The following is a 53,642-nucleotide window of genomic DNA, read 5'->3' as shown; positions in this document are numbered from 1 at the left end:
GGCCGGGCGGGCCGGGGGGGGGGGGGGGGGGGGGGGGGGGGGGGGGGGGGGGGGGGGGGGGGGGGGGGGGGGGGGGGGGCCCCCCCCCCCCCCCCCCCCCTCGGGGCCACCGGTCAGACCTGGTAGCGCGTCGTGTGCCGGAACGTGGTCGACGCCCCGTCGAAGCCGTACGTGCCCCGGTACGACGGCGGGTTCTGGAACTCGCCGAGGATGGTGATGGTGGCCGCGCACTGGGCCTGCGAGGTCCGCTTGGCGGTGAGCCGCAGTTGCTGGCCCATGGAGCCGCCCGTGATCTCCCACGGCGCCCCGCAGATCCCGGACACGATCCGCCCGCCGGTGATCACGAACGGGTAGGTGTTCGGGTTGTAGAGCACTTCGAGCTCGAACGTCACCGCCCCGTTGTGGAGCTGGAGCTTCGCGTCCGTCTGGAGCGCCTCGGCCGTGACCTCCTGGGGTGCCCGGTCCGCCGCGAACGCCTCGTCGCGGGTCTTGACCTCCGCACCCATCGGGTTAACGAAGCGGTGCTCCTGCTGGCCCGACTGGCCCTTGGACGACTTGCGTGCCTGAGTGGTCATGATCGTGAGTCCCTCCGTCCCTGTCCGGCGGCCGTCAGGCCAGCAGCTCGGCGATCTCGACGCGCAGCAGCCTGCGCACGTTCTCGATGTGGTTGACCACGGTCACGGACTGGGATCCGGCGAACAGCAGACCGACCGCGACGTTGTCGAGGGAGGTGACCAGGGAACCGGAGTCGCCGCCCGCCGAGATGTTCGTGGTGAGGATCTGGTCCTTGAAGCGCGCGGTGCCCGCCGTGCCGTAGTTCACGTCGATGGTCGCGTCGACCGCGAGGATCCGGCCGAAGGTGATGTTGGTCGTACGGCCGGTCTTCTTGACCAGGTTGCCGACCCCGACGTTGATCTTGCGTCGCCAGGCGCGCGGGGCGCCGCTGAAGTACTGCTCACGCGTCGCGTCCTGGAAGTCGACCGCGCCGAGCGCCGCGTCGACGATGTTGTTGTGCCGCTCCAGCGGGATCTGCGGGGCGAACTGGATCGGGATGAAGCGGTCCAGCGTGGCGATCCGGTCGGCCGGGTTCTGGCCGCCGTCGAAGACGCCGGGCTGCACGATCGCACTGCCGGCCGGGGCCCTGTTCGAGTCGGCGAGCACGTGGTTGTTGCTGAGGATGTAGAACTTCGCCGGGGTGCCGATGCCCGCGACGGGCGGGTCCACGGTCGCGCTGGGCAGGAAGTCGTACACCACGCTGCCGAGCGTGCCCGCCGTCACCGCCACGTTGCCGACCGAGAAGCCGGAGGGGCACGGGCGCATCCGCCGCTTGAGCAGCTCCGGCTCGAACGCGCCGAGACCGCTCAGCTCTTCGAGCATGGGCTGGGAGTAGCGCGCCGACTGCTCGGCCACACTGCCGTCGGAACGGTACTTGTCCTCCTCGTGGAGCTGGCCGCGCCGCTGTCCGTACATCTGCCGCTGCGCCGACACATGGCCGACGGCCAGTACGTCGGTGGGCGTGCCGTCGTCCATCCGGTGCGGTACGACGTCGCGCTCGGGCAGCATCGACTCGGGAACCTTCTGGTTCACCAGGACGAGCAGCGCCGGCTCTCCGGTGGGCTCTCCGTCGACCCACTTCACGCCGTGGCCGAAGCCGACGACGTTGGCCATCGGCGACTGCGGGCGCAGGAAGTCGGACATCGCCTGCTGACGGGAGCTGTCACTGAGCTGCCCGCCGGTGGGTCCTCGCATCATCTCGGGCTGGCTCACGCCAGACCACCTCTTCCCCGGTGAGTTAGGGATGCATGGGAGTACGTGGAGGGACACCCGGGGCGCCGAGGACGTCCGGGACACCGGGACGCCCTGGGACGCGCGGGGTTCAAGGGGAGTGCTGGGGCGTACGGGGACGCCGTTCGGGGAGCCCGATCGGGGGAGCACCGTGCGGGGACGCCGTGCGGGAACTCCGTTCGGGGGAGCACCGTGCGGGGACGCCGTGCGGGAACTCCGTTCGGGGTCCTTCGGGGGACGCCGGTCGCCTCAGGACCTGTCGCCGTCGCCGTCCTGCGCGTCGACCTCGCCGATCGCGAGCACGCGCACCGGTACGCCTTCGACTTCCCTCGGTACCACGTCTTCTGGACGGAGCCGGTCGCGGGGCACGGTACGGGTCACGAAGACGACGATCACGTCCTCGCCCGAGTACTCGTCCTTGCCGGTGCCGACTCCGGTCACATTGGCCAGCTGGAGCAGCCGGCTCTCATGGAGGTCACGAGCCTGCCTGGCATCCACATGGCTCGCCCCCTCGCGTCGCTGTTCCGTGCGTGTGTGCGGTGTGACCTCCGGGGACTTCCCCCGAAGCCCGGCCGGTAGGGAATGTCTATTGCCGACGTCACCGGCGGTCAAGGCATTCCACGCGAAATCTTGGGAATCCAGGCGTTCTGCCCGAGTTGACCATCCGTTCGCCGGGCGCGGCTCAAGTCCGCAGGTGTGAAGCCCCGTTGAGGTCCAGAACGGTGCCGGAGGCCCACTGCGCGGCGGGCGAGGCCAGCCACAGCACCGCCGCCGCGATCTCGTCCGCCGACGCCACCCGGCCGAACGGGCTCTGTGCCCGGATCGCCTCGCCCTCGGCCCCCGACAGCCGGGGTGCGACGCGTTCGGTCTCGAAGAAGCCGGGCGCCACGGAGGCCACCGCGATGCCGTGCGGGGCCAGGTGCACGGCGAGGGACTGGCCGAGCGCGTGCACCGCCGCCTTCGTCGCGCCGTACGCCGGGTGGTCGGGCTCGCCGCGGAACGCCCCGCGCGAACCGATGTTGACGATCCGCCCGCCACCGCCCTGCCCGATCATCCGGTGGGCGGCGAGGTGGCTGAGATGGGCCGTGGCCAGCAGATTGACGGAGACATGGGCTTGCCAGGTCCGGGCCCACTCGTCGTACGGGGTGGTGGCGAGCGGGTGCGGGAGGTTCACCGCCGCGTTGTTGACGAGTACGTCGATCCCGCCGAGCCCCTCCCCGGCCGACTCGGCCACCGCCGAAGCCCCGTCCGGCGTGGACAGGTCACCGCCGGCCAGTACGTGCCCCGAACCGGCGAGCGAGGCGAGGGTGCGCTCGGCCTCCTCGCGGCGCGAGCCGAAGTGGACGGCGACCCGGTCGCCATTCGCGGCGAAGCCCTGCGCGAGGGCCCGGCCGAGCCCGCGCGAGGCACCGCTGACGAGAACACGGCGGCCGGAGGACGGGAAGGGGGAGGCGGGGGAGGCGGGGGAGGCGGGAGCGGGCGTGGGGGAGACCACAGGGGGTTCCTCTCGGGCGAGGGGGCGAGGGGCGAGGGGGCGTCCGGGGTGCGGGGGTGCGTGATGATCATGCCCCTGTGGAGCGGTGGGGCGTCAACCGGCCGCCCCGCCCCGCCCCCGTTGCCGGCTGCCGCCGCGGTGGGGCGGGTCGCTCACGCCGGTCCGCGCAGCGTCAGCAGGGTGCGGCCGGCGCGCAGGTGGGCCAGACCGCCCCCGGCCGCCGCCCGGACCCCGCTCATCCGCTCCACCGGCGTCGCCCACACCGTTGCGCCGGTCCGCGCGTCCAGGGCGTACAGCCCCCAGCCGTCCGCGCGCCGCCCGGAACCGGCGCCCGGCGCCGGGGCGGGGCCCGCCGCGTACAGCAGGCCGTCCGCCACCAGCGGCGGCGCCGCGGTGTCGGCGTCCAGCCGGTGCACGTCCGTGCGCACCCACAGCTGGTGGCCGGTCGCCGCGTCCAGGGCGCGCAGGTCGGCGGCGCTCGCGGTGTGCACCAGTCCGGCCGTGGCGGTGGGGGTGACCGTCGCCCCGTCGCCCGCCGGGCGCGACCAGCGGAGCGTCCCGGTGGCCAGATCCACCGCCGCCACCGCGGACCTCCCCGGGTAGTACCGGACGCCCGAGGAGCCCGGATGCGCCTCCGGATGGACCGCACCCCCCGGAATCTCCCGCTCCACCGTGCCGTCCCGGTCCCGCAGGACCACCAGCGGGCCGTCCGCCGGGTCGCGCGTGGTGGCCTGCCGCTCGGAGGTGGCGACGGCGAGCCGCCCTGCGGACTGGTCGACCGCGGCGACCCCGGTCACGGTCCCGGCCCGGTGCCAGAGCGGCCGGCCGTCGCCCGCCGAGAAGCCGTACGCCCGCCAGCGCCGCCCCTGCCCGGCGCGGTGCCGCGCGTCGGCGCTGTCCGAGGAGTGGGTGACCAGGCAGACCGTGCCGGAGGAGACCGTGAAGTGGGCCGACCCACCCTCCTGTTCGGCCGGCGCGGCGCTCTGGGGGGCCGGGCGGAACGGATTGCGGGCCGTCGGCACCGACTCCCAGCGCCGCGCCCCGGTCGCCGCGTCCAGCGCCACGATCCGCGGGCCGTCCGCCGTCGTCCGCAGCACGTACACCGCCTCGCCCCGCACCCGCAGGCCCGCGACCCGCCCGCCCTCGTACCGCCACCGCACCTCGCCGGTCGCCGGGTCCAGCCGGGACAGCGCCCCGGCCGTCGTGACGTACAACGCGTCGCCCTGCCGCAGCAGTTGGCCCCCGTCTCCCGGGGCGGCCTCCAGTTCGCGCGACCACGCGGGACCGCCGGAGGGCCGGCCGCGCGGCGGTGCCGCCGCCCCGGCCCGCGCCTCCACCGCTGCGGGGCTCCCGTCGAACATCAGCACGCCCGCGGTGGCCGACCCCGCCACGGCCGTCACCGCCGCTCCGGCCCAGGCCAGAAACCGGCGGCGGCGCGGCGCCGAGGGCGGCGGGGCGGCACCCGGCGCGGGTTCCGCTTCCGGTTCTGCCCGCGGCTCCTCGGCCAGGGGCAGCGGCGGTACGCCGCCGAAGGTGCGCGGACGTGCGGCGGCCGGTGCGCGCGGTGTCCGGAACGCCTCCGGGATCTCGTCCGCAAGCCCGTCCGCCAGCTCCGCCTCCGCCTCGACGAGTTCGGCCATCGCCTCCTCGTGCTCCCGGACCACGCCCAGGATCGGCTCCTCGCGCCACCACGGCACCTGCCCGGCCCGCGCGGCGCACCAGTCGCTCACCTCGGCGACGGTGGGCCGCGCCGCCGGGTCGAGCGCCAGACAGCGCCGCAGGAAGCCCAGCCACTCCTCGTCCGGCACACCGAGCAGGTCGGGCGGCTCGTGCAGGGTGCGGTGCAGGACCTGCGCGGCGCCGCCCGACCCGAACGGGTTGCGGCCGGTGCTGGAGAGGGCGAGCAGCGCACCGAGCGCGAACACGTCGGCGGGCGGGCCTACCTCCGCGCCCGGGGCACCGGTCAACTGCTCGGGGGCGATGAAACCCAGCTTGCCGACGGGCCCGCCGGGGCCGGTCCGCGGCTGCCCGGGGCCGTCCGCGGCGCCCTTCGCGAGGCCGAAGTCGAGGATCTTGGGGCCGTCCCGGGTGATCACGACATTGGCGGGCTTGAGGTCGCGGTGCACCAGCCCGGCGCGGTGCACCGCGGCGAGCGCCTCGGCCAGGGCGGCGCCCAGCGTGCCGAGCGCCGCCGCGTCCAGCGGGCCGAGCGTGCCGATCGCGTCCACCAGGGACGGGCCCGCGCAGAACTCGCGTACCAGCCAGGGGGGTTCGGCCTCGGTGTCGCAGTCCAGGACGGCCGCCGCGTACACGTCCGCGACGCCGCGGGCCGCCGCCACCTCGCGGCAGAACCGTTCCCGGAAGCACGCGTCGGACGCCAGGTGCGGGTGCACGGTGGTGAGGGCGACCAGCCGCCCGGCGGGACCGCACGCGAGGTCCACCCGGCCCGTGCCGCCCTCGCCCAGCGGCGCCACCACGCGGTACTGCGCAGGCCCGGCTGCGGATGATGCGGCTGCCATGCCCGTGATCCCCTCCCGTTCGCCCGGGAAACCCCGGACGCTCTGTGCGACGCCTGTGAAGGGGTGCGCGGTTGCGGGATCGCGCGCGTGGTGACGTACTCCACGTCCCGGACGGCGCCCCGCGGTAATTCCGTGGCGGGCGGCGGGGTGGTGCTCCTAGAGTCATGGACGTGTCCAGGTGCGCAGGCAGGACCTACTTCCACTGCTAATGGGGAGGCCACGGGTTCGAGTCCCGTCACCGGTATTCGTGCCGGTGTAGCTCAGGGGCCAGAGCACCTACGTCGGTTCCGCCGCATCCGAACTCTGGACACACCTCAACTTCATGACGCCACGCACCTCCCGGTGCGCCGGACACGGCTCCTTCCTCAACCGAAACCGCCGCGTCCGAACCTGATCTCGGGAGGCGCAGTCCACACACGGGTGCCCGGTGCGCAGGCAACGGTTACTTCCTTGATCTGACGGTCGCGGGTTCGAGTCCCGTCATCGGCTTCGGGCCGGTGTAGCTCAGTGGCTAGAGCATCAGAATTGTTCCGTCGCCGCTTCTGACCTCGGGCATCCTTGTGTGCACTGCGCCTCCCCCTTTTGTTCTGATTATTCCGAATTCGGGGGAATTCGCCATGTCCCGCTTCAACGCCCGCAAGCCCGCCGCCGCTTCGGCCGCCGCTGCCGCCTCCGCCTCCGCCGCCGCGAAGGTGAAGGCCCGCGCCCTCTCGCCGGTCGCGACGACCGGTGACACCGAGGTCAACCACCAGGGCGGCACCGGTCATCTGCGCGACGCGAAGTCCGAGCTCTTCCTGCTCGCCGTCGCCAACTTCGTCGCGCAGAACACCTTCTACGAGACCGGCGAGGACCGCGACGACCGCTTCGTGACCCTGGTGCGGCAGCTCGCCGTCGAGGACCCGCAGTGGACCGCGGGACTGCTGGGCTGGCTGCGCGGCGAGGGCCGGATGCGCACCGCCTCCGTGGTCGGCGCCGCCGAGTACGTCAAGGCGCGGCTCGACGCGGGCGTCACCGAGGGCCCGACGAACCGCTCCGTCGTCGACTCCGTCCTCCAGCGCGCGGACGAGCCCGGCGAACTGCTCGCGTACTGGACCGCGGTGTACGGCCGCACCCTTCCCAAGCCCGTCAAGCGCGGTGTCGCCGACGCCGTGCGCCGGCTCTACCACGGCAAGTCGCTGCTGAAGTACGACACCGCCTCCAAGGGATTCCGCTTCGGCGACGTGCTCAACCTGGTGCACGCCGCGCCCGACCCGGCGAAGCCGTGGCAGGGCGAGCTGTTCCAGTACGCGCTGGACCGCCGGCACCACCCGGAGACGGCGCACGCGCCGATGTCCAGCCCGGTGCTGACCGCGCACCGCGACCTGATGGCGCTGCGGCCGGCCAAGCGGCGCGCCGTGCTGCGCAAGGAGAACGCCGCCGAGCGCCTCGCGGACGCGGGCATGACCTGGGAGTCCCTCGCGGGCTGGCTCCAGGGGCCGTTGGACGCTCGGGCGTGGGAGGCGATGATCCCGTCGATGGGCGCCATGGCGCTGCTGCGCAACCTGCGCAACTTCGACGAGGCAGGGGTCTCGGACGAGGTGGCGCAGCGGGTCGCGGCGAAGATCTCGGACCCCGAAGTCGTCGCCCGCTCGCGGCAGTTCCCGTTCCGCTACCTCGCCGCGTACCAGCACGCGCCGTCGCTGCGCTGGGCGTACCCGCTGGAGCGGGCGCTGGGCCACTCGCTGGCCAACGTGCCGAAGCTGGCGGGCCGCACCCTGGTGCTCGTCGACCGGTCGGGCTCCATGTTCTGGTCGCAGCTCTCCGAGCGCTCGCAGCTCAACCGGGCGGACGCGGCGGCGATCTTCGGTACGGCGCTGGCGCTGCGCGCGGACAGTGCCGACCTCGTCGAATTCGGTTCGAACAGCAACGCCGTCGAGTACTCGAAGGGGGAGTCGGTCCTGAAGATCCTGGAGCGCTTCGGCAACCTGGGCGGCACCCACACCGCCGACGCGGTCCGCCGCCACTACCGGGGCCACGACCGGGTCCTGATCGTCACCGACGAGCAGGCCGCGTACAGCAGCGACACGGACGTCCTCGCGGCGATTCCGGCGCACGTGCCCACGTACACCTGGAACCTGGAGGGGTACGAGGCCGGTCACGCTCCGTCCGGCACGCCCGGCCGGCACACCTTCGGCGGGCTGACCGACGCGGCCTTCCGGATGGTGCCGCTGCTGGAGGCCGGACGGTCCGCGGACTGGCCCTGGCGGGACTGACGTGGGGCCTGTGGCGGGCCGGGCCGGTGGGGCGGCAGAGAGACGGGCATGGCATCTGCCGCCCCGTGGGCGCATACTGAAGGTAATGACAAAGCCAGCCGGAGCCCGGCGACACCTGCCGTCCAGTCCCTTCAACGTCCCGGCCCCGGCCGCCCCGCCCATTGAGAACTACGAGGTGGGAGACCGGGTTTCGCATGATCAATTCGGACTCGGAAGAGTCGTGGGGGTCGAGGGCGACCTCGCCGTGCTCATCGACTTCTCCGGACGTCAGGGGCGGATCCTCAGCCCCTACTCCAAGTTGACCAAGCTCTGAGCCTCCGCGGCTCCGGGAAAACGCCTCCGCCCCGCCCCCGGTCATCGTGACGGGGGAGCGGGGCGGAGGCGTTTCACCTACCGGTGGAAATACGGTGTGGATCCGGAGGAACCGGACGTCAGGCGGCGGGTTCCTTCGCCCTTGCCATCGCGTTCGCCCACTCGACGAGGAGCATTTCGTACTCCTCCGAGGGCCAGGCCCCGGTCGTCGTCTGCGCGTCCACGAGGCGGCGGATCGCCGCGTTCGTCCGGTCCGCTCCCGAGGGGGCTTCCCCTGCGGCGGACATCGAGGTAGTGGACATGTCCTCCAGGCTACGTGCGGCCGATGGTGACCAAACCCCTTGTGAGCGTGGTGTCTGTCACGTGCACGGCCGGTGTCCGGGGGGAACGGACCGGGCGGCCCCGGCGTCCGCGAGGGCGGGGCCGCCCGGCCGCTACAGCGCCTGGGCGGCCGGCTTGACCATGCCGCGGACCGTGCGGGACTTCACGAAGTCGCCCATCGCGGTCATCTCCCACTCACCGCTGAACTGCTTGATCAGCTTCGCCATGAGAACGCCCGTCTGCGGCTCGGCGCCGGTCAGGTCGAAGCGGACCAGCTCCTCGCCCGTCGCGCCGTCGAGGAGGCGGCAGTACGCCTTGGCGACCTCGGTGAACTTCTGGCCGGTGAAGGAGTTCACCGTGAACACCAGGCCGGTCGCCTCCGGCGGGATGCGGCCCAGGTCGACCGTGATGACCTCGTCGTCGCCCGCGCCCTCACCCGTGAGGTTGTCGCCGGAGTGCTTGATCGCGCCGTTCAGGATGGTCAGCTTGCCGAAGTAGCAGCTGTCGATCATCTTGCGGTTGCCGTCGTAGGCGATGACCGAGGCGTCCAGGTCGATGTCCTTGCCGCGGAACGCGGGCTCCCAGCCGAGGCCCATCTTGACCTGCGAGAGCAGCGGCCGGCCGCCCTTGACCAGGGAGACGGTCTGGTTCTTCTGGAGGCTGACCCGGCCCTTGTCCAGATTGATCTTGCCGTTGCCCGGGGCGGGCGCGGCGGGCGGGGCGGCCGGCGGCGCGGCGGGCGCCTGCGGGGCGGCCACCCGCGGGTCGTAGGACGGGGTGGGCGCCGACGGCGGGGCCGCGGGGGCGGCCGGGGCCGCCGGGGCCGCCACGGGAGCCGGGGCCGGGGCGGGCTCCTCGACGCTGACGCCGAAGTCGGTGGCGATGCCCGCCAGCCCGTTCGCGTACCCCTGGCCGACGGCGCGGACCTTCCAGGCGCCGTTGCGCAGATAGACCTCGACGACCACCAGGGCCGTCTCGGTGCCCAGCTGCGGGGGCGTGAAGGTGGCGATCACGCTGTTGTCGTCGGCACCGCGCACGGTCGCGGTGGGCTCGATGCCCTGGAAGCTCTGGCCCGCCGCGTCGGGGCTCGCGGTGACCACGATCCGCTCGATACCGGCCGGGAGCGCACCGGTGTCCACCACGATCGAGTCCGGGGTGGTGCCACCGCCGGAGCGGTAGGTCACGCCGGGGCCCGAGGGCTGGTTGAAGAAGATGAAGTCGTCGTCGGAGCGCACCTTGCCGTCGGCGGTGAGCAGCAGGCCCGACACGTCGAGCCGCACCGGAGCGGCAACGTCCACGGCCACGCGGGCGGTGGGAAGCGGAATGTTCGAGCCAGGGGTCATTGCGGTCATGCCAGGGGTAACGACCGGGAGGGCTTTGCCGTTCCCTTACCTTGCGACCAATTCCCCGGACGCCGGAAAGAAGGCTCTGATCAGCGGTTTCGCGGGTGGTTGCGGGCCGTGCGCTCGTTGCCGAACTTGTAGGCCCCGGTCCAGCGCGCCATCACCAGCTGGGCGTCCCCCGACTCCACCTCGGTCAGGAACTTCTCCGCGCGCGGCCCGCGCAGCGTGCTCGCGGCGCGCCCCCGGTGGGTGATGGTGACGGTGCCGTCGGCCCGCCGTTCGTAGGTGAATCCCTGAGGTTTCGGCATACGGCGCATCCTCGCCGCCCCGGCCCCGCCCCGCGAACCCTTTTCCCGGGACCGGGGCCGGGACCGGCACCGCGCCCGTTCCCGCGCCCGCGAGCCGCGAGCCGCGGGCTCAGTACGGCCACTGCGGCGGGTCCACCGAGAACGAGCCGCCCAGGAGGTCGTGCTCCGGATCCCCCGGCAGCGGCTCGCCGTGCTCCTCGATCAGCTTGGCCGCGTACTGCTCGGAGTCGTCCTGCGGCAGATAGCCCAGCGCCCTCGCCGACGAGAGGTCCCAGCGCAGCCGGGTGTTGGCCGAGGAGCCGTACACCACCGTGTGCCCGACGGCGGGCGCGGTCAGTGCCGCGACGAACAGCCGGGCCGCGTCGCCGGGGCTCAGCCACAGCGAGAGCATCCGCACCGACGTGGGCTCCATGTGGCACGCGCCGATCCGCACCGACACCGTTTCCAGCCCGTCCCGGTCCCAGTACAGCTGCGCCAGGTCCTCGCCGAACGCCTTGGACAGCCCGTAGTAGCTGTCCGGGCGGTGCGGCGTCTCCACCGGCAGCGGCGGCCCGCCGGGACCCGGCAGCGGAGCGAAGCCCACCGCGTGGTTGCTGGAGGCCTGCACGATCCGGCGCACGCCCGCCTCCTCGGCCGCCTCGTAGAGGTTGTACGTCCCCTCGATGTTCGACCGCAGGATCTTCTCGAACGGCGCCTCCAGCGAGATCCCCGCCAGGTGCACCACCGCGTCGACCCCCGCCACCGCCTCGCGCAGCGCCGCCTTGTCGCCGAGGTCCGCGGTCACCGCGGTCGGCTCGCCCTCGATGGGCGTCGCGTCGAACAGCCGCAGGGTGTACCCGTACGCCGGAAGCAGCCCCCGCATCAGGGTGCCGATGCCGCCGGCCGCGCCGGTGAGCAGAAGGGTGCGGGAACTGTCGGGCATGGGAGGCGACTCCTTGGGCCTCATGGTCGCCCGCGGAAGGTGTGGGGCCGGGGCGGACCGTGGTGCCGCCGTGGGGCCGACGACCGTCGCGACGCTAGGGACAGGGCCGCCGCACGTCAAGTGCGGTGCACAACCGGGCGTTTCGCCCCACGAGCGGCACCGCTACGGGGTCCAGACCGCCCGGTCGTGCGCGAAGAGCACCCGGCGCGGGGCGAATTCCGCCAGCCGGGCCAGCCACGGCCGGTGGCCCGGATGCGGGTGGCCGGTCCGGGCGGCCAGCTCCGCGTGGGCGTAGTCGGAGGCGAAGTCGTAGGCCTGCCCGGCCAGCACCGTCGTCCCGCCCCGCGCCGACTCCACCACCAGCGACTGGTGCCCCGCCGTGTGGCCGGGCGTGGGCACCACGTGCACACCGGGCCAGATCTCCGCCTCGCCGTCCAGCTCCTCGTACGCCACCGGCCGTCCGGGCGGGTCCACCAGTTCGTCCAGGGTGTAGTCACCGGCGCGGGCGGCGGCCAGTTCCTTCGCCTGCACGAAGATCGGCAGCCGGTGTTCGGCGAGCAGCGGATTGCCGCCGATGTGGTCGAAGTGGAGATGGCAGTTCACGACGGCGGACAGGTCCCCGGGGGCGACCCCGGCGGTGGCCAGTGCCCGGGTCAACTCCGTGCGGTGCGGCCGGTAGTGGGCGTCCACCTCCGCGTTGCCCGCGCCCATTCCGGTGTCGAGGAGCAGCAGCCCCTGCGGGCGCCGCACCAGGTAGCCCAGGACCGCCTCCACGCGCGCGTGCCCGGTGCCGCACTCGCCCGCGGGGCGCACGAAGTACCCGAGGTCGATCCGCCTGACATCCGATTCATCGCTCATCCACCCATGCTGACATGGGAGTTCGTGAAAACCCGGACCGATTTCGCGCTCGGCCGATGAGTTTTCGCGCCGGGTCGGGTCTTCCCTGGTACGGCGCCGTACGGGGCCGTCCGGCTTCAGGAGAGGGACCTCATGACCACCACCACGACCGCCCCCACCGCAGTCGTGTTCGACCTCGCACCGGCCGCCCGGCAGGTCGTCCGGCTCCTCGACGGCGTCGACGACGCGCACCTGGACGCGCCGACCCCCTGTGCGGCGTACACCGTGCGGGACCTGCTCGCCCATCTCCTGGGTCTGAGCGACGCGTTCCGCGCGGCGGCCGGGAAGCGGCCGGTGCCGGCAGTGGTCCGCGACGCCCCGCTGCCGGCCGGCTGGCGGCGTCTGCTGCCCGGCCGGCTCGCCGCGCTCGCCGAGGCGTGGCAGGGACGGGACGCCTGGGAGGGCACCACCCGGGCCGGCGGGGTCACCCTGCCCGCCGGGGTCGCCGCCCAGGTCGCCCTCGACGAACTGGTGCTGCACGGCTGGGACCTGGCGCGCGCCACCGGACAGCCCTTCCGCTGCGACCGCTCCAGCCTCCAGGTGGTGTACGCGCTGCTCGCCCCCGAGGCGGACAACCCGGCGCGGGCCCCCATGTTCGGCCCGGTCGTCGACGTACCGTACGGATCGCCCTTCCTGGACCGGGTGGTGGGCCTCGGCGGGCGCGACCCTAAGTGGGCGCCGGGCACCAGGTAGTCGCAGGCCGGAGCCTTTCGGGGGCTGACGGCGGGCGGACCGCCGTGCTTACCTTGCACGGCCGCGACGCACACGTCACGGCGTCACCATCCGCCCGAGGGGAATCAGCGTGCGTACCAAGGTTCTTCCCAGCTTGTTCTGTGCCGGACTGATAGCCGCCACCAGCGTGCTCACCGGCAGCGCCGCCACCGCGGCACCCACGGCCGGCAGCGCCGCGCGGGCCGCCGCCGAGACGGACGCCACGAGCATCCGCGAGAAGCTGGAGCGCGTCGAGGGACTGCGCATCGTCTCCGAGACGCAGAAGGAGGGCCGCCCCTTCTTCACGCTCACCCTCAGACAGCCCATCGACCACCAGAACCCCCGCCGGGGCAGCTACGAGCAGCAGTTCACGCTGTGGCACAAGGACGAGGCCGCCCCGACCGTCCACTACACCGGCGGTTACACCCTCTCCTCCTCCACCCGCGAGCTGACCACACTGCTGGGCGCCAACCAGGTCAGCGTCGAGCACCGCTTCTTCGGGAAGTCCGTACCGGCGGGCAAGGTCGACTGGAGCAAGCTGACCATCCAGCAGGAGGCCGCCGACGAGCACAACATCGTGCGGGCCCTGAAGAAGATCTACCGCGCGAAGTGGCTGGGCACCGGCGCCAGCAAGGGCGGCATGACGCAGGTCTACCACGAGCGGTTCTACCCGCAGGACCTCGACGCCGTCGTCGCCTACGTCGCCCCCAACGACGCCGACAACCGCGACGACCACGTCTACGACGACTTCTTCAGGACCGTCGGCACCCCCGAGTGCCGCACCGCGCTGGACGCCGTGCAGCGCGAGATGCTGGTCCGCCGGAAGAGCCTCCTGCCGCTGTTCGAGGCCACCGCCAAGGAGCAGGGCCTCACCTTCAAGCAGCTGGGCACCACCGACCGGGCCTACGAGTTCTCCGTCCTGGACCAGGTCTGGAACTTCTGGCAGTCCGGCTCCTCCACCAACTGCCCCACCGTCCCCGACGCGAAGAAGGCCACCGACCAGGAGCTCTACACCTGGTCCCTGGACCACGGTCTGAGCATCTACTCGGACGCCGACGCGGGCCCCGAGGGCTCCGGACCCTACTACCGGCAGGCCGCCGCCCAGCTCGGCTGGGCCGACCTGAAGTTCAAGCACCTGCGCGACGTCCGCAACTACCCGGACATCTACCAGCCCAACTCCCTGCTCCCCGCCGACATGCGCACCTCCTACAGCGGCTGGGACGCCAAGGACGTCGACCGCTGGGTGAAGACCCGCGGCGAGCGGATGATGTTCGTCTACGGCCAGAACGACCCGTGGAGCGCGGAGCGCTACCGCCCCTCGCGGCACGACTCGCACCTGTACGTCGCGCCCGGCTCCAACCACGGCGCCCTGATCTCCAAGCTGGTGCCGGAACAGCGCGCCGAGGCGGAGGCGGCCGTCAAGCGCTGGGCGGGTGTGAAGTAGCGAGCAGGACCGGTGGGCGGGGCGCGGTGACGGCCGCCGCCCACCGGCGGCTCATCCGCCCAGCGCGGCCTTCATCATCTTCTGGGCCACCGGGGCGGCCAGGCCGTTTCCGCTGACCTCCGAGCGGGCCGCGCCGGAGTCCTCGATCATGACCGCGACCGCGACCTCCTTGCCCGTCGACCGGCTCTTGGCGTACGAGGTGAACCAGGCGTACGGCGTCTTGCTGTTGGCCACGCCGTGCTGCGCGGTGCCGGTCTTGCCGCCGACCTCCGCGCCCGGAACGCGGGCGTTGGTGCCGGTGCCGTCCTCGACGACGGTGACCATCGCACTGCGCAGCTGCGCGGCGGTGCGCTCGGAGACGATCCGCTTCGTACCGGCCCCGTCCTCGTACTTCTCCAGCGCGTCGCCGGAGGCGTCCGTCACCTCGGAGACCATGTGCGGGGCGGGCAGCTCGCCGTTGTTGGACAGGGCCGCCGACACCATCGCGATCTGCAGCGGCGTCGCCGTCACGTCGAACTGGCCGATGCCGGTCAGCGCGGTCTGCGCCTTGTCCATGCCCCGGGGGTAGACGCTCGTGTACGCCCGCACCGGCACGTCCAGCTTGTCGGAGTTGAAGCCGAACTTCTCCGCCATCGCCTTCACCTTGTCCTGGCCCAGGTCCACGGCCAGCTTTCCGAAGACGTTGTTGCAGGAGTACTTGAGCGCGGTGCGCAGGGTCGCGTTCTCGCAGGGCGCGGACCGGTTCTCGTTGGGCAGCGGGGTGCGGGTGCCGGGCAGGGTGTACGGGACGGGGCTGACGGTCGGGGTGTCCACCGACGCGTAGAGCCCGTTCTCCAGCGCGGCCGACGCCACGACCAGCTTGAACGTCGACCCGGGCGGCAGCGGCTGGCGCATCGCCCGGTTCGTCATCGCCTTGTCCTCGTCGCTGCCCGCGGTCAGCCTGCGCCACTCCTCGCCGTCGCTCTGCCCGCTGATCTTCGACGGGTCGTAGCTGGGGGTGCTGACCATGCCGAGGATCCGGCCGGTCTTCGGGTCGATCGCGACGGCCGCGCCCTTCTTGTTGCCGAGCGCCTCGTAGGCCGCCTTCTGCACGGCCGGGTCGATCGTGGTGACCACGTTGCCCGGCCGGGTGTCCTTGCCCGTCACCAGGTCCGTGGGGTTCTTCAGCCGGTCGTCCGTGCCGTCCAGGACATGGCTGTAGATGCCCTCCAGCTGGGTCGACCCGTACACCTGCGAGCTGTAGCCGGTCACCGCCGCGTACAGCTCGCCGTCCTTGTAGGTGCGCTTGTACGCCAGGTCGCTGCCCTCCGTCCTGGCCGATCCGGTGACCGGGGAGCCGGCCACGATGATGTTCCCGAGCGGGTTCGCGTACTGCGCGATGATGTTCCGCCGGTTGTCCTTGTGCTCTGCGAGGGCCTTGCCTTCGAACGCCTGTACCCAGGTCACCCGCACCAGCAGGGCGAGCACGAGCAGCAGGCAGAAGACCGAGGCGCGCCTGATCGTCTTGTTCATCCTGTACGGAAGGACGAGCGGGAGGCGGGCGAGTGTTCCCCTTGTGTCCCACTTCTCATGGTTTCCTCATCCGCGGACCCGGGCGGCGGGAGACTCAGCGGGGCCGGATGAAGCCCGACTCGTACGCCACGATCACCGCCTGGGTACGGTCCCTGGCACCCGTCTTGGCCAGCACCGCCGCCACGTGCGTCTTCGCGGTGGCCGCCCCGAAGCCCAGCGCCGCGGCGATCTCCGCGTTCGTCATCCCCTTGGCCATCAGCCGCAGCACCTCCGCCTCCCGCTCGGTGAGCCGGTTCACCCACGGCGGGGCAGCGGCCTGCGGACGGCTGCCGTACTCGGCGGCCAGCGCCCGGACCGCCGCCGGGAACAAGAGGCTGTCGCTGCGGGCGACCAGCCGGACCGCCTGCACCAGGTCCTCGGCGGCCGACCGCTTCAGCAGGAAACCGGCCGCGCCCGCGCGCAGCGCGTCGTACACGTAGGAGTCGTTCTCGAAGGTGGTGACGACGACGATCCGGGGCGGTGCGTCGAGAGTGGCCAGGATCTGCTCGGTGGCGCGGATGCCGTCGATCTCCGGCATCCGTACGTCCATCAGCACCACGTCGGGGCGCGCGGCCCGCACCACGGACACCGCCTCCGCGCCGGTCGTCGCCTCGCCGACGACCTCCAGATCGGGTTCCGCTTCCAGGATGACGCGCAGCGCGGTGCGCACCATCCGCTCGTCGTCGGCGAGCACGACACGGACGGGGGCGGCGGGGGAGGAGGGCTGGTTCACCGGCCGCCGCCCTGTGCGCGGGCGCCGGGACCGAGCGGCAGCCGGGCCGACAGCCGCCAGACGCCGCCGTGCGGTCCGGCCTCGGTGTGCCCGCCCAGCAGGGTCGCCCGCTCGGCGGTGCCGCGCAGTCCGCGACCACCCCCGGGGCGCACCACGGGCGCGTCCTTCGGCAGTGGATTCTCCATCACGATCTCCAGTTCCCCCTCGGTCATGTTCATGTGCAGTGCCACGGGAGCCGCGCCGCCGTGCCGCAGCGCGTTGCTCAGCCCCTCCTGGACGATCCGGTACGCCTCCCGGGACACCGCCTCCGGCACCTCGGTCAGGTCGCCCTCCCCGGTGCGCGCGACCCGCACACCGCTGCGCGCCACGAGGTCGTCGAGCACGTCGAGGGTGGGGCCCGCGAAGTCCGCCGGGCTCTCCTCGCCCCGCCGCAGCACGCCCAGGACGGCGTCCAGCTCCCCGACCGTGCGGCGGGTGGTCTCCTCGATGGCGGCCAGCGCCTCCCGGACGAACTCCACGTCCGAGGCGCGCCCGCTGTTCAGCACCCTGCGGGCGGCACCCGCCTGGAGGGTCACCGCGCTCAGCGCGTGCCCCACCGAGTCGTGCAGCTCCCTGGCCAGCCGGTTGCGGGCGGCCAGATCGGCCGCCCGCCGCTCGGCCGCCGCGAGCCGGTCGGCCGGCGTCGGCCCGAGCAGCACGGGCGCCGTACGGGCCAGCAGGGCCGCGGCCCCCGCGCTCGCCGCGGCCAGCGCCAGCATCATGACGGCGCCCAGCACCGGCGACAGCACCAGCGTCCAGGTGCGGTCGCTGAGCTGGGGGATGTCGAACGGGGTGCCCTGCAGCGCGGGCACGAGCGGCAGCAGCACCAGCAGCGCCGCGAACGGCGTCAACGCCAGCGACGCCCCGCTGACGATCCCGCCGAGCGCCAGGTGCAGCGTGAACCACCCCGAGGTCCGCACCCGCGCGGCCCGCGTCCCGGCCGCTCCCTCCGCGAGCCCGTCGCCCCCGCCCGCACGCTCCGGCAGCAGCCGCAGCGAACGGATCGCCGCCACCGACAGCGGCCTGGCCGGGGCGAGCAGCCCGAAGACCGCCACCATCGGCAGGGTCGCCAGGAACGACGTCAGCTGGGTCGGTACGGTCACGAAACCGCCCCCCGCCCCCGCGTTCGGCCCCACCACCACGATCGCGACCAGGTAGAAGGGCATCAACAGGGCGCCGCCCACCACCAGATGGAGCCAGCCGGCCCGCGCGGGCCGGCCGAACAGCCATCCGCACAGTCCTCGGATCACGGCGTGCGCCGCCGCAGGACGAGCGCCGCGGTGCAGCCGAGGGCGAGGAATCCTGTGATCATCTGCACAGCGTAGGTCAGCGTCAGCGACATCGGAGGGCGCGTTCCGTCGTACCCGCCCACCAGGCAGCTGAGCACCAGCCAGGCGCCCCAGCCGCCGAGCACGCCCGACCCCACCCAGGCCGCCGCGAGCGGCACCTTCAGCGGCAGCCCGCGACCCAGCCGCAGCGCCGGCACCAGCAGGCCCCCGGCCGCCAGCAGCGCGAACCCGGCGTGCGCCCAGGAGACGATCCGGGCGTCCGCCGACAGCGCCTCCCTGCCGCTCGCCCCGTCGGCAAGCGTGAACTCCGCGCCCGCACCCGCCGCCCGCAGCACGAGCGGCACGGCGACGGCCACGGCCAGCGCCGCCACCCCCAGCGCGGCCGTCCGCACCCCTGCGGCACGGGGCGCGAGCCCGCCTACCCGTCCCTGCCACAGATGCCCCCAGCGCTCCTTGGCATAGGGCACGAACAGCCCGCCCAGGGCGACGGCCTGGAGTGCGAACCCGCCGTAGACCACACCGAACACCCACTCGTCCAGGAACCGCCCCTGGTTCGCGGTCGCCGGCCCGCCCCCGCTGAACGCGTCGGCCAGCATCTGGACCGGGAAGGCCGTCGCGATCGGGGCCAGCAGCCCGGTGGCCACCCACATCGGCAGGGCGAGGAGCACGGCGGGCACCCGCCGCCCCCACCTCTGCGTCAGCAGCAGTGCCAGGACGATCACGCACACGTCCATCAGGACGGTCAGCCCGTTGAGGGCGGCCATGATCCCGGGGCGCGCCAGCAGCACGCTCTCCGCGGGGATGCCCAGGTGCCCGCCCGAGATCCAGACCACCTTGAGTGCCAGGTACGGGAGGCAGGAGACGACGGCCAGCACCCGCAGGGCGCGGCGGGCGCGGGGGAGCGGCACGGGGCGGGCGGGGCCGCCGGTCAGGGGCGTGAGCATCGGTGTCGGTGTCATGCCTCCACCCTTCCGGCCGCGCGCCCCCGCCACCTCGTGCCCGCCGACGATCCCGCTCCGCCGCGCGGGGGAGGGGAACCATCGGCGGGGCGACTTCCCCGGGCGCGCGGGAATGGTTGGCGCTCCTGCCTCGTTCCCTCTTTGTCGAATTTTGTATTTGTGCGATCCGAGAGAAGAAAACCCATGGTCACGCCCGCCCCCGCAGCCCTGCGCGTGGAAATCTGGTCCGACATCGCCTGCCCGTGGTGCTACGTCGGCAAGGCGCGTTTCGAGAAGGGCCTGGAGGCGTTCGCGCACCGGGCGGACGTCGAGGTCGTGCACCGTTCCTTCGAGCTCGACCCGAACCGCGCCAAGGGGGACGTCGAGCAGGTCGTCGACATGCTGGCGAAGAAGTACGGGCGCACCCCCGAGCAGGCGCGGGCGATGGAGGAGACCGTCGCCGCCAACGCGCACGCCGAGGGACTGGGCTACCGCACCGAGGGCCGGGACAACGGCTCCACCTTCGACATCCACCGCGTACTGCACCTGGCCAAGGCGCGCGGCCTGCAGAGCGAACTGCTCGACCTGGCCTACCGGGCGAACTTCGCCGAGGAGACCTCCGTCTTCGACGACGAGGTACTGGTGGGGCTCGCGGTGCGGGCCGGTCTCGACGAGGCCGAGACGCGCGCGGTGCTCGCCGACCCCGCCGCGTACGCCGACGACGTCCGCGCCGACGAGCGCGAGGCCGCCGAACTCGGCGCGAACGGCGTCCCCTTCTTCGTCTTCGACCGCCGCTACGGGGTCTCCGGCGGCCAGCCCGCCGAGGTGTTCACCCAGGCACTGGAGCAGGCCTGGCAGAGCCGCGGCCCGCTGACCCCGCTCGCCGCCTCCGAGAGCGCCGACGGGGCGACCTGCGACGCGGACGGCAACTGCGCGTAACGCGGCACTGTGGACGGGGAGTTGGACGGCGGGCAGAGTTTCCCGCATGACGACGTCCTCTCCCCTCCGCAGCCTCGCCCCCGACGAGTTCGCTCCGCGGGCGACGTACCTCAACACCTCCTCGTACGGCCTGACCCCGCGCCGTACGGTCGAGGCGCTCAAGGCCCTCGCCGAGCAGAACGCCACCGGCACCACCGCCAACCCCGGCACCTTCGAGTCCTTCGAGCGGGTCCGCGAGTCCTACGGGCGGCTGATGGCGGTGCCCGCCGACCGGGTCGCCCTCGGCACGTCGGTCTCCGTGCACGTCGCGCTGGTCGCGGGCGCACTGCCGTCCGGTTCCGAAGTGCTGCTCCCCGAGGGTGACTTCGCCTCGCTGGTGACGCCCTTCTCGGTGCGGCGGGACCTGAAGGTGCGCCACGTCCCGCTGGCCGACCTGGCCGCCGAAGTCAGGCCCGGGACCGCCCTGGTGGCCTGGTCGGCGGTCCAGTCCGCGGACGGCAGGGTCGCCGACGACGCGGCGATCCGGTCGGCCGCCGCCGCGCACGGCACCCGCACCCTCGTCGACCTGTCGCAGTCGGCGGGCTGGCTGCCCACCCCGGCCGGCGCCTACGACTACACGGTGGCCGGGGCCTACAAGTACCTGCTCTGCCCGCGCGGCGTCTCCTTCCTGACGGTCTCCGAGGAGGCCCAGGAGCGCACCCCGCCGGTGCAGGCGGGCTGGGTGGCGGCCGAGGACCTCTGGGGGAGCACCTACGGCCCGGTCACCCAATTCGCCCGCTCGGCCCGGCGCTTCGACGCCGCGGCACCCTTCCTCTGCTACGAGGGGGCGGTCCGGTCGCTGGCCCTCGTGGAGGCGGTCGGGCTCGACGCGATCCGGGCCCACGACGTGGCCCTCGCCGACCGGTTCCGCGAAGGGCTGCGGACCCTGGGGCACGTGCCGGTGCCCGCGCCGGGTTCGGTGGTGGTGGCGGTGCCCGGACTGGGCGGCCGGGCCGAGGCCCTGGCCGAAGCCGGCATCAGGGTCTCGGCGCGCGCGGGCAACCTCCGGGCCTCCTTCCACCTGTACAACGGGAGCGCCGACGTCGACCGGCTGGTCGTGGCCCTCGGGGCGCCCTGAGGCGACTGCCCGCCGCCCCCGCGCGTGCGCTCACACCGGGGGCGGGCGGGGGCGGCGGACCGTACGGCTTCGCCCCGCTCCCGCCCGCGCCCTCGTCAGGCCCGTGAGCGGCGGGCCACCACCACGGCCGCTGCTCCGGCCGCCAGCAGGGCCGCGCCGCCGCCCACCAGGTACGGGGTGGACGAACTGCCGCCCGTCTCGGCCAGGTTGACCGGGTCCGCGGCCACCGCGCCCGCCGTCTGGGGGCGTACGTCCGTCTGCGCGGCGGGCTTCGCCGGGGCCGGCCGGGGCTCGGCGGGCCCGGACGGCGCCGCCATGGTCCGTACGTCGGGCACCGTGCACCCGGTCTCGGCCAGCGTCACCTGCCCCTCCACCTCCGCCACGTTCAGCTTCAGCGGGTTCACCGAGACCTTCAGCTCCAGCGCGGCGGCCGCCGCCGTCAGCGACGTGGTGTGCGTCCGGGACAGGGTCAGCGCCACCTCGCCCACCCCGGGCACCGCCACCTTCGTCACCCCGCCCGCCGTGAGTGTGACCCGCTTGCCCAGGACGGTGACCCGCCCCAGCACGTTCGCCTCGGCGGTGGGCCGGGCGCCCGCCACGCACACCGACTTCGAGGTGACCTTCTCCACCTCGATCAGCGACAGCAGCGGCAGCCCGGGAACGTGCACCCTGGCGTGCGCGAGCTCCGCCCGCCCCTCGGCCCGGTCGCCCTCGGTCGTGGCCTTCGCGGTGGCGACGTCCGCCCGCAGCAGGGACACCGGACGCCCCTTGTCGACCCCGTCCACCTTCACCGTCAACGCCGTGCGCTCGGCGCTCCTCGGCGCCCGCACCTCGTTGAGGGAGGCCCGTACCGGCACCTGGACCGTCCTGTTCAGGAGCGACACGTCGAGCCCGGCCCGCAGCACGGAGGCGTTCGCCTTGCCGGGCGTCGAGGGGTGGCCGCCGTCGGTGGCCGCGGCGGAGCCCGCGGACAGCAGCAGCACGGGGCCGGCGGCGAGCGCCAGCGCCGCCGCGCCCGCTGCGGAACGGCGTGCGGGCATGCGGAAGAAGGAGCTGTTCAAGGTGGTGGAACCCCCACAGGAGAACGAGACCGCCGGGCACCCGCCACGGGGGACACCGTGGGTGCTGCCGACGATCGGGACACCGGAATCCTTACGCACCTAGAGTGAATGGGCAGCTACCTGGCGTCAGTTCACCCCAAAGGGGGGTTTTCGGCTTCACGTTCGGATCTTCCGGCACAGTTGTTCCCCGCAGTCCCGTCCGTCCCGTTCCGCCGGGGGCGCGCCCATGAGGAAGTCCAACGAACGGAGCCGCCCCGGGTCACCCGCCGGTCAACCGCGCGCCCCTGCCCCGGGGCACCGCGACCGGGCCCCGCTCACGCCACCACCCGCCCGTTCAGCACCACGTGCCGGGGCGCCCCCAGCACCCGTACGTCCGCCCTCGGGTCCGCCTCGTACACCACCAGGTCCGCCGGAGCGCCCTCCTCCAGGCCGGGCCGGCCCAGCCACCGCCTGGCCCCCCAGGCGGTGGCGTTCAGCGCGTCCCGGGCCGGGATGCCCGCCTTCACCAGTTCGGCGACCTCCTCGGCGACCAGACCGTGGCCGAGCGAGCCGCCGGCGTCGGTGCCGACGAAGACCGGGATGCCCGCGTCGTAGGCCGCGCGCACCGTGTCGTACCGGCGTGCGTGCAGGTCGCGCATGTGGGCCGACCACCGGGGGAACTTGGCCTGGCCGCCGTCCGCGAGGTGCGGGAAGGTGGCGATGTTGACCAGGGTCGGCACGATGGCGACGCCCCGCTCGGCGAAGAGCGGGATGGTGTCCTCGGTCAGGCCCGTCGCGTGCTCGACGCAGTCGATACCGGCCTCCACGAGGTCGCGCAGCGAGTCCTCGGCGAAGCAGTGCGCGGTGACCCGGGCGCCCAGCCGGTGCGCCTCCGCGATGGCCGCGGCCACCTCGCCGCGCGGCCAGCACGGGGTGAGGTCCCCGGCCTCCCGGTCGATCCAGTCGCCGACCAGCTTCACCCAGCCGTCGCCGCGCCGGGCCTCCGCGGCCACGTACGCGACCAGGTCGCCGGGCTCGATCTCGTGCGCGTAGTTGCGGATGTAGCGGCGGGTGCGGGCGATGTGCCGGCCGGCCCGGATGATTTTCGGCAGGTCCTCCCGGTCGTCGATCCACCGGGTGTCCGCAGCCGAACCGGCGTCGCGCAGCAGCAGCGCGCCCGCGCCCCGGTCGGTGAGCGCCTGCTTCTCGCTGGTCGCGTCGTCCACCGCGCCGTGCCGGTCGAGCCCCACGTGGCAGTGCGCGTCCACGAGCCCCGGCAGCACCCAGCCGTCGAGCACCGCGAACCCGTCGCCGGGGGGCCGCTCGTAGGTGACGCGGCCGTCCACCGCCCACAGTTCGTCCCGTACGTCCTCGGGCCCGGCCAGCACCCGCCCCTTCACGTGCAGCACCTCGTGATCGCTCATGCCCAGCACTGTACGAGGCGCTAGTCGACGGACACCGCCGCCTTCTCACGGGAGGTCAGCACCACCTGCCCGGCGTCCGCGCGCAGCCGCAGCGCGCCCGCCGTCGCGGCCAGCGCCACCAGGGCCGCCAGGCCGAAGGCGATGGGGTACGCGGCTCCCGCGCCCACCGCCCCGCCCGCCCGCAGCGCCAGCACGCCCACCGCGACCCCGAGCCCCGCCATCAGCTGCTGGGTGGTGGCGGACAGGGTGTTGGCGTCCCGCATCCGCCGCGGCGGTACGTCGCCGAACGCGATGGTCATGTAGCAGGTGAGGCCGAGGGAGCGGGCGGCACCGCTCAGCACGAGCAGCGCGGCGATCACGGCCACCGGGGTGCGGGCCGTCAGGAAGCCGCAGCCGACGGTCGTCGCCGCCAGCCCCACCGTCGCCACCAGCAGCAGCCTGCGGAACCCGAACCGGTGCAGCAGCCACGTCGTCGCGGGCTTGATGCCGATGTTGCCGACGAACACGAACAGCACCAGCGCCCCCGACTTCACCGCGCTCCAGCCGAACGCGTCCTGGAAGAGCAGCGGCAGCAGGAAGGGCACCGCCCCGACCGTGATCCAGAACAGCGAGCCGCCGGTCACCGAGGCGCGGAAGGTGGGCACGCGCAGGGTGCGCAGGTCCACCAGCGGGTGCGAGGTGCGCAGCAGGTGCCGTACGACCAGGACCAGCGCCAGCGCCGAGAGGGCCGCCACCGCCGCGATCACGCCCCACGAGGGCACCGGCTCCGACACCAGGTGCGCGGCCCAGGTGATGCCGCCCAGGCCCGCGCAGGTCAGCACCGTGCCCGCGAGGTCCAGCGGCGGGGGAGTGCCGCGCCCGCCGGCCGGGATCAGCCGGTGCGTCACCACGAGCGCGAGCAGGCCCAGCGGCACATTGACGAGGAAGAGCCAGCGCCAGTTCGCGTACGTGGTCAGCAGGCCGCCCAGCAGCGGGGCGAGCACCGGCGCGACGAGCGCGGGCCACACGATGAACGCCACCAGGCGCGGGATGTCGGTCTTCGCCGCCCCGCCGAGCACGACCAGCCGGCCGACCGGCACCATCATCGCGCCGCCCGCGCCCTGGAGCACCCGCAGCGCGGCGAGTTGCCCCAGGTCGGAGGTGAGGGCGCAGCCCAGCGAGGCGAGGGTGAAGACGGCTATGGCGCCGAGCAGGACCCGGCGGGCCCCGAGCCGGACGGTGAGCCAGCCGCTCAGCGGTATGAGGACGGCCAGCGTCACCAGGTAGGCGGTGACCAGCAGGCCGACGGAGGCGGGCGCGGTGTGCAGGGAGGCGGCGATGTCGGGTGCCGCGGTCGACACGAGCGTCCCGTCCAGGTTCTCCATGAAGAAGCAGCCCGCGACGAGCAGGGCGGTGCTGCGTTGACGTGCGTCGATCATGACTCTCCGAGGGGAGGCGAGGAGGGAGGGAGTGCGAAGTGCCCGCGGCCGTCGGGAGGTCTCCATCGTCGGCGCCATGACTGCTGACGACAAGTTCCGAATGGTCAACCTACGATTGCGTGTCATGCAGCTTCCGGACCTGAATCTCCTGCCCGCCCTGGACGCCCTCCTGCGCACCGGCAGCGTCGCCGGGGCCGCCGCCGAGATGCGGGTGTCCGCCTCCGCGATGAGCCGCACCCTGGGGCGGCTGCGCCGGGTGGTCGGCGACCCGCTGCTCGTACCGGCCGGCCGCGGGCTGGTGCTCACTCCCGCCGCCCGCGCCATGCAGCCGGGCGTACGGGCCGCGCTGGAGGCGGCCGGTGCCGCGCTCAAGCCGCCGCAGCCCTTCGAACTGGCCACGCTGGAGCGGGAGTTCACGATCCGCTCCAGCGACGGCTTCTGCGTCGCGGTCGGCTCGGAACTCGTCGCCCACGCCGCCGCCGAGGCTCCCGGCGTACGGCTGCGGATGCTGCCCGAGGGCGACGAGGACCCCGCCGACCTGCGCGACCGCGTGGACCTCGACGTGGGGGCGCTGCCGCCGCTGCCGCCCGACGTCCGCAGCAGCCCGCTGAGCGGCGGCGGCTACCTGGCGGTGGCCAGGAAGCGGGCGCCCTTCGCGGGGCGTCCGCTCACCGTCGCGGAGTTCGCGGCCGTTCCGCAGGTCACCGTCTCCCGGCACGGCCGCGCCCACGGCATCGTCGACGACCGGCTGCACGCGCTCGGGCTCGCCCGGGACGTGCGGGCGACCGTGCCGACGTACGGCGCGGCGTGCTTCATGGCGCTCGGCGCGGACCTGCTGGCGCTGGTGCCCGCCTCCTTCGCGGCGCACGCGGTGCGCGAGATGGACCTGGTCGCGCTGGAGATCCCGCTCGACCTGCCACGGGTACGGACCGGCCAGGCCTGGCACCTGCGGGTGGACGCCGACCCGGCGCACCGCTGGCTGCGCGCGGCCGTGGAGCGGCTGAGCGGGGAGTCGGCCGGGGCGGGCGCACGGGACTGAGCGAAGGGGGGCGGGCCGGGAGTGCGCAGGGGCGGGCGGGCCGTGGGACTACCCTCGGCCGGGTAGGCCGAACACTGATCCGAAGAGAGCACCGTCGTGAGCCATCCCCTGCTGGACCTGCCTCCCGTCACCGCCGCGCACTTCGCGCGCATCGAGCAGAAGGTCGCCGCCCTCCTCGGCACCGAGCAGGACGTCGTGATCATGCAGGGCGAGGCGCTGCTGCCGCTGGAGGCGTGCATCCGGGCCGGCGCCCCGCGCGGCTCGCACGCCCTGAACATCGTCACCGGGCCCTACGGGCAGACCTTCGGCAACTGGCTGCGGGACTGCGGTGCGACCGTGACCGACCTCGCCGTGCCGTTCCACACGGCCGTCACCGCCGCCCAGGTCGCCGAGGCGCTCGCCGCCCACCCGGAGACCGACTTCGTCTCGCTGGTGCACGCCGAGGCGGCCACCGGCAACACCAACCCGGTCGCGGAGATCGGCGAGGTGGTGCGCGCGCACGGTGCGCTGTTCTACCTGGACGCGGTCGCCTCGGTCGGCGCCGAGCCGGTGCGCACCGACGAGTGGGGCGTCGACATGTGCGTCATCGGCGCGCAGAAGGCGATGGGCGGCCCGGCCGGCGTCTCGGCGGTCGCGGTGAGCGCCCGCGCCTGGGAGCGGTTCGCCGCCAACCCGGACGCGCCGCGCGCCTCCTACCTCTCGCTGCTGGACTGGAAGGCGCGCTGGATCGACGGCGGGCGCAAGGCGCTGATGTTCGCCCCCGCGCAGCTGGAGATGCTGGCGCTGGACGCCTGCCTGGACCGGATCGAGGACGAGGGCGCGGACGCCGTGATGGCCCGGCACGCGAGGGCCGCCGCCGCGACCCGGGCCGGGGCGCTCGCCCTCGGCGGCGGGATCGAGCCGTTCGTGCACGAGGCGAAGGAGGCGGCTCCCGTCGCCACGACGCTGCGGGTGACGGGCGGGACGGACGCTTCCGAGGTGGTCGCGAAGGCGCTCGCCCTGGACCCGTCCGTGCCGCTGATCGCGGGCGGGGGCGCGCTCGCCCAGGAGATGATCCGGGTCAACCACTACGGGCAGGACGCGACCGCCGAGGCCGTGGCGGCCTCGCTGGCCGCGCTCGGCGGTGCGCTGACGGCGCTCGGGCAGGACGCCGACACCGCTTCTGCCCAGAAGGCCGTGGCGGAAACCTGGTCCGCCGAATAATTCGCAGAGGAATTACAAAGCAAATACGGAGACGTTCCGAGAATTAACGAAAAACGGGAAGCTGCTTATTCACCGCAGCTTCCCGTTTTCTTATGCCCGCTCTTCACGAGGCTAAACGCTAAGTTTTCGATAAGGGTAAATCTCATAATTCGGACACGTCTCGCAGGAGTTACGGGCTTGTGACCGACCCCACAAGGAAGGCGATTTGCCCGTAAATTACCGGGCAAATCGCCTTGATTTGCGACCGGTACGGGACCGGTTCGCGCCCGCGCGATATCACAGTCAATGAATTCGCCCAACCCTGTCCCACGATGCATTTTTTGAATTTGCTCGGTAAATTTCATCGACATGACTGCCGCACAAGCAGACCTACCGACCGCAACCCTTTCTCTGAACGACGGCCTGGAGATCGACAGCCCACGAGTGGAGGACGGAGCCGCGATCTGGCGCATCGCCCGCGACTCCGAGGTCCTGGACCTCAACTCCTCGTACAGCTATCTCCTGTGGTGCCGGGACTTCGCCACCACCTCCGTCGTCGCCCGTGACCGGCCCGGTGGAGCGCCGATCGCGTTCATCACCGGCTACGTACGTCCGGAGCGGCCCGAGACGCTGGTCGTCTGGCAGGTGGCGGTCGACGGCGAGCACCGCGGACGGGGGCTGGCCGGCACCCTCCTCGACGCGCTGACCACCAAGGTCGCCGCCAGTCACGGCATCAGCACCGTCGAGACGACCGTGACCCCGGACAACGTCCCGTCCGACCGGTTGTTCACCTCCTACGCCCAGCGGCGCGGCGCGGACCTGACCCGCAAGGTGCTCTTCGACCAGGAGCACTTCCCCGCCGAGTCCGGCGACGCGCACCTGCCCGAGGTGCTCTACCGGATCAACCCGGTCGCGGCCGGCTGAGACCCGGCCCCCGCAGACCCCGTCCCGCGGTACGCGCACCGACGCAGCGGCGTACCTCGCACGCCGCGCCGCCGTACCGCCGCGCACGACGCACACGTACATCCGCCCTCTCCCCATCCCAGGAGATCGCTGTGACCATCACGCCCCCCGCACTGAGTGTCTTCGAAACCCTTGAGTCCGAGGTCCGCAGCTACTGCCGCAGCTGGCCCGCCGTGTTCGACCGCGCGCAGGGCTCCCGCATGTTCGACGAGGACGGCCACACCTACCTCGACTTCTTCGCCGGCGCCGGCTCCCTCAACTACGGGCACAACAACCCGGTCCTGAAACGCGCCCTGATCGACTACATCGAGCGCGACGGCGTCACCCACGGCCTGGACATGGCGACGACCGCCAAGCGGGCGTTCCTGGAGACCTTCCAGAACGTGATCCTGCGCCCCCGCGACCTGCCGTACAAGGTGATGTTCCCGGGCCCGACGGGCACCAACGCCGTCGAGTCGGCGCTGAAGCTGGCCCGCAAGGTCAAGGGCCGCGAGTCGGTCGTCTCCTTCACCAACGCCTTCCACGGCATGTCGCTGGGCTCGCTCGCCGTCACCGGCAACGCCTTCAAGCGGGCCGGCGCGGGCATCCCGCTGGTGCACGGCACCCCGATGCCCTTCGACAACTACTTCGACGGCCAGGTCCCGGACTTCCTGTGGTTCGAGAGCCTCCTGGAGGACCAGGGCTCCGGCCTGAACAAGCCCGCCGCCGTGATCGTGGAGACCGTGCAGGGCGAGGGCGGCATCAACGTCGCCCGCGCCGAGTGGCTGCGCGCCCTCCAGGAGCTGTGCCACCGCCAGGACATGCTGCTGATCGTCGACGACATCCAGATGGGCTGCGGACGCACCGGCGAGTTCTTCTCCTTCGAGGAGGCGGGCATCCAGCCGGACATCGTCACCCTCTCGAAGTCGATCAGCGGCTACGGACTGCCCATGTCGCTGTGCCTGTTCAAGCCGGAGCTCGACGTGTGGGAGCCCGGCGAGCACAACGGCACCTTCCGCGGCAACAACCCCGCCTTCGTCACCGCCGCCGCCGCGCTCAACGCCTACTGGGCCGACGGCCAGATGGAGAAGCAGACCCTGGCCCGCGGCGAGCTGGTCGAGCGCGCGCTGCTCGCCATCGCCGACGAGAACGCCGAGGCCGGAGTCAGCTTCCGGGGCCGCGGCCTGGTCTGGGGCATCGAGTTCACCGACAAGAACCGGGCCACCGCCGTCTGCCGCCGCGCCTTCGAGCTCGGCATGCTGCTGGAGACCTCGGGCCCGGAGAGCGAGGTCGTGAAGCTGCTCCCCGCGCTCACCATCTCCGCCGACGAGCTCGACGAGGGACTGCGCATCCTGGCGCGCGCGGTGCGCGAGACCGCCTGACGCACCCTCGGCACATCCCCATCCGAACGTAAGAGAAAGGCCCGAGTCACCGTGATTGTCCGCTCGTTCAAGGACATCGAAGGCACCGACCGCCATGTGAAGGCGAAGACCGGAACCTGGGAGAGCAAGCGCATCGTGCTCGCCAAGGAGAAGGTCGGCTTCTCCCTCCACGAGACCACCCTCTACGCGGGTACCGAGACCCAGATGTGGTACGCGAACCACATCGAGGCCGTGCTGTGCGTCGAGGGCGAGGCGGAACTCACCAACGACGAGACGGGCGAGACCCACTGGATCGAGCCCGGCACCATGTACCTGCTGGACGGCCACGAGCGCCACACCATGCGCCCGAAGACCGACTTCCGGTGTGTGTGCGTCTTCAACCCTCCCGTCACAGGACGGGAGGACCATGACGAGAACGGCGTCTACCCGCTGCTGACCGAGGAGGCCTGAACCATGACCGACGTACTCACCGGACCGATGGGCTCCGCGACCGGCGACCTCTACCCGACGCGCGGCGCCACCGAGGTGACCACCCCGCGCCAGGACCCGGTCGTCTGGTCGGCGCCCGGCACGGAGGGCCCGATCACGGCGGGCGACCTGGCGGGCTTCGAGCGGGACGGCTTCCTCGCCGTCGAGCAGCTCGTCTCGGACGAAGAGGTCGCCCTGTACCGGGCCGAGCTGGACCGGCTGGTCGCCGACCCGGCGGTGCGGGCCGACGAACGCTCGATCATCGAGCCGAAGTCGCAGGACGTACGGTCGGTCTTCGAGGTCCACAAGCTCAGCACGGTCTTCGCACAGCTCGTGAAGGACCCGCGGGTGGTGGGCCGGGCCCGCCAGATCCTCGGTTCGGACGTCTACGTCCACCAGTCGCGGATCAACGTCAAGCCCGGCTTCGGCGCCTCCGGCTTCTACTGGCACTCGGACTTCGAGACCTGGCACGCCGAGGACGGGCTGGCGAACATGCGGACCGTGTCGGTCTCCATCGCGCTGACCGAGAACCTGGACACCAACGGCGGGCTGATGATCATGCCTGGCTCGCACAAGCACTTCCTGGGCTGTTCCGGCGAGACGCCGAAGGACAACTACAAGAAGTCGCTGCAGATGCAGGACGCGGGCACCCCGTCCGACGAGGCGCTGACCCGGATGGCCGACGCGCACGGCATCAGGCTCTTCACCGGCCGGGCCGGCTCGGCGACCTGGTTCGACTGCAACTGCATGCACGGCTCCGGCGACAACATCACGCCGTACGCCCGCAGCAATGTCTTCATCGTGTTCAACAGCGTGGAGAACACCGCGGTCGAGCCGTTCGCGGCGCCGGTGCGCCGTCCCGACTTCATCGGGGCGCGCGACTTCACACCGGTGCGCTGACCCCGGCCGGCGACGTACGCACACGGGTGGGGCGGGACCTCGGCACCGAGGTCCCGCCCCACCCGTGCGTCGTCACCCGGCGGCGAGCGCCGGGTAGTCCGTGAAGCCCTTCTCGGTACCGCCGAAGAAGGAGGACGGGTCCGGGGTGTTGTACGGGCCCTCGGCCGCCAGCCGGGCCGGCAGGTCCGGGTTGGCCAGGAACAGCGCGCCGAACGACAGCAGGTCCGCCGAACCGTCCTCCAGCAGCGCGAGCGCCCGGTGGTCGGTGGGGCCCTCGGTGAACGGGTTGAGGATGTACGTACCCGAGAAGCCCTCGCGCAGCTTCGCCGTGAACTCCCGCTGCTCCGGGCCGGTTTCGACGGTGTGCAGATAGGCGATCCCCAGCGGCTCGATCCCGGCGGCGACGGCCGCGTACACCTCGGGTATCAGGCTCGCGTCCTCGGCGATGTCGTTGAACGGGTTGCCGGGGGAGAGGCGGATCGCGGTGCGCTCCGGGCCGATCTCGGCCGCGACCGCCCGGACGGCCTCGACGGCGAAACGGGCCCGGTTCTGCGGGGTGCCGCCCCACTCGTCGGTGCGCAGGTTGGCGTTGCTGGAGAGGAACTGGTGGATCAGGTAGCCGTTGGCGCCGTGCAGTTCGACCCCGTCGAAGCCGGCGTCCACGGCGTTGCGGGCGGCCCGTGCGTAGTCCCGTACCGTCTCGTGGATCTCCTCGGGGGTCAGCTCGCGGGGCTCGGTGAAGTCCACCATGCCCTCGCCCGCGAAGAGCTGCCCGGCCGGGGCCACCGCGGACGGGGCGACCGGGGTCAGGCCGTCCGGCAGCAGGGAGGGGTGGCCGATCCGGCCCGCGTGCATGATCTGGGCGAAGATCACGCCGCCCGCCGCGTGCACGGCGTCGGTGACCTTGCGCCACCCGGCGACCTGCTCCTCGCTGTGCAGCCCCGGGGTCCAGGGGTACCCCTGGCCGACCACGGACGGCTGGACGCCCTCGGTGATGATCAGCCCGGCCGAGGCGCGCTGGGTGTAGTACTCGGCGACCAGCTCGGTCGGCACTCCGCCGGCCCCGGCCCTGCTGCGGGTCATCGGAGCCATGGCGATGCGGTTGGCGAGGGTGGTGCCGGCGAGGTCGAAGGGCTGGAAAGCGGTGCTGGACATGGGAATCCCCTCACGCGAACATAAAGGTTGGTCGGCCAAGTAAGTGCCGGTGGGTTCACTGTAGCCGATTATTTGGCCGACCAAGTTAAAGTGGGATGAAACCTGGTGGGGCCGCGCCGGGACGGCACGTCCGGCGGGGTCCCGCCCCGGCTCCGCACCAGATCCGAGGAACACAGATGAAGTCCGACTCCGCAGCCTGTCCCGGCCTGACGGTCGGAGGCCCGGTCAGCCACTCCCTGTCCGTGGTGGCCCGACTGCACCGGATCGCCGCCGGGCGCGTGCTGCGCTGCCTGGGGCTCTACCCGGGGCAGGAGTTCGTGATGATGCGTCTGTGGGAGGCGGGCCCGGTCCGCCAGTCCGAGCTGATCAAGGCGGTCGGCCTGGACCCCTCCACCGTCACCAAGTCCCTCCAGCGCCTGGAGCAGGCCGGCCATGTCCGCCGCCGCCCCGACCCGAAGGACCGCAGGGCGTCCCTGGTGGAGGCGACGGAGGAGAGCGGCGCACTGCGCGAGCGGGTGCTCGGCGCGTGGGCGGACCTGGAGGAGCGCACCCTGGCGGGACTGGACGAGAGGGAACGGGCCGAACTGCTGCGACTGCTGGAGAAGGTCGAGGGCAACCTGTGCCCGATGGGGGACGAGGGGGAGGACGTCTGCGGGGGGTGAGGAATGAGGGGCGGGGGTCGCGAGGGACCCCGGCCGGTCGCCGTCCCGTACGGGGGGTGCGCAGATGGGGGGCGTGCGTCACGGCGTGCGGGACCGCGCGGTCCCGCAAGGCCGTGCGTCAGGACGGGCCCGTGCCCCGTGCCTCCGTCAGGGCCCGCAGGAACCGGTCCGTCGTCGTGCGGTCCCGTACCGCCACCCGCAGCCACTCCTCGTCCAGCCCCGGGAAGGTGTCCCCGCGGCGCACCGCGAAGCCCGCCGCGCGCAGCCGCTCCCGTACCCCGGCGGCCCCGGCCAGGCGCATCAGGACGAAGGAGCCCCGCGCCCCCGGCACCACCTCCGCGCCCGCCGCGGTCAGCCCGGCCACCAGATGGGCCCGGTCCGCCTCGATCGACCGGGCCGCCGCCTCCGCCTCCGCCAGCGCCCGGGGCGACACGCACGCCTCCGCCGCCACCAGCGCGGGAGTGGACACCGGCCACAGCGGCTGGGCCCGCTCCAGCAGGGCGACCGTCTCGGGCGCGGCCGTCAGATAGCCGATCCGCAGCCCCGCGAGCCCCCACGTCTTGGTGAGGCTGCGCAGCACCACCAGGCCGGGCAGGTCGGTCCGGCCCGCCAGCGCCTCCGGCTCGCCCGGCACCGCGTCCATGAACGCCTCGTCCACCACCAACGTCCGGCCTGGGCGGGCCAGTTCGGCCAGCAGTGCGGCCGGATGCAGCACCGAGGTGGGGTTGGTGGGGTTGCCGATCACCACCAGGTCCGCCCGCTCGGGCACCGCCGCGGGGTCCAGCCGAAAGCCGTCCCCGGCCCGCAGCAGCACCCGCCCCACCGCGTGCCCGGCGTCCCGCAGCGCGGCCTCCGGTTCGGTGAACTGCGGGTGCACCACCACCGCATGACGGACCGTCAGTGAGCGCGCCAGCAGTACGAAGGCCTCCGCGGCACCCGCCGTCAGCAGCACCCGCTCCACCGGCAGCCCGTGCCGCGCCGCCACCGCGGCCCTGGCCGCGCGCCCGTCCGGGTACGCGGCCAGGGTGTCGAGCGACGCCGCGACGCGCTCCTTCAGCCAGCCCGGCGGGGTGTGCGAGCGGACGTTCACGGCGAGGTCCGTCAGACCGGCCGCTCCCCGCACCTCCGCGTCGCCGTGGTGGCGCAGGTCGTGGACCGGGGTTCGCTCAGTGGTGTGCATGTCCGCCTCGGCTGGATGTGTGGTGCAGGAGGGCCACCGCGCACGTCGCCATGGCGGGCCGCCCCACGGGTTCCGACTTCCTCTTGGGTACGAGGAGTTCGCTCCCCGCGCCCCCGGCGGCCAGCGCCGCCGCCTCCGCCACCGACGGCGTGCCGACCGCGCTGAGCGCCCGCCCGGACGGGTTCGGCACGGTCACCGAGGCCAGCTGCGCCGCGCCGTACGCCAGTACCGGCACCGCCAGCCGCCACGCGCACTCCACGATCGCCCGCTCCCGCGCCTTCACGTCGACGGTGGCGAGCGCCGTCACGGCGTTCGGCGGCATCCCGGCCTCCGCGAGGGAGGCCGTGACCAGCTCGTACAGCTCCTCCACGGGCGCGTCCTCGCACGCCCCCACCCCGACGACCACCAGATCCGGTCCCCGGGTGCGTCCCGTCCCGCTCACCGGACATCCTTTCGCGCGGCGAATCGGCCCAGCCCGAGGTGCGGCACCCCGTGACCATCGACTAGCAAGAGCACATGGCGGTCTTCGTCGCGCTCGGCGCGTTCCTGATGACGCTCGCCGGCGGCTGGGTCGCCCAGCGGGTCACCGACCGGCGGCACCTCGTGCTGGGCCTGGCGGGCGGACTGATGCTCGGCGTCGTCGGCCTCGACCTGCTGCCCGAGGCACTGGAGGCGGCGGGCCGCGAGGTCTTCGGCGTCCCCGCGGCGCTGCTCCTGTTCGTCGGCGGCTTCCTCGCCGCGCACGTCGCCGAGCACCTGCTCGCCGCCCGCCAGGCCGCGCACGGCGCCGACCAGCACGAACGGGTTCCCGAGATCGGCCTCACGGCCGCCGCCGCGATGGTCGGCCACAGCCTGATGGACGGCATCGCGCTCGGCGCCGCCTTCCAGGTCGGCGGGGGCATGGGCATCGCCGTGGCGGTCGCCGTGATCGCCCACGACTTCGCCGACGGCTTCAACACGTACACCCTGACCAGCCTGTACGGGAACGCCCGCCGCAAGGCGCTGGCGATGCTGTTCGCGGACGCGGCGGCCCCGGTGGTGGGCGCCGCCTCCACGCTCCTGTTCACCCTTCCGGTCCAACTGCTCGGCTGCTACCTCGGCTTCTTCGGCGGCGTACTGCTGTACCTCGCGGCGGCCGAGATCCTGCCGGAGGCCCACCACGACCACCCGGGCCGCTCGACACTGCTGTGCACGCTGGCCGGAGCGGGCTTCATCTGGCTGGTGGTGGGCCTGGCGGGGGAGTGAGCGGGAGTTCACCGGTCGGCGCACCGCTGCTCGAACTCCGCCACCCGCGCCGCGAACCGGTGGGCCATCTCCGGGGCCGCCGCCCAGTGCGTGTGCAGATAGCTGGCGTGCACCCCGTCCTGGACGAAGCCCTCGACGCGGCGCTGCGGATGCGTGAACCCCCAGGCGGGGGCGGCCCCGGCGCCCGGCTCCACGGCGGTGCGGTGGAACTCGTGGCCGCGCAGCCGCGTTCCGGCGGCGGCCAGCGCGCTGTCACCGATCGCGACGGCCTCCCGGTAGCCGAGGGTCAGCTTCTCCGACATCCGGGCCTCGGCGTCGAGCACCCCGCACATGGGCTGCCCGTCGAGCGAGCGGGAGAGGTAGAGGAGCCCGGCGCACTCGGCGGCCACCGGCGCCCCGGCGGACGCCAGTTCGGCGACGGCCTTGCGCAGCGGCTCGTTGGCCGACAGCTCGGGCGCGTAGACCTCGGGGAAACCGCCCCCGATCACCAGCCCCGCGGTCCCCTCGGGCAACCGCTCGTCCCGCAGCGGATCGAACGGCACCACACTCGCCCCGGCCGCGGCCAGCAACTCGGAGTGCTCCGCATAGGAAAACGTAAAAGCCGCCCCAGCCGCCACCGCCACCACACCCCCGCCGCCGCCCCCCTGGGCGGCGGGGCCGCCCCCCGGGGCGGGACCGGCGGGCCACGGGGGGGGCCCCCGCCAAAACCAAACCCCCCCCCCCCCCCCCCCCGCCACCCCCCCCCCCCCCCCCCCCCCTGGGGCGGCGGGGCCGCCCCCGGGGGCGGAACGGGCGGGCAAGGGGGCGGCCCCAGGCGGAGCCGAACCCACCCGGTCCCGCCCCGCGTCCGCAGCACCAGCCCCGGCCTCCCCGGAACGCACCGCCGACCAAGCCGAAGCCCCCGTCCCCCCCGCACTCCGCGCCAGCCCCAGCACCGCCTCCAGATCCACCCCGGCCCGGACCTGCTCCGCCAGCGCCGCCACCGCGTCCACCGCCTCCGCCTGCCGCTCGGCGACCGGCACCAGCCCCAGGTGACGCGACGGTGTCCGCACCTGCCTGGCCCGCCGCAGGGCGCCCAGCACGGGCACCCCCGACCCCTCCAGCGCCTCCCGCAGCAGTTCCTCGTGCCGGTCGGAGCCCACCTTGTTCAGGATGACGCCGCCGATCCGCACCTCCGGGTCCCAGGAAGCGAACCCGTGCACCAGCGCCGCCACCGACCGCGACTGCGACGACCCGTCCACCACCAGCACCACCGGCGCCCGCAGCAGCTTCGCGACCTGCGCCGTCGACGCCAGTTCGCCCTGCCCGGCGGCCCCGTCGTACAGCCCCATCACGCCCTCGACGACCGCCAGGTCGCACCCGGCGGCCCCGTGCTCGAAGAGCGGGGCGATCAGCTCGGGCCCGCACATGTACGCGTCGAGGTTGCGCCCCGGCCTGCCGGTGGCCAGCGCGTGGTACCCGGGGTCGATGTAGTCCGGCCCCACCTTGTGCGGCGAGACGGCCAGCCCGCGCTGCGAGAAGGCGGCCATCAGCCCCGTCGCGACGGTGGTCTTCCCACTGCCCGACGACGGCGCGGCCACCACGATCCGTGCTACCACTCGATGCCCCGCTGCCCCTTCTGACCCGCATCCATCGGGTGCTTCACCTTCGACATGTCGGTCACCAGGTCGGCGGCGTCCAGCAGCGCCTGCGGAGCGTTCCGCCCCGTGATCACCACGTGCTGCGTGCCCGGCCGGTCGCGGAGCACGCGCACGACCTCCTCCACATCGATCCACCCCCAGTGCAGGGGGTAGGCGAACTCGTCGAGCACGTAGAACCTGTACGTCTCGGCCGCCAGGTCCCGCTTGACCTGCTCCCAGCCCTCGCGCGCCTTGTCCTCGTTGTCGGCCTGGTCGTCCCGCTGGACCCAGGACCAGCCCTCGCCCATCTTGTGCCAGGCGACACTCCCGCCCTCGCCGGTCGCACCGAGGGCCTTGAGCGCGTTCTCCTCGCCGACCTTCCACTTCGCCGACTTCACGAACTGGAACACCCCGATCGGCCAGCCCTGGTTCCAGGCCCGCAGGGCCATGCCGAACGCGGCCGTCGACTTCCCCTTGCCGACGCCCGTGTGCACCATGAGCAGCGGCCGGTTGCGGCGCTGGCGGGTGGTGAGCCCGTCGTTCGGTACGTTTTCCGGCTGTCCCTGCGGCATCGTCTACGCAGCCTTCCTCGAAGTGCCCTGTACGTCCTTGACCAGCCCGGCGATCGAGTCCGCCCGCAGCTCGTCCAGCGTGACGGCGGTGCCGCCCAGCTCCCTCGCCAGTTCGGCCGCGAGACCGAGCCTGACCATGCCCGACTCGCAGTCCACGACCACCGAGGCGATGCCCTCCGCCCGGTGCAGCCGCGCCGCCCGGCCCGCCAGCGCCACCGGCTCGGGGCCGCCGGTGGCCCGCCCGTCGGTCACCACGACCAGCAGCGGACGGCGCGACGGGTCGCGCAGCCGCTCCACCCGCAGCACGTCGTGCGCCTTCAGCAGCCCGGCGGCCAGCGGGGTGCGCCCACCGGTCGGCAGTGTTTCGAGCCGGACGGCCGCCGCGTCCACCGACGAGGTCGGCGGCAGCGCGACGTCCGCCTCCCGGCCCCGGAAGGTGACCAGACCGACCTTGTCCCGCCGCTGGTAGGCGTCCAGCAGCAGCGACAGCACGGCGCCCTTCACCGCGCTCATCCGCTGCCGCGCCGCCATCGACCCCGAGGCGTCCACCACGAACAGCACGAGGTTGCCCTCGCGTCCCTCCCGGGTCGCCTGCCGCAGGTCGTCGCGGCGTACGACGAGACCGCGTCCGGTGCGCCCGCGGGCGTGCTGGTGCGGGGCCGCGGCCTGCACGGTGGCGGCCAGGTGCAGCTTGGTGAGCGTCCCCCGGGGCCGGACGGCCCCCGTCGTACGGCCGTGCTCGGTGCGGGCGCGGGACCTGCGGCCCGCCGCGCCCTCGCCGAGACCCGGCACGCTCAGCACCTTCGTGCGGAACGGCTCGGCGGCACGGGCGGCCGGCTGCTCGCCGCCGCCCACCGGAGCGCCCCGGCCGTCGGACCCGGGGTCCCGGGGCGCGGGCGGCGCGGGCGTGTCGCCCTCGGCCGCATCGGTGGATGGCGGCGCGTCGTGGCCCTGGGGGCCGTCGTTCTGCGGGGGCAGGCCGCCGCCGGGGCCACCGCCGTCACCGGGCCCGTCGGGCTCCGGGCCGTCCCCGTCGCCGTCGTCGGCGGGGCTGTTCTCCGCGAGCGTGTCGTCCAGCTTGTCCTCGTCGAGCCCCGGCGCGTCGAACGGGTTGCGCCGCCGCCGGTGCGGCAGCGCGAGCAGCGCCGCCTGCCGCACGTCCTCCTCCCGTACGTCCTCCCGGCCCGCCCACGCGGCCAGCGCGGTCGCGGTGCGGGCCATCACGATGTCGGCCCGCATGCCGTCCACCTCGAATGCCGCGCAGGTCGCCGCGATCTGCCGGAGCGCGTCGTCACCGAGCCGCACCCCGGGAAGCAGGGCGCGCGCGGCGACGATGCGCTCGCGCAGGGCGGCCTCCTCCTCGGCCCACTTGGCGGCGAAGCCGGCCGGGTCGTCGTCGTACGCGAGCCTGCGCCGTACGACCTCCACCCGCTGGTCGGTGTCGCGCGACGCGGCCACCTCGACGGTCAGCCCGAACCGGTCCAGCAACTGGGGCCGCAGCTCGCCCTCTTCCGGGTTCATCGTGCCGACCAGCAGGAACCGTGCGGCGTGCCGCACCGAGACGCCCTCGCGCTCCACGTACGACGCGCCCATGGCGGCGGCGTCCAGCAGCAGGTCCACCAGGTGGTCGTGGAGGAGGTTGACCTCGTCCACGTAGAGGATGCCGCGGTGCGCGTCCGCCAGCAGGCCCGGCTCGAAGGCCTTCACGCCCTCGCTCAGGGCCCGTTCGATGTCGAGCGCGCCGACCAGACGGTCCTCGGACGCGCCGACCGGCAGCTCCACCATCCGCGTGTCCCGCGACACGCCGTCACCGCTCCCGTGGGGCCCGTCGGGACACGCCGGGTCGGGCGCGAGGGGGTCGCACGAGAACCGGCACCCCTCGACCACGTGCACCTGCGGCATCAGGGCCGCCAGCGCGCGCACGGCGGTGGACTTGGCGGTGCCCTTCTCGCCGCGCACGAGGACGCCGCCGACGGCGGGCGACACGGCGTTGAGCAACAACCCGAGCCGGAGGTCGTCCTGACCGACGATCGCGGTAAAGGGGTAAGGCGTACTCATACGGTCTCCATCGTCGTTTCCGGCTCCATGCGCATTGGCTGTGCGGGCTGCGGGAACCTCGGGCCCCGCCCGGCACCCGGACGAGCCCCGTTCCGATTCCCCCTCGCCCCCTTGGGCGGCGGGGCCGCTCCCCGGGGGCGGCACGCCCGATCCGGGCCCGCCCCGGTGCCGGCCCCCGCCCGCACGCCCGGCACCGGCCCACGCGGACGGCCCCCGGCCACGCCGGCCTCGGCCGCACCCCGCGAAACAGGCCCCCTCACCCCCGTACCCCCGGCGGTACGAACGGCAGCCCCACCGGCGCGCCGGACTCGATCAGCCGCCACAGCCCCTCCGTGTCCGCGTGCTCCTCGATCAGGTCCCCGAGCCGGTCCAACTGCTCCTCGCGCAGGGCCTCGAAGCTCGTGTCCGGGGCCGGGACGAACCGCCGCCCCGCCGCCCCCGCGACCTCGCGCAGGAAGGCGCGCCGGAACGCGTCGCTCTCCAGCGACCCGTGCCAGTGCGTGCCCCACACGGAGCCCACCCGGCACCCGTCGAGGAAGGCTTCCCCGCCCAGCACCTCGGCCACCCCGTGGTGGATCTCGTACCCCGCCACGCTCTCGCCGAGGGCCTCGCCCACCGGCCGCGCCAGGGTCTTCTCCCGGGCGAACCGCACCCGCACCGGCAGCAGCCCGAGCCCCTCGACCACCCCGGCCCGCGACTCCACCTCGTCCTCGATCAGCTCGCCCAGCAGCTGGAAGCCGCCGCAGATCCCCAGCACCGGCTGCCCGGCGGCGGCCCGTCGCGCCAGCGCGTCGGCGAGCCCGCGCTCCCGCAGCCACTCCAGGGCCTTCACGGTCCCGCGCGTCCCCGGCACCACCACCAGATCCGCGTCGGCCAGTTCCTCGGCGCGGTCCACGAACCGCACCACCACGCCCGGCTCGGCGGCCAGCGCGTCCACGTCCGTGAAGTTCGACATCAGCGGCACCGCGCACACCGCGACGCGCAGCACGTCCGCACCGACCGGCGGCGCGACCACGGACTCGCGGACCGCGCCGCGCAGCGACACCCGCAGCCCGTCCTCCTCGTCGATGCCGAGCCCGTGCGCGAACGGCAGCACGCCGTACGTCTTGCGCCCGGTCAGGTCCTCCAGCAAGTCGAGCCCCGGCTCCAGCAGCGACACATCGCCCCGGAACTTGTTCACCAGGTACCCCGCGACCAGCCGCTGGTCGGCCTCCGCCAGCAGCGCCGTCGTCCCGAAGAACGACGCGAAGACCCCGCCCCGGTCGATGTCGCCGACCACCACCACGGGGAAGTCGGCGGCCCGCGCGATCCCCATGTTCACGATGTCGGTACGGCGCAGATTGATCTCGGCGGGACTCCCGGCCCCCTCGCAGATCACCGCGTCGTACTGGCTCCGCAGCTCGGCCAGGCACTCGGTGACGGTGCCGAGCAGCGCCTCGCGGTGCCCGCCCTGGACACCCTTGCCGTACGTCCTGCCGCCCGCCGTGCCGAAGAAGCCGCGCGCGCTCATCTCGCCCACCGGCTTGCCGAGCAGCACCACCTGGCTCGACCTGTCGCTGCCCGGCTTGAGCAGCACGGGGTTCATGAGCGCGGTCGGCTCGACCCGCGCCGCCTGCGCCTGCATGGCCTGGGCGCGGCCGATCTCCGCGCCCTCCCTGGTCACGAACGAGTTCAGCGACATGTTCTGCGCCTTGAACGGGGCGACCTTCACCCCCTGGCGCACCAGCCACCGGCAGATCCCCGCCGTGACCACGCTCTTGCCCGCGTCCGACGTGGTCCCCGCGACCAGCAGTCCGCCACCGCTCATGCCCTCGATCCCTTCGCACGCCCCGCGACCAGGCGCCCGCCCGCACACACGGCCAGCGCCAGCAGGTTCACCCGGCGCGACAGCCGCACCGCACGTTCGATGTCGGCCACCCGCACGGCACGGCCGTTCTCCCCGTTGAGCACCGCCCGGTGCTCGACGCGGCCCGCGTAGGAGAGGGTGCCGCCGAGCCGCACGCCCAGCGCGCCCGCGAACGACGCCTCGACGGGGCCCGCGTTGGGGCTCGGGTGCTTCGCGGCATCCGCGCGCCAGGCCGCGAGGGCGCCTCGCGGGTCCGCACCCGCCAGCACCGCGAGGGCCGCCGTCAGCCGCGCCCCGGGCCACCCGGCCACGTCGTCCAGCCGGGCCGATGCCCACCCGTACCTGCGATGGCGCGGCGACCTGTGGCCGACCATCGCGTCCAGGGTGTTCACCGCGCGGAACGCCACCAGCCCCGGCACCCCGCCCACCGCGCCCCACACCAGGGCGCCCACCACCGCGTCCGAGGTGTTCTCGGCGACGGACTCCACCACGGCACGCGCCATCTGCGGCCCGTCCAGGGACTGCGGGTCGCGCCCGCACAGGTGCGGCAGCCGCTCCCGGGCCGTCTCCAGGTCACCCGCGGCCAGCGCCCCGCCGATCGCCCCGGCCTCGCGGGCCAGCGACGTACCGCCGACGACCGCCCAGGTGGCGGCGGCGGTCAGGGCGACGGTGGCGGCGGGGGAGCGGCGCACCGCGCGCGCGGCGAGGGCGGCGGCGCCGGCGGCGGTGCCGACGCAGAGGAGTGTGTGCAGGGCGCCCCGGCCCCGGTCGTCGCGCCACAGGACCTTCTCGACGGCGCCCGCGGCACGGCCGAAGGCGGCCACCGGGTGGCCCCGGCGGGGGTCGCCGAGCAGCAGGTCGCCGAGGAGTCCGGCGGCGGCCCCGTACGCGAAGAGGTGCGCGGGGGTGCTGGAGGCAGGCAGGGCGGCTGAACCGCGGGAACCGCAGCCGGGCATGGCGAAGTGTCCTTAACTCAGGGTCCGCGCCCTGGTTCGACGTGACGAGCGGCTGGGAGTTCCTGGCTTCGTGACGACCGCGGGGGTCGCACGTGACAGTGGCGGGACCGCGCCGGATTCGCACCGGCTTCCTCTCCATGCCGCCGTATTTGGCTCCGGCAGTCCACCACGCCCCCCGAACAGCCGTCAACCTGGGGTTGACCTGCGGGAGGCGGCGCACGGAAGCACCGCCCCGGCACACGCCGCGCGCACGGCGAACCGCCCCGGGCACGGGGCACGGGGCGGTTCGGGGAGCTGCGGACGTCGTGGTCCGGCCGTCCGGGGACGGCGGGACGTCAGACGACGATCAGGTAGATGCCGTACGCGACGGCCGCCGCGCACAGGGCGAAGCAGGCGTAGGCGCCGGTGCGGGCCAGGGGGGCCGAGCCGCCGGAGGCGGTGGCCGACTCCTGCTTGGAGAGGCCCACGATGCCGAGGGTGAACAGGCCCACCAGGGCGACGGTGGCCACGAGGCTGACGCCGAAGACGGTGCCGAGAGCTGCCCAGTCGATGTTCATGTCGTCGCTTTCCTAAGGTCCGGGAGCCGCTCAGACGGAGGCGGCCGGGCGGGCCGGTTCGGCGGAGGTGCCGGTGGGGGAGTGCAGGGTGGCCTTGAGGTCGTCGGCGGCGAGGACCCCGGCCGGGGGCGGGGTGACGGCCGCCATGGCCGTGGTGACGACACCGGCCGGCTCGGCGGTACCCGCCGCGGCGGTACCCGTCGAGTCGAGGTCGTCCGCGGTGACCGGCTTGCGGCGGGACAGCGCCCAGATCGCACCGGAGCCCGCGACCAGCAGGATTGCGACGGCGGTGACGCCCCAGGTGCCCTGGCCGGTGAGGAACTCCGCGGCGGCGGCGACCAGTCCGGCGGCCGGCAGGGTCAGGCCCCAGGCGACGAACATCCGGGTCGCGGTCGACCAGCGCACCACGCCGCCCTTGCGGCCGAGACCGGCGCCCATCACGGAGCCGGAGCAGACCTGGGTGGTGGAGAGGGAGAAGCCGAGGTGCGAGGAGGCCAGGATGACCGTGGCGGCACCGGTCTGGGCGGAGAAGCCCTGCGGCGGCCTGAGGTCGGTGAGGCCGGTGCCCATGGTGCGGATGATGCGCCAGCCGCCGAGGTAGGTGCCCAGCGCGATGGCCACACCGGCCGAGACGATGACCCACAGCGGCGGGTTCGAGCCCGGCGCGAGGACGTTGCCGGTGACCAGGGCGAGGGTGATGACACCCATGGTCTTCTGCGCGTCGTTGGTGCCGTGCGCCAGCGAGACCAGGCCGGCCGAGGCGATCTGGCCCGCCCGGTAGCCCTTGGCGGTGGACTTCTCGTCGGTCTTCGCCGCCAGCCGGAAGGTGAGCCGGGTGGCGAGGTACGCGGCGACACCGGCGACGATCGGTGCGGCCACGGCGGGCAGCAGGACCTTGGTGATGACGACGCTGCCGTTGACACCGGAGGTGCCGACCGACATCAGGGTGGCGCCGATGAGGCCGCCGAAGAGTGCGTGGGAGGAACTGGACGGCAGGCCGATGAGCCAGGTCAGCAGGTTCCAGAGGATCGCGCCGACGAGCGCCGCGAAGATCACTTCTGTGGTGATGCCGCTCTCGTTGATGAGCCCGCCGGAGATCGTCTTGGCGACCTCGACGGAGAGGAAGGCACCAACGAGGTTCAGCACGGCGGACATGGCCACCGCCGTCTTGGGCTTGAGTGCGCCGGTCGAGATGGTGGTGGCCATCGCGTTGGCTGTGTCGTGGAAACCGTTCGTGAAGTCGAACACGAGAGCGGTGACGATCACGATCCCGAGGAGAAGCGTGATGTGTTCCATTTACCCAGGCAATCGTTTGAGGTCAGTGGCTGTTGGAACGTAGGTAACCCGAGTGAACGGAAGATGAACTGGGCAGGGCGCTGCGGTGACCCGAAACGCGGCGCTGCCGTTCCGGTTTTCACCGGAACGGCAGCGGGGCCGGGCTCCTGCGGGCCCGTCAACGGCGCGTGAAGGTACTCAGCTGCCTCAGCGACCCGTTGAAGAGATTCTGGTCACCCGGAAGTGAACCCCGGGCGTTGTTGAACTGCCAGAAGGTCCAGTACGACCAGCCGGCCGGCAGCCGCCCCGGCGAGGAGGAGTACCGCGCCAGCCACAGCGCGTGCCGGGAGCCGAACGCCCGGCTGCCCCCGGTGCACCTGTCCCACCACAGCGTGGTGGTGTAGATGACGGGCCGCCGCCCGGTCCTGCGCCGCACCTCGTCGCTGAAGGACCTGATCCAGGCCACCATCCGGTCCGGCGTCAGCCCGTAGCACCGGTTGCGCCCGTTGGTCCTCCCGTACGGGTTGTTCTCCAGGTCCACGGCGGGCGGCAGGGTCCAGCCGTCGCCCCGCCAGGCGCCCCCGTTGCGGACGAAGAAGGCGGCCTGGGTCCGTCCGGACGACTGGTGGGGCAGTGCGAAGTGGTAGGCGCCGCGGGCCATGCCGACCCGCCGCGAGCCGTTGTACTGCTGGGCGAAACGGGGGTTGCGGTAGGTGTGCGACTCGGTGGCCTTGACGTAGACGAAGGTCGCGCCCTTCCTCTTGGCCTTGCGCCAGTCGACGTTCTTCTGGTGGCCGGAGACGTCGTGCCCGCGCGGTTTCGCGGCGGCCTGCGCCTCGGTGCCGCCGACGAGGACCGTCGTCCCCAGGGTCAGTACGGCGGTGGCACCGGCGGCGGCCGACAGCGCGCGGGCGCGGCGGGCACGCGGCAGGGACGGTTTGCGATCACGGGCCATTTCTTCCCCCCATGGCAACGTGCATGACAAATCCGGGCCGACGCTACTGGAAGATCACCAGAAGGCGGCCCTTCTCAGGCCATTTCCGGTACGGGAGGAATGCGAGGTGTCCGGGTGCCTTACGGACCCTTTGCCTCCGGGCTACAGTGCGCGGGGCCGGGCACCCACCGCCTCCCGGCCGCCCGCGCACCGGCTGGCAGGATGCGCCCCATGACGAGCGATGCGACGCACGGAACGGACGCGACGGACGCGACGGACGCAACGGACGCGCGGGACGCGGTGGCACGGGCCTGGCGGGAACTGGTGGACACCGCCCGCAGGACGGTCGCGGACGGCCTGGTCGTCGGCACCTCGGGCAACGTCTCGGTCCGGGTCGGCGAACTGATCCTGGTCACCCCGAGCGGCGTCCCCTACGACCGGCTGCGCCCCGAGGACGCGGTCGGCGTCGACCCGGACGGCCGCCAGGTGCTCGGCACCCTCGTCCCGACCAGCGAACTGCCCATGCACCTCGCCGTCCACCGCGACACCGGCGCGCGTGCCGTCGTGCACACCCACGCGGTGCACGCCACCGCCGTCTCGACCCTGGTCGACCGGCTGCCGCTGGTCCACTACGCGGCGGCGATGCTGGGAGGCCAGGTGCGTACGGCGCCCTACGCGACGTACGGGACCGAGGAGTTGGCCGAGAATGTGCTGTGCGCGCTGCGCGACCGCACCGGCTGCCTCCTGAAGAACCACGGAACCCTCACCTACGGCGACACCCTCGACCAGGCCTACGACCGGACCGCCCAGCTGGAGTGGATGTGCCGGCTGTGGCTCACCGCCTCCGCCGTCCCCGGCCGCTCCCCGAGCCTGCTGTCCGCCGCCGAACTGGACGAGGTGGGCCAACGGCTGAAGGGGTACGGCCAGCGGAAGTGACCACCACCGGGGCCGGGCGGGGTGCGGGCGGCCGGCGCGGCCGGGCGCGGCGCCGGGCCGCGGCTGCCTCCACCGGACCCCGCCCACTGGCAGTTGTGGCCGGGTGTACGGACACTGAAGCGGTGCACCCGGCTAAAGCGACGGCAGCGGCCGTCACCACCCTGATCGGCATCGGCGCCGCCGTTGTCGCCGCCGCCCGGTACGCCGGCGACGCGGCCCTCAAGGCCTCGCCCGGCCGCCCGCCGGCGGGCGACTCCCGCGTCACCGTGCATTCCACGGCGGCCGGCCAGGTCACCCTGACCCGTGGTCTGGCCACCCTCAGGCCCGGTGTGTACGGGCTGGAGGGCGAGGGGGTGCACGCCGTGGTCGGCCCCGTCCTGGAGGCCGCCCCGCACGAGCCCCACACGGTCGTCCGCCGGCTGGAGCGGGTCACCCGGGGCTCCCTCGAACCGGGCGCCAAGGTCCGGCTGACCCCCTTCGTCCACACCGGCGACCCCGGCACCGCGCTCGGCCTCGACTTCCAGGAGGTCGACGTCATGGGCGAACTCGGGGCGCTGCCCGCGTGGTTCGTCCCCGGCTCCCGCGCCACCTGGGTGATCGCCGTGCACGGACTCGGCGCCACCCGCGAACACCCGCTCAACGTCCTGGGGCTGCTGCACCGCTACCGGCTCCCGGTGCTCGACCTCGCCTACCGCGGCGACCCGGGCGCGCCCCGCTCCCCGGACGGCCTCGGCCACCTCGGGGACTCGGAGTGGCGGGACCTGGACGCGGCGATCCGGCACGCGGTGCGCGAGGGCGCCGAGCGAGTCGTCCTCTACGGCTGGTCCACCGGCGCCGCGATGGCACTGCACGCGGCGACCTCCTCGGCCGTCCGCCACCTGGTGCGCGGGCTGATCCTCGACTCCCCGGTCCTGGACTGGGAGGCCACCGTGCGCTCGCTCGCCGCGTCGCGCGGCACCCCGGCGGCCGTCCTGCCGCTCGCGGTCCGGGCCGCCCGGGGCAGCACGGGGCCGCACGGGGACCGGCTGCGCGAGGCCGCCGCCCCCGACGGGCTGCGCGTGCCCGCGCTGATCTTCCACGGCCCCGGCGACACGGTCGCCCCCTGGGGCCCCTCCCGCGCCCTCGCGGACGCCCGCCCGGACCTGGTCACCCTGCACACGGTCCCGGACGCGGCCCACGCCGCGATGTGGAACGCGGACCCGGCCGGCTACGAAGAGGCCCTGCGCCGCTTCCTCACCCCCTTGATGTAACCCCGCCGCAAACCCCCCTCCGGCCCCGCGTCACGGTGCGGCTCCCCGGCCCGGCGGGCGCGACCCGCGGCGGCGGCGCGGGTTCCGTTTGGGCTTTCGGGCAGTCAGCGGAGACACTGCTCCACGTGACGTCCCGTACACCGCGCGACTCCAGGCTCCGACTTGTCCGCCCGCGACCCCTCGCCACCGCCCGCCGGGCCGTGACGAACCGGCGAACCCGCCCGGCACCCCGACCCCCCGAGGGCACCCCCGCCCAGGCGGAGCTGGCCCGTCACGCCAGGGCCGTCCTCGCCGACGCCGCCCGGGTGGCCCGCTGGGCCGACACCGAGCGCGCCCGCGGTGCCGCCCCCCGCCCCGGCCCGGCCGGGACCCTGTCCGACGCCTCCGCCGAACGCGCCGCCGAGGCCCTGCGCCTGACCGAGGCGCAGGTCCGCGCGGGCTGGGACCGCGCCCGCCTCGCCGGACTCGTCGAGATCCACGGCGCCAACGCCCGCCCCGGCTGGCGGCTGCGCGCCTGGGACCGGGACGACGCCGCCGTGCTGCGCGGCTGGGTCGCCCTCTTCGACGCCTGGTCGATCGTCCACCCCGCGCCCGAGGGCATCACCCCGGTCACCGTCGCGGAGGTCGTGGAGTCCGTCCCCCAGGTGCTCTCCCTCCTCCAGCTCTCGGCCGGCCCCGTCCTCGTTCCGGCCCTGCTCGACCTGCTCGAACAGCGCGTCGCCGAACTGCACGAGGAGCGCTGCGAGGTGCCGCCGCACCTGCACGGCATCCCCGCGCAGTCCGCCCCGCACACCGCTCCGGTCCCGCTCTCCTCCCTCCTGGACTGGGCCCTCGCGGGCCTCGCCGCCGTCGGCGCCCTCACCCTCGGCGACGGCCAGGCGACCCTGACCCCGCTGGGCAGCTGGGCGGTCTGGGTCAAGCTGGAGCAGATCTGCGTCGCCGCGCAGAGCCCCGCCGGGAACATCGAGCAGTCCGCCGACGCCATGCTCAGCGGCTGCGCCCGGCTCACCCCCGGCCCGGCCCGCGCCGAATACCGCGCCTGGCTGGCCGCCCGCACCACCGGCACCGCCGTCCTCGAACTCCTCGAAGTCGCCCGCGGCGAGGACGCCCTGCTGCGCGGACTCGCCTTCGAGGCGCTGCGGGTCGTCGGCGCCCCCGCCGAGGCCGAGGTCCGGGCCGCCGCGGACGAGGTGGCCCTGCGCCCCTACGCCCTGCTCTGGCTCGCCGAGCACGAGGGCGTCGACCCCGAGGACGCCCACGACCGGCTCACCCGCGAGGAGTCCACCTGGCTCTGGGTCGACACCGCCGCGGCCGTCGCCGACCACGGCGAGAGCGAACTCCTGGTCCGCCACCTCGAATCGGCCGTCCAGGGCACCGTCCCCGCCCTGCTCGACGCGGTCCGCGCCGTCGGCCACCCGCGCACCGTGCAGGTCCTGGTCGCGCTCGCCGCCGCCCACCCCGACCCGGCCCTCGCCAAGGCCGTGCGCCGCGCCGCGTTCCAGGTGCACACCGGCGGGGTCTGAGCGGCTGCCTGCACCCCCTCGGCGCCGCAGCTCAGGCGGCCCCGGGGGAGTGCGCGCCCGGCTGGTAGGTGCCGAAGCTCCAGAGGTTCCCCTCCGCGTCCCTGACCAGGTAGTCGCGCGAGCCGTAGTCCTGGTCGGTGGGCGGCATCAGCACCTCCAGGCCGAACGCCTCGGCCCGCTTGAAGTGCGCGTCGGTGTCCGGCACGACCACGTACACACCGGCAGGACCGGCGTGGTCCATCAGCTGGGCGAACAGGCCCGGACGGCCCTTCGAGCCGAGCATCACCACACCGTTGCCGTACGCCAGCTCCGCGTGCACCACCACCGACGGATCGTTCTCGTCCTCGTACACCGCGATCTCGCGGAAGCCGAACGCCTCCTTCAGCATCCGGATCGCCGCCTTCGCGTCGGCGTACAGAAGGGTCGGACTGAGCTGCGCCAACTCGGACATGAGGTCCCCCTCGATCAGCTGCCACACCGGGCGATGTGACCTGTGTCTCAGTCTGGCACCCGGCACTGACAATCCGCCTCCGCTGCACCGCCCGCCCGGCTCACCGGGGGTGCGGACGCCCCGGCTGACAGCCCGGCCCGCCGCTCACCGCGGGCACCGGCGCCCGGCCCGCCGCTCACCGGAAGGTGTTGCACTGCCCCATGTCACCCGTCCTGAAGCCGGTGTAGAACCACTGCTGCCGCTGCGCCGCCGACCCGTGCGTCCAGGACTCCGGCGTCACCCGGCCCTGGAACTTCTCCTGGATCCGGTCGTCGCCGACGGCCGCCGCCGCGTCCAGCCCGTCCCGGATGTCCTCGTCGGTCAGCTGCGTGATCAGCGGCCTCCCGGTCTTCTCGTCCGGCGTACGGGTCGCGTGCCTGGCCCACACCCCGGCGTAGCAGTCCGCCTGGAGCTCCACCCGCACCGCGTTGCTGTTCGCGCCCTGCCTGCCGTCCTGCGAACGGGCCAGCGTCCCCATCGCGTTCTGGATGTGGTGCCCGTACTCGTGCGCCACCACGTACGCCTGCGCGAACGGCCCGCCGCTGGAGCCGAACTTGGTCCGCAGCTCGTTGAAGAACCCCAGGTCCAGATAGACCTGCCGGTCACCGGGACAGTAGAAGGGGCCGACGGCGGAGGAGGCCGTGCCGCACGCCGTGCCGACCCGGTCGGTGAAGAACACCGTTTTCGCGTCGGTGTACGTCGAGCCGCGCCGGGCGAACTCCTGCCGCCAGAAGTCCTGCACGCTGTTGACCACACCGAGGATCCGGCAGTCCTCCTTGGTGTTCGCGTCCCGTCCGGTCCGGCAGTTCTGCTGCACCTGGGCCTGCGAGGACGCCGACGTGGCCGGCTCCTCGTCGCCGGAGGAGAGCCCCAGCTGCTCGGGGCCCACGCCGAAGAGCACCCCCAGGATCAGCGCGACGAAGCCGACGATGCCTCCGCCGATGGTGGCCCTGCCGCCTGGAATGCGGCTGCCCCGGACATCCCGGACCTCCGAGGAGTCCAGATTGGCGTCGTCGTCGAACTGCACGGGGCCACACCACCCTCTGCTCGCGCTGCCACAACCGGCCGGGCGACGCCTCCGCCGCCACAACAGGTCCGGCGACGGCGATCCGCCGCCCTGCGCCGAGTATCTGCCAATTCATCCCGTTACGCCCTTTGCCTGTGCCGTGACCACGGCCGCGCCCGTCGTGACCGGGGCCGCGCCCGCCACGACCACTGCCGCCGGCCGCGCGGCACCCGCGCCCGCCACGACCACGGCCGCCGGCCGCGCCGCACCCGCGCCTGCACGACCACGACCGCCGGTCGCGCCGCACCCGCGCATGCCACAACCACGACCACGACCACGGCCGCCGGCCGACCGGCACCCGCATCCGGCCCCCGCCCGCCGAACGGGGGACCGCCCGAGCCCGGTCCGGCCGCGTCGCCCGGCGGCCCGGCCCCCGCGCGGTGCGCCGCGGATACGTTCCGCTCCATGTCCCAGCGCCCCCTTGGCCCCGTCCCGCGCGCCTCCGCCCGGCCGCGCCCGCGCCTTCCCCGCCCCGCCCGCCTCCTGCTCCCCGTCCTCGCGGCGGCCCTCGCCGTCCCCCTCCTCACCGCCGCCCACCAGGCCCGCCCCACCCCCTACGGCGACCGCCTCACCACCCATGCGCCGGGCGCCGACCCCGACCCCGCGCTGAGGATCCGCGCCCTGGCCGTGGAGGCGCACGACCCCGCCGCCGGACGCGTCCGCTGGACGTACACCCGCACGGGGCACCGGCCGCTCGCCGTTCGTGCCGCCCCCGGCCACGCCTTCGCCCTCTGGGACGACGGGCTGGTCACCGACACCGTCCGCGCCGACGGGAGCGCGGTCCGCTGGCACCGCGCCATCCCCGCCTTCGACGGCCGCCCGGACGGCGTCCTCCAGCCGCTCGACGCCGCCGCCCGCATGCTCGCCGTGGTCACCCCGCACCACGTCGCCGGCTACCGGACCGCCGACGGCGACCTCCGCTGGGTACTGCCCGCCGCTCCCGGCTGCTCCTTCGCCGCCCACCGCCACGTCCGCCGCACCACCGGCCCCTCGTACACCCTGCTGCTCGCCCAGCCCTGCGGCGGGTCCACCGTCTGGAGCGAGGAACTGGTCGCCGTCGACGCCCTCGGCCGCATCACCCCGGACCGCAACCCGCTGGGCAACGGGCCCGCGGCCGGTGCCGAGGGCCCCGCACGGGCGTCGCGCGGAGCCGGGCCCCGAAAAGCGATTGCACAGGCCCGTTAGACTGAGCCGTATGGCTCTTCTCCTTGCGCATTAGCGGCGTCGAAGCAGCAGTCCGCCCGCCCGCAACGCGCCGTCGCCTTCCCCGGTGAGCCGCGCGCGGCCCCCACACACTTCCGCCGTCAGAACCGCACAGGAGTACTTCCGTGATCACCGCCTCCGGCATCGAGCTGCGCGCCGGCGCCCGCATCCTCATCGAGAACGCGTCCTTCCGTATCGCCAAGGGCGACCGCATCGGCCTCGTCGGCCGCAACGGCGCGGGCAAGACCACCCTCACCAAGTGCCTCGCGGGCGAGGGCACCCCGGCCGGCGGCACCATCACTCGCTCCGGCGAGGTCGGCTACCTCCCGCAGGACCCCCGCACCGGCGACCTCGACGTCCTGGCCAAGGACCGCATCCTCTCCGCCCGCGAGCTGGACTCCGTACTGCGCAAGATGCGCGAGAACGAGCAGAAGATGTCCACCGGGCAGGGCGCCACCCGCGAGAAGGCGATGAGGAAGTACGAGCGCCTGGAGACGGAGTTCCTCACCAAGGGCGGGTACGCCGCCGAGGCCGAGGCCGCCACCATCGCCGCCGCCCTCGGCCTGCCCGACCGGGTGCTCGGCCAGCCGCTGCACACCCTCTCCGGCGGTCAGCGCCGCCGCGTCGAGCTGGCCCGCATCCTCTTCTCGGACGCCGACACCCTGCTCCTCGACGAGCCCACCAACCACCTCGACGCGGACTCCATCGTCTGGCTGCGCGAGTACCTGAAGACCTACCGCGGCGGCTTCATCGTCATCTCCCACGACGTGGAACTGGTCGAGACGGTCGTCAACAAGGTCTTCTACCTGGACGCCAACCGCGCCGCCATCGACGTCTACAACATGGGCTGGAAGCTCTACCAGCAGCAGCGCGAGGCCGACGAGAAGCGCCGCAAGCGCGAGCGCCAGAACGCCGAGAAGAAGGCCGCGGCCCTCAACTCGCAGGCCGACAAGATGCGCGCCAAGGCCACCAAGACCGTCGCCGCGCAGAACATGGCCAAGCGCGCCGAGCGCCTGCTCTCCGGCCTGGAGGCCGTCCGCGTCTCCGACAAGGTCGCCAAGCTGCGCTTCCCCGAGCCCGCGCCCTGCGGCAAGACCCCGCTGATGGCGGAAGGCCTGTCCAAGTCGTACGGCTCGCTGGAGATCTTCACCGACGTCGACCTGGCCGTCGACAAGGGATCGCGCGTCGTCATCCTCGGCCTCAACGGCGCGGGCAAGACGACCCTGCTGAGGCTGCTCGCGGGCGCCGAGAAGCCCGACACCGGGCAGGTCATCGAGGGCCACGGCCTCAAGATGGGCTACTACGCCCAGGAGCACGAGACGCTCGACCCGGACCGCACCGTCCTGGAGAACATGCGCTCCTCCGCCCCCGACCTGGACCTGGTCGAGGTGCGCAAGACGCTCGGCTCCTTCCTCTTCTCCGGCGACGACGTCGACAAGCCGGCCGGGGTCCTCTCCGGCGGCGAGAAGACCCGTCTGGCGCTGGCCACCCTGGTCGTCTCCTCCGCCAACGTCCTGCTCCTCGACGAGCCCACCAACAACCTCGACCCGGCGAGCCGCGAGGAGATCCTCGGCGCGCTGCGCACCTACAAGGGCGCGGTCATCCTCGTCACCCACGACGAGGGCGCCGTCCACGCGCTGGAGCCGGAGCGGATCATCCTGCTCCCCGACGGCGTCGAGGACCTGTGGGGCCCGGACTACGCGGACCTCGTGGCGCTCGCGTGACGCGGGTGGCACTGGCATAACCCGGTGGCAAAGGCCCTGGCCATGGCCCCGTCGGCGGCCCCGCCCGGCGTGCCGTCTGATCCACTTCGGCTGGATCATTCGGCCTACGCGTGATCCTTCATCTGAGTGAGTGCCTCTCGTACCCCGGCGCGTCACAGGACAACCGCGGGCCCGCCCCCACCCGGGGCGGGCCTTTCCTGTGCCACTGATCGTTTTACGGCGCTGACCTGGACATTCCCGGGAGTGCCCGGATTCCGGTATGGCGAACGACACGCGGAATTCGAAATTCCGGGCCGGGTTCGCACTTCCTCCACGGCGAACCTTGTTGTACGGACATTGCCGAATGGGTGGCCAGGAAGCCCGGTAGGGGTGATCATGAGAAGACCAGAGCGCACTTCCTTGAGGAGGCACGGGTGGCCGAGACTCTGAAGAAGGGCAGCCGGGTAACCGGCGCCGCGCGCGACAAGCTCGCGGCAGACCTGAAGAAGAAGTACGACTCCGGTGCGAGCATCCGGGCGTTGGCCGAAGAAACCGGCCGCTCCTACGGATTCGTCCACCGGATGCTGAGTGAATCCGGAGTCACGCTGCGGGGACGCGGCGGGGCGACGCGTGGCAAGAAGGCCTCGGCCTGACCGTCGCGTTTGCTGCTTTACCCGTATGACGGGATTTACCTGTACCGGG

At 73.5% G+C, this 53,642-nt stretch carries 49 protein-coding genes, 1 pseudogene and 1 riboswitch; of the genes and pseudogenes, 20 read left to right on the top strand and 30 right to left on the bottom strand.

What is annotated here, in order from left to right; genetic code table 11:
* Positions 1–113: 113 nt before the first annotated feature.
* From ACFYVL_RS37630 to ACFYVL_RS37610, 5 genes are all read right to left on the bottom strand, one after another.
* On the bottom strand, positions 114–575 hold the full coding sequence (locus ACFYVL_RS37630) for a hypothetical protein (RefSeq protein ID WP_389253229.1): 462 nt from the start codon (positions 573–575) through the stop codon (positions 114–116).
* 34 nt (positions 576–609) lie between these two features.
* Positions 610–1,767 carry a hypothetical protein gene (locus ACFYVL_RS37625; RefSeq protein WP_389253227.1) on the bottom strand — a complete coding sequence of 386 codons (1,158 nt, stop codon included), beginning with the start codon at positions 1,765–1,767 and terminating at the stop codon, positions 610–612.
* 267 nt (positions 1,768–2,034) lie between these two features.
* Entirely contained in the window at positions 2,035–2,283 is a 249-nt protein-coding gene (locus ACFYVL_RS37620) for a hypothetical protein (RefSeq protein WP_389253225.1), read from the bottom strand.
* 184 nt (positions 2,284–2,467) lie between these two features.
* Positions 2,468–3,280 carry an SDR family NAD(P)-dependent oxidoreductase gene (locus ACFYVL_RS37615; RefSeq protein ID WP_389253223.1) on the bottom strand — a complete coding sequence of 271 codons (813 nt, stop codon included), beginning with the start codon at positions 3,278–3,280 and terminating at the stop codon, positions 2,468–2,470.
* 152 nt (positions 3,281–3,432) lie between these two features.
* Positions 3,433–5,799, bottom strand: a complete 2,367-nt coding sequence (locus ACFYVL_RS37610; protein ID WP_389253221.1) for a PQQ-binding-like beta-propeller repeat protein — start codon at positions 5,797–5,799, stop codon at positions 3,433–3,435.
* A 617-nt stretch (positions 5,800–6,416) separates the two neighbouring features.
* Between ACFYVL_RS37610 and ACFYVL_RS37605 the strand changes: the two genes are divergently transcribed.
* Complete coding sequence (locus ACFYVL_RS37605; RefSeq protein WP_389253219.1) at positions 6,417–8,051, top strand: TROVE domain-containing protein; 1,635 nt, start codon at positions 6,417–6,419, stop codon at positions 8,049–8,051.
* An 85-nt stretch (positions 8,052–8,136) separates the two neighbouring features.
* Positions 8,137–8,364: a hypothetical protein gene (locus ACFYVL_RS37600; RefSeq protein ID WP_185025425.1), complete on the top strand. Its 228-nt coding sequence runs from the start codon at positions 8,137–8,139 to the stop codon at positions 8,362–8,364.
* Positions 8,365–8,482: 118 nt separating this feature from the next.
* Here ACFYVL_RS37600 and ACFYVL_RS37595 read toward each other — a convergent pair whose 3' ends face one another.
* The 5 genes from ACFYVL_RS37595 to ACFYVL_RS37575 all read right to left on the bottom strand — a co-directional run bounded on the left by ACFYVL_RS37595 (position 8,483) and on the right by ACFYVL_RS37575 (position 12,115).
* Positions 8,483–8,665: a hypothetical protein gene (locus tag ACFYVL_RS37595; protein ID WP_389253217.1), complete on the bottom strand. Its 183-nt coding sequence runs from the start codon at positions 8,663–8,665 to the stop codon at positions 8,483–8,485.
* A 132-nt stretch (positions 8,666–8,797) separates the two neighbouring features.
* Positions 8,798–10,027, bottom strand: coding sequence for a TerD family protein (locus ACFYVL_RS37590; RefSeq protein ID WP_389253215.1), 1,230 nt, complete (start codon positions 10,025–10,027; stop codon positions 8,798–8,800).
* An 89-nt stretch (positions 10,028–10,116) separates the two neighbouring features.
* Positions 10,117–10,335 carry a hypothetical protein gene (locus tag ACFYVL_RS37585; protein WP_389253213.1) on the bottom strand — a complete coding sequence of 73 codons (219 nt, stop codon included), beginning with the start codon at positions 10,333–10,335 and terminating at the stop codon, positions 10,117–10,119.
* A gap of 109 nt (positions 10,336–10,444) precedes the next feature.
* Complete coding sequence (locus ACFYVL_RS37580) at positions 10,445–11,257, bottom strand: NAD-dependent epimerase/dehydratase family protein (protein WP_389253210.1); 813 nt, start codon at positions 11,255–11,257, stop codon at positions 10,445–10,447.
* Positions 11,258–11,419: 162 nt separating this feature from the next.
* Positions 11,420–12,115: an MBL fold metallo-hydrolase gene (locus ACFYVL_RS37575; RefSeq protein ID WP_389253207.1), complete on the bottom strand. Its 696-nt coding sequence runs from the start codon at positions 12,113–12,115 to the stop codon at positions 11,420–11,422.
* 132 nt (positions 12,116–12,247) lie between these two features.
* Here ACFYVL_RS37575 and ACFYVL_RS37570 point away from each other — a divergent pair, with 132 nt between their 5' ends.
* A complete protein-coding gene (locus ACFYVL_RS37570; protein ID WP_389253205.1) occupies positions 12,248–12,847 on the top strand; it encodes a TIGR03086 family metal-binding protein in 600 nt (199 codons plus the stop codon).
* Between the two features lie 109 nt (positions 12,848–12,956).
* Positions 12,957–14,309: a S28 family serine protease gene (locus ACFYVL_RS37565; protein ID WP_389253203.1), complete on the top strand. Its 1,353-nt coding sequence runs from the start codon at positions 12,957–12,959 to the stop codon at positions 14,307–14,309.
* 51 nt (positions 14,310–14,360) lie between these two features.
* Here the strand turns inward: ACFYVL_RS37565 and ACFYVL_RS37560 are convergent, their stop codons facing one another.
* From ACFYVL_RS37560 to ACFYVL_RS37545, 4 genes are all read right to left on the bottom strand, one after another.
* Entirely contained in the window at positions 14,361–15,821 is a 1,461-nt protein-coding gene (locus ACFYVL_RS37560) for a peptidoglycan D,D-transpeptidase FtsI family protein (RefSeq protein WP_389253201.1), read from the bottom strand.
* A gap of 94 nt (positions 15,822–15,915) precedes the next feature.
* On the bottom strand, positions 15,916–16,533 hold the full coding sequence (locus ACFYVL_RS37555; protein ID WP_389253335.1) for a response regulator: 618 nt from the start codon (positions 16,531–16,533) through the stop codon (positions 15,916–15,918).
* 56 nt (positions 16,534–16,589) lie between these two features.
* Positions 16,590–17,879 carry a sensor histidine kinase gene (locus ACFYVL_RS37550; protein WP_389253333.1) on the bottom strand — a complete coding sequence of 430 codons (1,290 nt, stop codon included), beginning with the start codon at positions 17,877–17,879 and terminating at the stop codon, positions 16,590–16,592.
* Positions 17,879–18,880: a hypothetical protein gene (locus tag ACFYVL_RS37545; protein ID WP_389253199.1), complete on the bottom strand. Its 1,002-nt coding sequence runs from the start codon at positions 18,878–18,880 to the stop codon at positions 17,879–17,881. The genes ACFYVL_RS37550 and ACFYVL_RS37545 overlap by 1 nt, the downstream gene beginning before the upstream one ends.
* Before the next feature lie 207 nt (positions 18,881–19,087).
* Between ACFYVL_RS37545 and ACFYVL_RS37540 the strand changes: the two genes are divergently transcribed.
* Positions 19,088–19,798 (top strand): DsbA family oxidoreductase, encoded by a 711-nt coding sequence (locus ACFYVL_RS37540; protein ID WP_389253331.1) that lies wholly within the window; start codon positions 19,088–19,090, stop codon positions 19,796–19,798.
* A 46-nt stretch (positions 19,799–19,844) separates the two neighbouring features.
* On the top strand, positions 19,845–20,915 hold the full coding sequence (locus ACFYVL_RS37535; RefSeq protein ID WP_389253197.1) for an aminotransferase class V-fold PLP-dependent enzyme: 1,071 nt from the start codon (positions 19,845–19,847) through the stop codon (positions 20,913–20,915).
* Positions 20,916–21,010: 95 nt separating this feature from the next.
* Here the strand turns inward: ACFYVL_RS37535 and ACFYVL_RS37530 are convergent, their stop codons facing one another.
* The 3 genes from ACFYVL_RS37530 to ACFYVL_RS37520 form a co-directional block, all read right to left on the bottom strand.
* Positions 21,011–21,955: an SCO1860 family LAETG-anchored protein gene (locus tag ACFYVL_RS37530; RefSeq protein ID WP_389253195.1), complete on the bottom strand. Its 945-nt coding sequence runs from the start codon at positions 21,953–21,955 to the stop codon at positions 21,011–21,013.
* A gap of 335 nt (positions 21,956–22,290) precedes the next feature.
* Complete coding sequence (locus tag ACFYVL_RS37525) at positions 22,291–23,379, bottom strand: amidohydrolase family protein (protein WP_389253193.1); 1,089 nt, start codon at positions 23,377–23,379, stop codon at positions 22,291–22,293.
* A 20-nt stretch (positions 23,380–23,399) separates the two neighbouring features.
* Complete coding sequence (locus ACFYVL_RS37520) at positions 23,400–24,797, bottom strand: MFS transporter (protein ID WP_389253191.1); 1,398 nt, start codon at positions 24,795–24,797, stop codon at positions 23,400–23,402.
* A 124-nt stretch (positions 24,798–24,921) separates the two neighbouring features.
* Between ACFYVL_RS37520 and ACFYVL_RS37515 the strand changes: the two genes are divergently transcribed.
* From ACFYVL_RS37515 to thpD, 6 genes are all read left to right on the top strand, one after another.
* Positions 24,922–25,836 (top strand): LysR family transcriptional regulator, encoded by a 915-nt coding sequence (locus ACFYVL_RS37515; protein WP_389253189.1) that lies wholly within the window; start codon positions 24,922–24,924, stop codon positions 25,834–25,836.
* 96 nt (positions 25,837–25,932) lie between these two features.
* Positions 25,933–27,039, top strand: coding sequence for an aminotransferase class V-fold PLP-dependent enzyme (locus tag ACFYVL_RS37510; RefSeq protein WP_389253187.1), 1,107 nt, complete (start codon positions 25,933–25,935; stop codon positions 27,037–27,039).
* A gap of 348 nt (positions 27,040–27,387) precedes the next feature.
* Positions 27,388–27,942: a diaminobutyrate acetyltransferase gene (ectA, locus tag ACFYVL_RS37505; protein ID WP_389253185.1), complete on the top strand. Its 555-nt coding sequence runs from the start codon at positions 27,388–27,390 to the stop codon at positions 27,940–27,942.
* Between the two features lie 131 nt (positions 27,943–28,073).
* Complete coding sequence (gene ectB / locus ACFYVL_RS37500; protein WP_389253183.1) at positions 28,074–29,342, top strand: diaminobutyrate--2-oxoglutarate transaminase; 1,269 nt, start codon at positions 28,074–28,076, stop codon at positions 29,340–29,342.
* Positions 29,343–29,393: 51 nt separating this feature from the next.
* Positions 29,394–29,792: an ectoine synthase gene (locus ACFYVL_RS37495; protein ID WP_362415251.1), complete on the top strand. Its 399-nt coding sequence runs from the start codon at positions 29,394–29,396 to the stop codon at positions 29,790–29,792.
* Positions 29,793–29,819: 27 nt separating this feature from the next.
* Entirely contained in the window at positions 29,820–30,710 is an 891-nt protein-coding gene (gene thpD / locus ACFYVL_RS37490) for an ectoine hydroxylase (protein WP_389253329.1), read from the top strand.
* Positions 30,711–30,782: 72 nt separating this feature from the next.
* Here thpD and ACFYVL_RS37485 read toward each other — a convergent pair whose 3' ends face one another.
* Complete coding sequence (locus ACFYVL_RS37485; RefSeq protein WP_389253181.1) at positions 30,783–31,865, bottom strand: alkene reductase; 1,083 nt, start codon at positions 31,863–31,865, stop codon at positions 30,783–30,785.
* Between the two features lie 176 nt (positions 31,866–32,041).
* On the opposite strand from ACFYVL_RS37485, the gene ACFYVL_RS37480 reads away from it, so the two are divergent.
* Positions 32,042–32,527 (top strand): MarR family winged helix-turn-helix transcriptional regulator, encoded by a 486-nt coding sequence (locus ACFYVL_RS37480; RefSeq protein WP_389253179.1) that lies wholly within the window; start codon positions 32,042–32,044, stop codon positions 32,525–32,527.
* A gap of 118 nt (positions 32,528–32,645) precedes the next feature.
* Here the strand turns inward: ACFYVL_RS37480 and cobC are convergent, their stop codons facing one another.
* Both cobC and ACFYVL_RS37470 read right to left on the bottom strand, forming a co-directional pair.
* Positions 32,646–33,707, bottom strand: a complete 1,062-nt coding sequence (gene cobC / locus ACFYVL_RS37475) for an Rv2231c family pyridoxal phosphate-dependent protein CobC (RefSeq protein ID WP_389253177.1) — start codon at positions 33,705–33,707, stop codon at positions 32,646–32,648.
* The gene (locus ACFYVL_RS37470; RefSeq protein WP_389253175.1) at positions 33,694–34,149 is read right to left on the bottom strand and encodes a cobalamin biosynthesis protein; all 456 of its coding nucleotides are present in this window, start codon (positions 34,147–34,149) and stop codon (positions 33,694–33,696) included. The genes cobC and ACFYVL_RS37470 overlap by 14 nt, the downstream gene beginning before the upstream one ends.
* Before the next feature lie 74 nt (positions 34,150–34,223).
* On the opposite strand from ACFYVL_RS37470, the gene ACFYVL_RS37465 reads away from it, so the two are divergent.
* Complete coding sequence (locus ACFYVL_RS37465) at positions 34,224–34,952, top strand: ZIP family metal transporter (RefSeq protein ID WP_389253173.1); 729 nt, start codon at positions 34,224–34,226, stop codon at positions 34,950–34,952.
* 8 nt (positions 34,953–34,960) lie between these two features.
* Here the strand turns inward: ACFYVL_RS37465 and ACFYVL_RS37460 are convergent.
* The 8 genes and pseudogenes from ACFYVL_RS37460 to ACFYVL_RS37425 form a co-directional block, all read right to left on the bottom strand.
* A pseudogene (locus ACFYVL_RS37460) lies at positions 34,961–36,547 on the bottom strand (cobyrinate a,c-diamide synthase); the annotation flags it as partial.
* On the bottom strand, positions 36,544–37,143 hold the full coding sequence (gene cobO, locus ACFYVL_RS37455; protein WP_185035688.1) for a cob(I)yrinic acid a,c-diamide adenosyltransferase: 600 nt from the start codon (positions 37,141–37,143) through the stop codon (positions 36,544–36,546). The pseudogene ACFYVL_RS37460 and the gene cobO, both read right to left, overlap by 4 nt.
* A gap of 3 nt (positions 37,144–37,146) precedes the next feature.
* Positions 37,147–39,201 (bottom strand): putative cobaltochelatase, encoded by a 2,055-nt coding sequence (locus ACFYVL_RS37450; RefSeq protein ID WP_389253171.1) that lies wholly within the window; start codon positions 39,199–39,201, stop codon positions 37,147–37,149.
* A gap of 256 nt (positions 39,202–39,457) precedes the next feature.
* A complete protein-coding gene (locus ACFYVL_RS37445) occupies positions 39,458–41,008 on the bottom strand; it encodes a cobyric acid synthase (protein WP_389253170.1) in 1,551 nt (516 codons plus the stop codon).
* Entirely contained in the window at positions 41,005–42,003 is a 999-nt protein-coding gene (locus ACFYVL_RS37440) for a cobalamin biosynthesis protein (RefSeq protein ID WP_389253167.1), read from the bottom strand. The genes ACFYVL_RS37445 and ACFYVL_RS37440 overlap by 4 nt, the downstream gene beginning before the upstream one ends.
* A 36-nt stretch (positions 42,004–42,039) precedes the next feature.
* A riboswitch (cobalamin riboswitch) is annotated at positions 42,040–42,178 on the bottom strand.
* Positions 42,179–42,338: 160 nt separating this feature from the next.
* The gene (locus tag ACFYVL_RS37435) at positions 42,339–42,560 is read right to left on the bottom strand and encodes a hypothetical protein (protein WP_389253166.1); all 222 of its coding nucleotides are present in this window, start codon (positions 42,558–42,560) and stop codon (positions 42,339–42,341) included.
* Positions 42,561–42,590: 30 nt separating this feature from the next.
* Positions 42,591–43,856, bottom strand: coding sequence for an anion permease (locus tag ACFYVL_RS37430; RefSeq protein ID WP_389253164.1), 1,266 nt, complete (start codon positions 43,854–43,856; stop codon positions 42,591–42,593).
* 157 nt (positions 43,857–44,013) lie between these two features.
* Complete coding sequence (locus ACFYVL_RS37425; RefSeq protein ID WP_389253162.1) at positions 44,014–44,790, bottom strand: lysozyme; 777 nt, start codon at positions 44,788–44,790, stop codon at positions 44,014–44,016.
* A 210-nt stretch (positions 44,791–45,000) separates the two neighbouring features.
* Here ACFYVL_RS37425 and ACFYVL_RS37420 point away from each other — a divergent pair, with 210 nt between their 5' ends.
* The 3 genes from ACFYVL_RS37420 (at position 45,001) to ACFYVL_RS37410 (ending at position 48,478) form a co-directional block, all read left to right on the top strand.
* On the top strand, positions 45,001–45,705 hold the full coding sequence (locus ACFYVL_RS37420; RefSeq protein ID WP_389253160.1) for a class II aldolase/adducin family protein: 705 nt from the start codon (positions 45,001–45,003) through the stop codon (positions 45,703–45,705).
* Positions 45,706–45,827: 122 nt separating this feature from the next.
* On the top strand, positions 45,828–46,955 hold the full coding sequence (locus ACFYVL_RS37415) for an alpha/beta hydrolase (RefSeq protein WP_389253158.1): 1,128 nt from the start codon (positions 45,828–45,830) through the stop codon (positions 46,953–46,955).
* 125 nt (positions 46,956–47,080) lie between these two features.
* Positions 47,081–48,478: a hypothetical protein gene (locus ACFYVL_RS37410; RefSeq protein WP_389253156.1), complete on the top strand. Its 1,398-nt coding sequence runs from the start codon at positions 47,081–47,083 to the stop codon at positions 48,476–48,478.
* Positions 48,479–48,509: 31 nt separating this feature from the next.
* Here the strand turns inward: ACFYVL_RS37410 and ACFYVL_RS37405 are convergent, their stop codons facing one another.
* Positions 48,510–48,929 carry a VOC family protein gene (locus ACFYVL_RS37405; RefSeq protein WP_389253154.1) on the bottom strand — a complete coding sequence of 140 codons (420 nt, stop codon included), beginning with the start codon at positions 48,927–48,929 and terminating at the stop codon, positions 48,510–48,512.
* Between the two features lie 175 nt (positions 48,930–49,104).
* A complete protein-coding gene (locus tag ACFYVL_RS37400; protein ID WP_389253152.1) occupies positions 49,105–49,995 on the bottom strand; it encodes a neutral zinc metallopeptidase in 891 nt (296 codons plus the stop codon).
* A 444-nt stretch (positions 49,996–50,439) separates the two neighbouring features.
* Here ACFYVL_RS37400 and ACFYVL_RS37395 point away from each other — a divergent pair, with 444 nt between their 5' ends.
* The 3 genes from ACFYVL_RS37395 (at position 50,440) to ACFYVL_RS37385 (ending at position 53,593) form a co-directional block, all read left to right on the top strand.
* Complete coding sequence (locus ACFYVL_RS37395) at positions 50,440–51,219, top strand: hypothetical protein (protein ID WP_389253150.1); 780 nt, start codon at positions 50,440–50,442, stop codon at positions 51,217–51,219.
* 143 nt (positions 51,220–51,362) lie between these two features.
* Positions 51,363–52,961 (top strand): ABC-F family ATP-binding cassette domain-containing protein, encoded by a 1,599-nt coding sequence (locus ACFYVL_RS37390; protein WP_389253148.1) that lies wholly within the window; start codon positions 51,363–51,365, stop codon positions 52,959–52,961.
* 413 nt (positions 52,962–53,374) lie between these two features.
* A complete protein-coding gene (locus ACFYVL_RS37385; RefSeq protein WP_019060653.1) occupies positions 53,375–53,593 on the top strand; it encodes a helix-turn-helix domain-containing protein in 219 nt (72 codons plus the stop codon).
* Positions 53,594–53,642: the final 49 nt, after the last annotated feature.

Origin of the sequence: Streptomyces sp. NPDC004111 (genome assembly GCF_042874215.1) — a bacterium.
Taxonomy (GTDB): Bacteria; Actinomycetota; Actinomycetes; order Streptomycetales; family Streptomycetaceae; genus Streptomyces.
Note: the sequence above shows the minus strand (reverse complement) of the source record. Positions and strands in the feature narration are given on the sequence as shown.

Excerpts from the sequence above, each read along its gene's own strand:
- cobO (WP_185035688.1), bottom strand. The coding sequence starts at position 37,143 with ATGCCGCAGGGACAGCCGGAAAACGTACCGAACGACGGGCTCACCACC.
- ectA (WP_389253185.1), top strand. The coding sequence starts at position 27,388 with ATGACTGCCGCACAAGCAGACCTACCGACCGCAACCCTTTCTCTGAAC.
- ACFYVL_RS37555 (WP_389253335.1), bottom strand. The coding sequence starts at position 16,533 with ATGGTGCGCACCGCGCTGCGCGTCATCCTGGAAGCGGAACCCGATCTG.
- ACFYVL_RS37515 (WP_389253189.1), top strand. The coding sequence starts at position 24,922 with ATGCAGCTTCCGGACCTGAATCTCCTGCCCGCCCTGGACGCCCTCCTG.
- ACFYVL_RS37630 (WP_389253229.1), bottom strand. The coding sequence starts at position 575 with ATGACCACTCAGGCACGCAAGTCGTCCAAGGGCCAGTCGGGCCAGCAG.
- ACFYVL_RS37545 (WP_389253199.1), bottom strand. The coding sequence starts at position 18,880 with ATGACACCGACACCGATGCTCACGCCCCTGACCGGCGGCCCCGCCCGC.
- ACFYVL_RS37485 (WP_389253181.1), bottom strand. The coding sequence starts at position 31,865 with ATGTCCAGCACCGCTTTCCAGCCCTTCGACCTCGCCGGCACCACCCTC.
- ACFYVL_RS37570 (WP_389253205.1), top strand. The coding sequence starts at position 12,248 with ATGACCACCACCACGACCGCCCCCACCGCAGTCGTGTTCGACCTCGCA.
- cobC (WP_389253177.1), bottom strand. The coding sequence starts at position 33,707 with ATGCACACCACTGAGCGAACCCCGGTCCACGACCTGCGCCACCACGGC.
- ACFYVL_RS37395 (WP_389253150.1), top strand. The coding sequence starts at position 50,440 with ATGTCCCAGCGCCCCCTTGGCCCCGTCCCGCGCGCCTCCGCCCGGCCG.
- ACFYVL_RS37425 (WP_389253162.1), bottom strand. The coding sequence starts at position 44,790 with ATGGCCCGTGATCGCAAACCGTCCCTGCCGCGTGCCCGCCGCGCCCGC.
- ACFYVL_RS37465 (WP_389253173.1), top strand. The coding sequence starts at position 34,224 with ATGGCGGTCTTCGTCGCGCTCGGCGCGTTCCTGATGACGCTCGCCGGC.
- ACFYVL_RS37595 (WP_389253217.1), bottom strand. The coding sequence starts at position 8,665 with ATGTCCACTACCTCGATGTCCGCCGCAGGGGAAGCCCCCTCGGGAGCG.
- ACFYVL_RS37440 (WP_389253167.1), bottom strand. The coding sequence starts at position 42,003 with ATGCCCGGCTGCGGTTCCCGCGGTTCAGCCGCCCTGCCTGCCTCCAGC.
- ACFYVL_RS37480 (WP_389253179.1), top strand. The coding sequence starts at position 32,042 with ATGAAGTCCGACTCCGCAGCCTGTCCCGGCCTGACGGTCGGAGGCCCG.
- ACFYVL_RS37435 (WP_389253166.1), bottom strand. The coding sequence starts at position 42,560 with ATGAACATCGACTGGGCAGCTCTCGGCACCGTCTTCGGCGTCAGCCTC.
- ACFYVL_RS37610 (WP_389253221.1), bottom strand. The coding sequence starts at position 5,799 with ATGGCAGCCGCATCATCCGCAGCCGGGCCTGCGCAGTACCGCGTGGTG.
- ACFYVL_RS37420 (WP_389253160.1), top strand. The coding sequence starts at position 45,001 with ATGACGAGCGATGCGACGCACGGAACGGACGCGACGGACGCGACGGAC.
- thpD (WP_389253329.1), top strand. The coding sequence starts at position 29,820 with ATGGGCTCCGCGACCGGCGACCTCTACCCGACGCGCGGCGCCACCGAG.
- ACFYVL_RS37535 (WP_389253197.1), top strand. The coding sequence starts at position 19,845 with ATGACGACGTCCTCTCCCCTCCGCAGCCTCGCCCCCGACGAGTTCGCT.
- ACFYVL_RS37430 (WP_389253164.1), bottom strand. The coding sequence starts at position 43,856 with ATGGAACACATCACGCTTCTCCTCGGGATCGTGATCGTCACCGCTCTC.
- ACFYVL_RS37405 (WP_389253154.1), bottom strand. The coding sequence starts at position 48,929 with ATGTCCGAGTTGGCGCAGCTCAGTCCGACCCTTCTGTACGCCGACGCG.
- ACFYVL_RS37530 (WP_389253195.1), bottom strand. The coding sequence starts at position 21,955 with ATGCCCGCACGCCGTTCCGCAGCGGGCGCGGCGGCGCTGGCGCTCGCC.
- ACFYVL_RS37590 (WP_389253215.1), bottom strand. The coding sequence starts at position 10,027 with ATGACCCCTGGCTCGAACATTCCGCTTCCCACCGCCCGCGTGGCCGTG.
- ACFYVL_RS37575 (WP_389253207.1), bottom strand. The coding sequence starts at position 12,115 with ATGAGCGATGAATCGGATGTCAGGCGGATCGACCTCGGGTACTTCGTG.
- ACFYVL_RS37520 (WP_389253191.1), bottom strand. The coding sequence starts at position 24,797 with ATGATCGACGCACGTCAACGCAGCACCGCCCTGCTCGTCGCGGGCTGC.
- ACFYVL_RS37445 (WP_389253170.1), bottom strand. The coding sequence starts at position 41,008 with ATGAGCGGTGGCGGACTGCTGGTCGCGGGGACCACGTCGGACGCGGGC.
- ACFYVL_RS37585 (WP_389253213.1), bottom strand. The coding sequence starts at position 10,335 with ATGCCGAAACCTCAGGGATTCACCTACGAACGGCGGGCCGACGGCACC.
- ACFYVL_RS37560 (WP_389253201.1), bottom strand. The coding sequence starts at position 15,821 with ATGAACAAGACGATCAGGCGCGCCTCGGTCTTCTGCCTGCTGCTCGTG.
- ACFYVL_RS37600 (WP_185025425.1), top strand. The coding sequence starts at position 8,137 with ATGACAAAGCCAGCCGGAGCCCGGCGACACCTGCCGTCCAGTCCCTTC.
- ACFYVL_RS37525 (WP_389253193.1), bottom strand. The coding sequence starts at position 23,379 with ATGAGCGATCACGAGGTGCTGCACGTGAAGGGGCGGGTGCTGGCCGGG.
- ACFYVL_RS37450 (WP_389253171.1), bottom strand. The coding sequence starts at position 39,201 with ATGAGTACGCCTTACCCCTTTACCGCGATCGTCGGTCAGGACGACCTC.
- ACFYVL_RS37580 (WP_389253210.1), bottom strand. The coding sequence starts at position 11,257 with ATGCCCGACAGTTCCCGCACCCTTCTGCTCACCGGCGCGGCCGGCGGC.
- ACFYVL_RS37605 (WP_389253219.1), top strand. The coding sequence starts at position 6,417 with ATGTCCCGCTTCAACGCCCGCAAGCCCGCCGCCGCTTCGGCCGCCGCT.